The 50,640-nt window shown below is 66.0% G+C and carries 52 protein-coding genes and 1 pseudogene (1 of these 53 cut by a window edge); 17 read left to right on the top strand and 36 right to left on the bottom strand.

Annotated elements, in window-relative coordinates; all coding sequences use genetic code 11:
- Nucleotides 1-89, bottom strand: a pseudogene (locus ACYVH8_RS11030) (IS5-like element ISCARN85 family transposase); the annotation flags it as partial.
- Between the two features lie 86 nt (nt 90-175).
- Here ACYVH8_RS11030 and ACYVH8_RS11025 point away from each other — a divergent pair.
- Together ACYVH8_RS11025 and ACYVH8_RS11020 are read left to right on the top strand one after the other, a co-directional pair.
- Nucleotides 176-1,003, top strand: a complete 828-nt coding sequence (locus ACYVH8_RS11025; RefSeq protein ID WP_460488909.1) for a carbohydrate ABC transporter permease — start codon at nt 176-178, stop codon at nt 1,001-1,003.
- A gap of 4 nt (nt 1,004-1,007) precedes the next feature.
- A complete protein-coding gene (locus ACYVH8_RS11020) occupies nt 1,008-2,075 on the top strand; it encodes an ABC transporter ATP-binding protein (protein WP_460488902.1) in 1,068 nt (355 codons plus the stop codon).
- Here the strand turns inward: ACYVH8_RS11020 and ACYVH8_RS11015 are convergent.
- The 6 genes from ACYVH8_RS11015 to ACYVH8_RS10990 form a co-directional block, all read right to left on the bottom strand.
- Nucleotides 2,058-3,437 (bottom strand): sensor histidine kinase, encoded by a 1,380-nt coding sequence (locus ACYVH8_RS11015; protein WP_460488901.1) that lies wholly within the window; start codon nt 3,435-3,437, stop codon nt 2,058-2,060. The two genes, ACYVH8_RS11020 and ACYVH8_RS11015, sit on opposite strands and share 18 nt — an antisense overlap.
- Nucleotides 3,434-4,129, bottom strand: coding sequence for a response regulator transcription factor (locus ACYVH8_RS11010; RefSeq protein ID WP_460488900.1), 696 nt, complete (start codon nt 4,127-4,129; stop codon nt 3,434-3,436). The genes ACYVH8_RS11015 and ACYVH8_RS11010 overlap by 4 nt, the downstream gene beginning before the upstream one ends.
- Nucleotides 4,130-4,166: 37 nt before the next feature.
- Nucleotides 4,167-5,171 (bottom strand): glucokinase, encoded by a 1,005-nt coding sequence (locus tag ACYVH8_RS11005; RefSeq protein WP_460488899.1) that lies wholly within the window; start codon nt 5,169-5,171, stop codon nt 4,167-4,169.
- A gap of 8 nt (nt 5,172-5,179) precedes the next feature.
- Entirely contained in the window at nt 5,180-5,935 is a 756-nt protein-coding gene (gene pgl, locus ACYVH8_RS11000) for a 6-phosphogluconolactonase (RefSeq protein WP_460488898.1), read from the bottom strand.
- Nucleotides 5,935-7,398, bottom strand: a complete 1,464-nt coding sequence (zwf, locus tag ACYVH8_RS10995) for a glucose-6-phosphate dehydrogenase (protein ID WP_460488897.1) — start codon at nt 7,396-7,398, stop codon at nt 5,935-5,937. The genes pgl and zwf overlap by 1 nt, the downstream gene beginning before the upstream one ends.
- A gap of 200 nt (nt 7,399-7,598) precedes the next feature.
- Nucleotides 7,599-8,687 (bottom strand): carbonic anhydrase, encoded by a 1,089-nt coding sequence (locus ACYVH8_RS10990; RefSeq protein ID WP_460488896.1) that lies wholly within the window; start codon nt 8,685-8,687, stop codon nt 7,599-7,601.
- 110 nt (nt 8,688-8,797) lie between these two features.
- Here ACYVH8_RS10990 and ruvB point away from each other — a divergent pair, with 110 nt between their 5' ends.
- Complete coding sequence (gene ruvB / locus ACYVH8_RS10985) at nt 8,798-9,856, top strand: Holliday junction branch migration DNA helicase RuvB (RefSeq protein ID WP_460488895.1); 1,059 nt, start codon at nt 8,798-8,800, stop codon at nt 9,854-9,856.
- Nucleotides 9,853-10,692, top strand: coding sequence for a MipA/OmpV family protein (locus ACYVH8_RS10980; RefSeq protein WP_460488894.1), 840 nt, complete (start codon nt 9,853-9,855; stop codon nt 10,690-10,692). Before ruvB ends, ACYVH8_RS10980 begins: the two co-directional genes overlap by 4 nt.
- Here ACYVH8_RS10980 and ACYVH8_RS10975 read toward each other — a convergent pair.
- From ACYVH8_RS10975 to ACYVH8_RS10935, 9 genes are all read right to left on the bottom strand, one after another.
- Nucleotides 10,679-12,388 carry a lysoplasmalogenase family protein gene (locus tag ACYVH8_RS10975; protein WP_460488893.1) on the bottom strand — a complete coding sequence of 570 codons (1,710 nt, stop codon included), beginning with the start codon at nt 12,386-12,388 and terminating at the stop codon, nt 10,679-10,681. The two genes, ACYVH8_RS10980 and ACYVH8_RS10975, sit on opposite strands and share 14 nt — an antisense overlap.
- A 503-nt stretch (nt 12,389-12,891) precedes the next feature.
- Nucleotides 12,892-14,052: a DSD1 family PLP-dependent enzyme gene (locus ACYVH8_RS10970; protein WP_460488892.1), complete on the bottom strand. Its 1,161-nt coding sequence runs from the start codon at nt 14,050-14,052 to the stop codon at nt 12,892-12,894.
- Nucleotides 14,036-14,680, bottom strand: coding sequence for a histidine phosphatase family protein (locus ACYVH8_RS10965; protein WP_460488891.1), 645 nt, complete (start codon nt 14,678-14,680; stop codon nt 14,036-14,038). Before ACYVH8_RS10965 ends, ACYVH8_RS10970 begins: the two co-directional genes overlap by 17 nt.
- A gap of 16 nt (nt 14,681-14,696) precedes the next feature.
- A complete protein-coding gene (locus tag ACYVH8_RS10960) occupies nt 14,697-15,287 on the bottom strand; it encodes a DUF4136 domain-containing protein (RefSeq protein ID WP_460488890.1) in 591 nt (196 codons plus the stop codon).
- Nucleotides 15,288-16,214, bottom strand: a complete 927-nt coding sequence (gene ttcA / locus ACYVH8_RS10955; protein WP_460488889.1) for a tRNA 2-thiocytidine(32) synthetase TtcA — start codon at nt 16,212-16,214, stop codon at nt 15,288-15,290.
- 128 nt (nt 16,215-16,342) lie between these two features.
- Nucleotides 16,343-16,714 carry a dihydroneopterin aldolase gene (locus tag ACYVH8_RS10950; protein ID WP_460488888.1) on the bottom strand — a complete coding sequence of 124 codons (372 nt, stop codon included), beginning with the start codon at nt 16,712-16,714 and terminating at the stop codon, nt 16,343-16,345.
- Entirely contained in the window at nt 16,711-17,109 is a 399-nt protein-coding gene (locus ACYVH8_RS10945) for a dihydroneopterin aldolase (RefSeq protein ID WP_460488887.1), read from the bottom strand. The genes ACYVH8_RS10950 and ACYVH8_RS10945 overlap by 4 nt, the downstream gene beginning before the upstream one ends.
- The gene (locus ACYVH8_RS10940; RefSeq protein ID WP_460488886.1) at nt 17,106-17,894 is read right to left on the bottom strand and encodes an SDR family oxidoreductase; all 789 of its coding nucleotides are present in this window, start codon (nt 17,892-17,894) and stop codon (nt 17,106-17,108) included. Before ACYVH8_RS10940 ends, ACYVH8_RS10945 begins: the two co-directional genes overlap by 4 nt.
- Entirely contained in the window at nt 17,887-18,645 is a 759-nt protein-coding gene (locus tag ACYVH8_RS10935) for a hypothetical protein (protein ID WP_460488885.1), read from the bottom strand. Before ACYVH8_RS10935 ends, ACYVH8_RS10940 begins: the two co-directional genes overlap by 8 nt.
- A gap of 4 nt (nt 18,646-18,649) precedes the next feature.
- On the opposite strand from ACYVH8_RS10935, the gene ACYVH8_RS10930 reads away from it, so the two are divergent.
- From ACYVH8_RS10930 to trxC, 3 genes are read left to right on the top strand one after another with little or no spacing between them, the layout of a single operon-like run.
- Nucleotides 18,650-19,753: a class I SAM-dependent methyltransferase gene (locus tag ACYVH8_RS10930; RefSeq protein ID WP_460488884.1), complete on the top strand. Its 1,104-nt coding sequence runs from the start codon at nt 18,650-18,652 to the stop codon at nt 19,751-19,753.
- 10 nt (nt 19,754-19,763) lie between these two features.
- Nucleotides 19,764-19,958, top strand: coding sequence for a DUF2905 domain-containing protein (locus ACYVH8_RS10925; protein WP_460488883.1), 195 nt, complete (start codon nt 19,764-19,766; stop codon nt 19,956-19,958).
- Nucleotides 19,959-20,015: 57 nt separating this feature from the next.
- Nucleotides 20,016-20,456 carry a thioredoxin TrxC gene (gene trxC / locus ACYVH8_RS10920; RefSeq protein ID WP_460488882.1) on the top strand — a complete coding sequence of 147 codons (441 nt, stop codon included), beginning with the start codon at nt 20,016-20,018 and terminating at the stop codon, nt 20,454-20,456.
- A gap of 12 nt (nt 20,457-20,468) precedes the next feature.
- Here trxC and ACYVH8_RS10915 read toward each other — a convergent pair whose 3' ends face one another.
- The 5 genes from ACYVH8_RS10915 to ACYVH8_RS10895 form a co-directional block, all read right to left on the bottom strand.
- Entirely contained in the window at nt 20,469-21,743 is a 1,275-nt protein-coding gene (locus tag ACYVH8_RS10915; protein ID WP_460488881.1) for a multifunctional CCA addition/repair protein, read from the bottom strand.
- A 135-nt stretch (nt 21,744-21,878) separates the two neighbouring features.
- Complete coding sequence (locus tag ACYVH8_RS10910) at nt 21,879-22,562, bottom strand: glutathione S-transferase family protein (RefSeq protein WP_460488880.1); 684 nt, start codon at nt 22,560-22,562, stop codon at nt 21,879-21,881.
- A 43-nt stretch (nt 22,563-22,605) separates the two neighbouring features.
- The gene (locus ACYVH8_RS10905; RefSeq protein ID WP_460488879.1) at nt 22,606-23,562 is read right to left on the bottom strand and encodes a complex I NDUFA9 subunit family protein; all 957 of its coding nucleotides are present in this window, start codon (nt 23,560-23,562) and stop codon (nt 22,606-22,608) included.
- Nucleotides 23,559-23,684, bottom strand: coding sequence for a hypothetical protein (locus ACYVH8_RS10900; protein ID WP_460488878.1), 126 nt, complete (start codon nt 23,682-23,684; stop codon nt 23,559-23,561). Before ACYVH8_RS10900 ends, ACYVH8_RS10905 begins: the two co-directional genes overlap by 4 nt.
- Nucleotides 23,681-25,681, bottom strand: a complete 2,001-nt coding sequence (locus tag ACYVH8_RS10895; RefSeq protein ID WP_460488877.1) for a lytic transglycosylase domain-containing protein — start codon at nt 25,679-25,681, stop codon at nt 23,681-23,683. Before ACYVH8_RS10895 ends, ACYVH8_RS10900 begins: the two co-directional genes overlap by 4 nt.
- Before the next feature lie 9 nt (nt 25,682-25,690).
- Here ACYVH8_RS10895 and ACYVH8_RS10890 point away from each other — a divergent pair, with 9 nt between their 5' ends.
- Complete coding sequence (locus tag ACYVH8_RS10890) at nt 25,691-26,302, top strand: 5-formyltetrahydrofolate cyclo-ligase (protein WP_460488876.1); 612 nt, start codon at nt 25,691-25,693, stop codon at nt 26,300-26,302.
- A gap of 26 nt (nt 26,303-26,328) precedes the next feature.
- Nucleotides 26,329-27,318: an MBL fold metallo-hydrolase gene (locus ACYVH8_RS10885; RefSeq protein WP_460488875.1), complete on the top strand. Its 990-nt coding sequence runs from the start codon at nt 26,329-26,331 to the stop codon at nt 27,316-27,318.
- 8 nt (nt 27,319-27,326) lie between these two features.
- Here ACYVH8_RS10885 and ACYVH8_RS10880 read toward each other — a convergent pair whose 3' ends face one another.
- The gene (locus ACYVH8_RS10880; protein WP_460488874.1) at nt 27,327-27,923 is read right to left on the bottom strand and encodes a DUF3617 family protein; all 597 of its coding nucleotides are present in this window, start codon (nt 27,921-27,923) and stop codon (nt 27,327-27,329) included.
- A gap of 65 nt (nt 27,924-27,988) precedes the next feature.
- Nucleotides 27,989-28,846, bottom strand: a complete 858-nt coding sequence (locus ACYVH8_RS10875) for a DUF6279 family lipoprotein (protein WP_460488873.1) — start codon at nt 28,844-28,846, stop codon at nt 27,989-27,991.
- 13 nt (nt 28,847-28,859) lie between these two features.
- Here ACYVH8_RS10875 and glmU point away from each other — a divergent pair, with 13 nt between their 5' ends.
- Nucleotides 28,860-30,269, top strand: coding sequence for a bifunctional UDP-N-acetylglucosamine diphosphorylase/glucosamine-1-phosphate N-acetyltransferase GlmU (gene glmU / locus ACYVH8_RS10870; RefSeq protein WP_460488872.1), 1,410 nt, complete (start codon nt 28,860-28,862; stop codon nt 30,267-30,269).
- The gene (locus ACYVH8_RS10865; protein WP_460488871.1) at nt 30,266-31,012 is read left to right on the top strand and encodes a sensor histidine kinase; all 747 of its coding nucleotides are present in this window, start codon (nt 30,266-30,268) and stop codon (nt 31,010-31,012) included. The genes glmU and ACYVH8_RS10865 overlap by 4 nt, the downstream gene beginning before the upstream one ends.
- Here the strand turns inward: ACYVH8_RS10865 and ACYVH8_RS10860 are convergent.
- Nucleotides 30,990-31,487 (bottom strand): Lrp/AsnC family transcriptional regulator, encoded by a 498-nt coding sequence (locus ACYVH8_RS10860; RefSeq protein WP_460488870.1) that lies wholly within the window; start codon nt 31,485-31,487, stop codon nt 30,990-30,992. The two genes, ACYVH8_RS10865 and ACYVH8_RS10860, sit on opposite strands and share 23 nt — an antisense overlap.
- Nucleotides 31,488-31,622: 135 nt before the next feature.
- Here ACYVH8_RS10860 and glmS point away from each other — a divergent pair, with 135 nt between their 5' ends.
- Both glmS and ACYVH8_RS10850 read left to right on the top strand, forming a co-directional pair.
- Nucleotides 31,623-33,473, top strand: coding sequence for a glutamine--fructose-6-phosphate transaminase (isomerizing) (gene glmS / locus ACYVH8_RS10855; RefSeq protein WP_460488869.1), 1,851 nt, complete (start codon nt 31,623-31,625; stop codon nt 33,471-33,473).
- Between the two features lie 19 nt (nt 33,474-33,492).
- Nucleotides 33,493-33,930 (top strand): hemerythrin domain-containing protein, encoded by a 438-nt coding sequence (locus tag ACYVH8_RS10850; RefSeq protein WP_460488868.1) that lies wholly within the window; start codon nt 33,493-33,495, stop codon nt 33,928-33,930.
- A gap of 80 nt (nt 33,931-34,010) precedes the next feature.
- On the opposite strand, the gene ACYVH8_RS10845 is transcribed toward ACYVH8_RS10850, so the two are convergent.
- On the bottom strand, nt 34,011-34,211 hold the full coding sequence (locus ACYVH8_RS10845; protein ID WP_460488867.1) for a DUF2798 domain-containing protein: 201 nt from the start codon (nt 34,209-34,211) through the stop codon (nt 34,011-34,013).
- A 111-nt stretch (nt 34,212-34,322) separates the two neighbouring features.
- Between ACYVH8_RS10845 and ACYVH8_RS10840 the strand changes: the two genes are divergently transcribed.
- Nucleotides 34,323-35,642, top strand: coding sequence for a Rieske 2Fe-2S domain-containing protein (locus ACYVH8_RS10840; RefSeq protein ID WP_460488866.1), 1,320 nt, complete (start codon nt 34,323-34,325; stop codon nt 35,640-35,642).
- Between the two features lie 10 nt (nt 35,643-35,652).
- Complete coding sequence (locus ACYVH8_RS10835) at nt 35,653-36,642, top strand: substrate-binding domain-containing protein (protein WP_460488865.1); 990 nt, start codon at nt 35,653-35,655, stop codon at nt 36,640-36,642.
- Between the two features lie 40 nt (nt 36,643-36,682).
- Here ACYVH8_RS10835 and ACYVH8_RS10830 read toward each other — a convergent pair whose 3' ends face one another.
- Genes ACYVH8_RS10830 through ACYVH8_RS10820 form a run of 3 tightly spaced genes read right to left on the bottom strand, consistent with a single transcriptional unit; the run spans nt 36,683 to nt 39,379 of the window.
- The gene (locus ACYVH8_RS10830) at nt 36,683-37,204 is read right to left on the bottom strand and encodes a MarR family winged helix-turn-helix transcriptional regulator (protein ID WP_460488864.1); all 522 of its coding nucleotides are present in this window, start codon (nt 37,202-37,204) and stop codon (nt 36,683-36,685) included.
- The gene (locus ACYVH8_RS10825) at nt 37,194-38,420 is read right to left on the bottom strand and encodes a Gfo/Idh/MocA family protein (RefSeq protein ID WP_460488908.1); all 1,227 of its coding nucleotides are present in this window, start codon (nt 38,418-38,420) and stop codon (nt 37,194-37,196) included. The genes ACYVH8_RS10830 and ACYVH8_RS10825 overlap by 11 nt, the downstream gene beginning before the upstream one ends.
- Nucleotides 38,417-39,379 (bottom strand): PDR/VanB family oxidoreductase, encoded by a 963-nt coding sequence (locus tag ACYVH8_RS10820; protein WP_460488863.1) that lies wholly within the window; start codon nt 39,377-39,379, stop codon nt 38,417-38,419. The genes ACYVH8_RS10825 and ACYVH8_RS10820 overlap by 4 nt, the downstream gene beginning before the upstream one ends.
- A 180-nt stretch (nt 39,380-39,559) precedes the next feature.
- Between ACYVH8_RS10820 and ACYVH8_RS10815 the strand changes: the two genes are divergently transcribed.
- Together ACYVH8_RS10815 and nadC are read left to right on the top strand one after the other, a co-directional pair.
- Complete coding sequence (locus ACYVH8_RS10815; RefSeq protein WP_460488862.1) at nt 39,560-40,522, top strand: Bug family tripartite tricarboxylate transporter substrate binding protein; 963 nt, start codon at nt 39,560-39,562, stop codon at nt 40,520-40,522.
- A 203-nt stretch (nt 40,523-40,725) separates the two neighbouring features.
- Nucleotides 40,726-41,586, top strand: coding sequence for a carboxylating nicotinate-nucleotide diphosphorylase (gene nadC, locus ACYVH8_RS10810; protein ID WP_460488861.1), 861 nt, complete (start codon nt 40,726-40,728; stop codon nt 41,584-41,586).
- Nucleotides 41,587-41,811: 225 nt separating this feature from the next.
- Here the strand turns inward: nadC and ACYVH8_RS10805 are convergent, their stop codons facing one another.
- The 8 genes from ACYVH8_RS10805 to ACYVH8_RS10770 all read right to left on the bottom strand — a co-directional run.
- The gene (locus ACYVH8_RS10805; protein WP_460488860.1) at nt 41,812-42,249 is read right to left on the bottom strand and encodes a MaoC family dehydratase; all 438 of its coding nucleotides are present in this window, start codon (nt 42,247-42,249) and stop codon (nt 41,812-41,814) included.
- Nucleotides 42,246-43,064: an enoyl-CoA hydratase/isomerase family protein gene (locus ACYVH8_RS10800; protein ID WP_460488859.1), complete on the bottom strand. Its 819-nt coding sequence runs from the start codon at nt 43,062-43,064 to the stop codon at nt 42,246-42,248. The genes ACYVH8_RS10805 and ACYVH8_RS10800 overlap by 4 nt, the downstream gene beginning before the upstream one ends.
- Nucleotides 43,061-44,590, bottom strand: a complete 1,530-nt coding sequence (locus tag ACYVH8_RS10795) for a 3-hydroxyacyl-CoA dehydrogenase (protein WP_460488858.1) — start codon at nt 44,588-44,590, stop codon at nt 43,061-43,063. Before ACYVH8_RS10795 ends, ACYVH8_RS10800 begins: the two co-directional genes overlap by 4 nt.
- Nucleotides 44,587-45,393 carry an enoyl-CoA hydratase-related protein gene (locus ACYVH8_RS10790; RefSeq protein ID WP_460488907.1) on the bottom strand — a complete coding sequence of 269 codons (807 nt, stop codon included), beginning with the start codon at nt 45,391-45,393 and terminating at the stop codon, nt 44,587-44,589. Before ACYVH8_RS10790 ends, ACYVH8_RS10795 begins: the two co-directional genes overlap by 4 nt.
- Before the next feature lie 32 nt (nt 45,394-45,425).
- The gene (gene boxA / locus ACYVH8_RS10785; protein WP_460488857.1) at nt 45,426-46,700 is read right to left on the bottom strand and encodes a benzoyl-CoA 2,3-epoxidase subunit BoxA; all 1,275 of its coding nucleotides are present in this window, start codon (nt 46,698-46,700) and stop codon (nt 45,426-45,428) included.
- Between the two features lie 83 nt (nt 46,701-46,783).
- Complete coding sequence (boxB, locus tag ACYVH8_RS10780) at nt 46,784-48,211, bottom strand: benzoyl-CoA 2,3-epoxidase subunit BoxB (protein ID WP_460488856.1); 1,428 nt, start codon at nt 48,209-48,211, stop codon at nt 46,784-46,786.
- Between the two features lie 13 nt (nt 48,212-48,224).
- Nucleotides 48,225-49,883 (bottom strand): 2,3-epoxybenzoyl-CoA dihydrolase, encoded by a 1,659-nt coding sequence (boxC, locus tag ACYVH8_RS10775; RefSeq protein ID WP_460488855.1) that lies wholly within the window; start codon nt 49,881-49,883, stop codon nt 48,225-48,227.
- 94 nt (nt 49,884-49,977) lie between these two features.
- On the bottom strand, nt 49,978-50,640 hold the 3' portion of the coding sequence (locus tag ACYVH8_RS10770; protein WP_460488854.1) for a helix-turn-helix transcriptional regulator. Its footprint extends 300 nt past the window's final position; 663 of the gene's 963 nt are visible here — the last part of the coding sequence; its start codon lies off the right edge, out of view; the stop codon is at nt 49,978-49,980.

The following is a 50,640-nucleotide window of genomic DNA, read 5'->3' as shown; positions in this document are numbered from 1 at the left end:
ACCACTTGCAGGTTGCTCAGGCTGACGTTGCCGCGCTGCACGGGGAAGCAGTGTTCGATGCGTTAGAATTGCTCGGGTGTGATCTCCATGCCTGCAGTTTCGCATTCGATGACTCTCGACACAATTAGTGTTAACACGCCCTAGACCGCAAGCTTGGCGTTGGCTCAGCCGTGGCCTGATCTACGGCAGCCTGGGCCTGGGGGCACTGCTTTTCCTCGCGCCGCTGTATGTGATGGTGATCACCTCGCTCAAGGACGCGGAGCAGATCCGCGAAGGCAATCTGCTGGCCCTGCCGACGGCCTTGAACTGGGAGTCGTGGACGCTGGCCTGGTCCACGGCCTGCACGGGCGCGCAGTGCTCGGGCCTGCAGCCCTATTTCTGGAACTCGGTGCTCATGGCTGTGCCGGCCGTGCTGCTGTCCACGGCCTGGGGGGCCATCAACGGGTATGTGCTGAGCCTGTGGAAGTTCCGGGGCAGCGACACCCTGTTCGCCCTGCTGCTCTTCGGCGTGTTCATGCCCTTCCAGGTGGTGCTGCTGCCCATGAGCCAGGTGCTGGGCTGGCTGGGCTTGTCCAGCTCGGTCGGTGGCCTGATCCTGGTGCACCTGCTCGCGGGCCTGCCGAGCACCACGCTGTTCTTCCGCAATTACTACGCGGCCATTCCGGGTGAGCTGCTGCGCGCGGCGCGCATCGACGGGGCGGGCTTCTGGACCATCTTCCTGCGCATCATCCTGCCCATGTCCACGCCCATCGTGATGGTGACGCTGATCTGGCAGTTCACCCAGATCTGGAACGACTTCCTGTTCGGCGTTGCCTTCACCGGGGCGGACTCCAAGCCCGTCACCGTGGGTTTGAACAATCTGGCCAACACCTCGAGCAGCGTGAAGGCCTACAACGTGGACATGGCAGCCGCGCTGATCGCCGGCCTGCCCACCATGCTGGTCTATGTGCTGGCAGGGCGTTATTTCGTGCGCGGGCTGACCGCCGGCGCCGTGAAGGGTTGAGGATATGGCTTCTGCACTGGACATCCGTGGCATCCGCAAATGTTTTGGCAAGGGCGACAAGCTGGTGGAGGTGCTCAAGCGCATCGACATCAGCGTCAGCCCGGGCGAGTTCCTGATCCTGGTGGGCCCCTCGGGTTGCGGCAAGTCCACCCTGCTCAACCTGATCGCGGGCCTGGACGACCCGACCGAGGGCGAGATCCGCATCGGCGGGCGCGACGTGGTGGGCGTGCCGCCGGCCCAGCGCGACATCGCCATGGTGTTCCAGAGCTATGCCCTGTACCCGACCATGAGCGTGGCCGAGAACATCGGCTTTGCCATGGAAATCCGCAAGGTGCCCAAGGCCCAGCGCGAGCAGCGCATCGCCGAGGTGGCCGCCATGCTGCAGATCGGCCATCTGCTGGACCGCCGGCCCTCGCAGCTCTCGGGCGGACAGCGTCAGCGTGTGGCCATGGGGCGGGCCCTGGCGCGCAAGCCCGAGCTCTTCCTCTTCGACGAGCCGCTGTCCAACCTCGACGCCAAGCTGCGCGTCGAGATGCGGGCCGAGATCAAGCGCCTGCACCAGATCAGCGGCATCACCAGCGTCTACGTGACGCACGACCAGATCGAGGCCATGACCCTGGGCAGTCGCATCGCGGTCATGAAGGACGGCCTGGTGCAGCAGCTGGGCACACCCGACGAGATCTACAACCGGCCGGCCAACACCTATGTGGCCACCTTCATCGGCTCGCCGACCATGAACCTGATCGCGGGCACGACCGCGCTGGATGGCAATGGTTTTGTGCTGCCCGGGGCCCTGCTGTCCCTGGCCTGCCCGGCGCCGGCATCACAGGCCCTGACCCTGGGCGTGCGGCCCGAGCACCTGCTGTTCAGCGACAGCGCGGCCTGGCGTGGCGAGGTCAATGTGGTGGAGCCCACGGGCGCCGACACCTATGTGATGGTGCAGACGGCCGCTGGCATGGTCACCGTGCGCACTTCGCCGCAGATTCCCGTGCGCCCCGGCGACCGCGTGGGGCTGGAGATCAGCCCGGGCCAGGCGCACTGGTTCGATACAGTTTCAGGGATGCGCCTCTAGACGCGGTAACAGAAGTCGCACCCGCAGGCCCTGCGCCGGCGCGGCTTCGATCTGCGCCTCGCCGCCGTGGCGCCGCGTTATCTCCTGCACGATGGACAGGCCCAGGCCGCAGCCGCCCGGCAACTCGCTGCCGCGCCAGAAGCGCTCGAACGCCTGTTCACGCAGGGCGGCGTCGAGGCCTGGACCGTTGTCCTCGACGCGCAGCTCGATTTGCGGCCCCTGGTCCAGCACGGAGATCGTGACGCTGTTCTCGCCCTCACCGCGGCCATAGCGCAGGGCGTTGTCGATCAGATTGCCCAGGGCTTCGCGCAGCAGCAGTTCGGAACCGGGCACCCAGGCCTGGTCCAGCCCTTCATAACCCAGGTCCACCTGCAGGCTGACGGCCCGGGGGCTGAACTCGCGCGCGACGGCCTGGGCCAGCTGCGCCAGGTCGAGGGCTTGCAGGGGCACATCGGCGCCGCTGCGCGCCAGCATCAGCAGCTGGTTGAGCAGGTGGGCGCTGCGCAGGGCGCCGGCGTGCACCTTGTGCAGGCGAGCCTTGATGAGCTCTGGCTCCTCCTCCTGGAGTGCCAGGTCTGTCTGGCTGATCAGGCCGGCCAGCGGCGTGCGCAGCTGGTGGGCCGCGTCGTTGATGAAGCGTTTCTCCTGCACCATATTGCGCGCCACCGAAGCCAGCAGCCGGTTGATGGCCGTGAGCAGGGCATGGACTTCACGCGGCGCCGTGGTCAATTCCAGCGGGGTGAGTTCGTGGGGCGAGCGATGCTGCAACTGCGCTTCGAGCCGGGTCAGGGGCTGCATGCCGCGCTTGATGCCGGCATAGACCAGACCGCTGAGCATGACGCCAAGCGCCAGCAGGGGCGCCAGCAGGTCGGCGATGAGCTCGCGCGCGATGCGGTCGCGTGCCACATAACTCTTGGCCAGCTGCACCCGCAGCAGCTGCGCGGCGTCGCTGTCGCCATAGGGCAGGTCCAGCGCCACGGCCCGCATGACGCGCCCGTTCTGCTCGGTGCGGTAGACGGCGGGCACGCCGGCGCGCAGCGGCAGGGGCGGCTCGGCGAAGGACTGGTTGCCGATCAGGAAGCGGCCGGGCGGCGAGGACACCATGTAGTTCACACGGTCCTCGGGTTCTTCCTCGATGATGGCCTGGGCCGCCTTGGGAAAGTCCACCAGCAGGCCCGAGCCGATGGGCTTGACCTGCCGCGCCAGCGAGCGCACCGATTGCAGCAGCGACTGGTCCAGGGCCTTCTCGGCGGAGATCAGCGCGATACGGTAGGCCAGCGCCCCGCCCACCAGCCACAGCACCAGCTGCGGCAGCAGCAGCCAGACCAGCAGCTGGCGGCGCAGCGAGGGGATGGACTTCATGCCATCTCGAGCATGTAACCCAGACCGCGGATGTTGCGGATGCTCACGCCGGTGCCCTGCAGCTTGCGGCGCAGGCGGTGCACATAGACCTCCAGCGCGTTGGAGGCGATGGGCTCGGAGCCGTCGGTCTGCCAGACCAGCAGCACGTTGTCGCGGCTGACGACCTGGTTGAGCTGCGCGTGCAGCACCTGCAGCAGCTCCCATTCGCGTTGGGTCAGCACGATGGACTGGCCCTGGACCCAGACGCGGGGTTGCTCCGTGTCGAACTCCAGGGCTTGCGTGGACGTCGCCGCCACGCTGCCGGCGCTCTGGGCTTCGAAGGCAGGCAGGCGCGCGCGCCGCAGCAGGGCCTGCAGCCGCGCGCAGAGCTCGGCGTTGCCGAAGGGCTTGGTCAGGTAGTCGTCGGCCCCGGCCATCAGGCCTTCGACCCGGTGGTCGATGCTGTCGCGCGCGGTCAGGATCATGACGGGCAGGCTCTCGAAGCGCTCGCGGATCCAGCGCAGGAGCGTCATGCCGTCGATCCTGGGCAGGCCCAGGTCCAGCAGCACGGCGTCGACGGCCTGGGTCTCGAGCTGCTGTTGGGCGCTGGCGCCGTCGGCGCAGGGCAGGGTGCGGTGGCCGGCGTGTTTCAGCAGGTCCGACACGCTGTCACGCAGCAGTTCGTCGTCTTCGACGATGAGGATGAGCGCCATGTGAAGAATTGTGCCTCAGTGATCTGACGCAGCGAGCTCACCACTGCGTGAGGTTCAGGGCCTGCGAAGCCCCCTGCAGCGCGGGCGAGACCGGGCTCTGGATGACCCAGGTCGGGACGGCGGCGAGGTAGTTCTTGAAGCGCCCCTTGTTTTCGAAACGCTGGCGGAAGGGTGAGCGGTCGAAGCGCTGACCCAGGCGCGGCACGATGCCGCCGCCGATGTAGATGCCGCCGCGTGCGCCCAGGGTCAGGGCCAGATCACCGGCCACGCAGCCGAGCAGACCGCAGAACATGTCCAGGGCCTGCGCGGCAGTGGATTGTGGATGGGCCTCGGCGCGCTCCATCACCTCGGCCGGGGTGGTGATCTCGCGGCCCTGGCCGTCCTTGAGTTCACACAGGGCGTGATAAAGGTCCACCAGGCCCGGGCCGGAGATGATGCGTTCGGCCGAGACATGGCCATAACGCAGTCTTAGATGTTCGATGACGGCGTACTCCTGGGCGTTGCTGGCACTCAGCGTGACATGCCCGCCCTCGCCCGCGATGGGCAGCCATTTGTCCTGATGCCCGAGCGGCAACAGGCCTGAGACCCCCAGGCCCGTGCCCGGCCCGATGAGTCCGATCGCCGCCTGCGCAGCTGCCTGGCCGGGGCCCACCTGGCGCAGGTGCTCAGGCGGCAGCTGGGGCAGGGCCAGGGCCAGGGCCGTGAAGTCGTTGAGCAGCAGCAGGCGTTGCAGGCCCAGGGCCTCGCGCGTGGCGCTGATGGAAAATTTCCAGTGGTGGTTGGTCATCGCCACCTGATCGCCCGTGACCGGGTTGGCGATGCCGAAGGCGGCGCAGGCCGGCGTGGGCAGGCCCTGGGCCTGCAGATAAGCCTGCCCGGCGGCGACCAGGGAGGCGTGCTCGGCGCAGGGCAGCACCTGCACATGGCTGATGGGTGCGGCCGCGCCTGCCTGCCAGCCGAAACGCGCATTGGTGCCGCCGATGTCACCGAGCCAGCGCGGGTAGGCGGCAGGGGAGACGGTGGGGGCCAGGGATTCAAACATGGTGGAGCTTATGCCGTGAGCCAGAGTGCCAGGGGTGTGTGCTGCTGGTGCAGCAGGTGCGAGACGGGCAGACGGTCCGTGGGCTCGCGCAGGGCCTGCTGCAGGGTGGCGAGTTTGTCATCGCCTGTGACGGGCAGTATCAGATGGCGCGAGCGCAGGATCTGGGCCAGGGTCTGCGTCAGGCGCGCATGGGGCGCGGCGGCGGGGGGCGGATCGAGTGCCATGCCCACACAGGCCTGGGGCGAGCGGGGATCCAGCGCGGCAGCCAGCCAGGGTGCCGCGGGGAAGAGCGAGGCGGTGTGCCCGTCGGCCCCCATGCCCAGCACCATGACATCGGCGGGGCCGAGGGCGCGCAGTTCTGTGTCGGCGTCCTGCACCAGGCTGGCCAGCGGTGGCAGCGGCGGGCTGGTCTGGGGCACCATGGCGTGCAGCCGGGCCCGGGCCGCGGGACCTTGCAGCAGATGGGTGCGCACCAGCAGGGTGTTGCTGGCTTCGTGTGTGGCGGGGACGTAGCGTTCGTCGGCCAGGGTGATGTGCAGCTTGGACCAGTCGAGGGGCTGTTGCCGCAGGGCTTCGAACAGCGCGATCGGTGACTTGCCGCCCGAGACGCTGAGCACGGCGACGCCACGCGCGTGGATGGCTTGCTGCAAACGCCCGGCAATGTCGCGGGCCAGTTCGGTGGCCAGCTGCGCGGCGGCGACCCGGTGGACTTGCAGATGGCGGTGTCGCGCCAGCAGGTTTTGCAGCGGCTCGACCGCGCCCATCAGGACTCCTCGAACCAGGTGAGGTTCTCGCGGGCCATCAGGGCCGACGAGGCGGCGGGCCCCCAGCTTCCGGCCGCATAGTGGCGCGGCTTTTCGTCCAGGGTCTGCCAGCCGGCCAGGATGGGATCGATCCAGCGCCAGGCGGCTTCGAGTTCGTCGCGGCGCATGAAGTGGGTCAGGCGCCCCTTGATCACGTCCATCAGCAGGCGCTCGTAGGCGTCCGCGCGGCGCTTGCTCGAGGTCTCCTGCAGGTCCAGGCTCAGGCGCACCGGGTGCAGGTTCATGCCCGAACCGGGTTCCTTGACCATCATGGCCAGCTGGATGGATTCCTCGGGCTGCAGGCTGATGATGAGGCGGTTCGGCTGCAGGCTGGGACTCTTGCCGAAGATGGAGAAGGGCTGCTCGGTGAACTCGATGATGATTTCCGACTGGCGCTTCTGCAGGCGTTTCCCGGTGCGCAGGAAAAAAGGCACATTGGCCCAGCGCGCGTTGTCGATGTGCGCGCGCAGCGCCACGAAGGTCTCGGTCAGGCTGTGGGCGGGCACGTCGGCTTCCTGCAGATAACCCGGCACGGCGGCGCCTTCGCTCACGCCGGCGCTGTACTGCCCGCGCACGGTGTCGCGCTTGATGTCGGCCAGGTCCATCGTGCGCAGGGAGCGCAGGACCTTGAGTTTCTCGTCGCGCACATCGTCGGGGTTGAGCGAGATGGGGGGCTCCATGGCCACGATGCACAGCAGCTGCAGCAGGTGGTTCTGCACCATATCGCGCAGCGCGCCGGCCCCGTCGTAAAAGCCCGCGCGCGAGCCCACACCCACAGCTTCGGCCACGGTGATCTGGACACCGCGGATGGAGGGCGCGCGCCACAGCGGCTCGAAGATGGCATTGCCGAAGCGCAGCACCATGAGGTTCTGCACCGTCTCCTTGCCCAGGTAGTGGTCGATGCGGTAGATCTGGTCTTCGCGGAAGTAGCGGGCGATCTCGGCATTGATGGCCCGGGCCGAGGCCAGGTCGGTCCCCAGGGGTTTTTCCACCACCACACGGGCGTGATCGTCCACCAGCCCGATGACGTGCAGCTGGGCGCAGATCTGCGCGAACAGGTTCGGGGCGGTGGCCAAATAGAACACGCGCAGGGCGTCCGGGCTCAAGGCCTGCTGCAGCTTGCCATAGGCCGCGGCCTGCGTGACGTCCAGGTCCACATAGTCCAGCCGTGCCATGAAGCGCTGCCAGTCCGCTTGTGACCAGGCTTCGGACTCGATGAACTCGACCGATTTCTCCTCGATGAACCGCAGGTAGGCGTCGCGGCCCCAGGCCTGGCGGCCGATACCGACAATGCGGGTGCTCGCGGGCAGCCGGTCGTGCAGATGCGCCATGTACAGCGCGGGCAGGAGCTTGCGGAACGCCAGGTCCCCCGTGCCGCCGAAGATGACGATGTCCAGTGCTTGGGGTGTCGCGTCTGCGTTCATGCGTGTTTCAGGATGATGCGGCGCGCAGCCGGGCACAGGTCGGGCGGGTGTGTTGCGCGGATCACGAGCGCTCGGCGTCCCCGTCCCTTCCAAACCTCGGCAGCAGGCCTGGGCGGGAATCTTTTAAGAATACTGTAATGTAACTTGGTTACTGTTCCGGCTCAACCCTTCCCGCGCAGACTGTGCGGGCCAGCGCCGGATCAGGGCCGCCCGCCGGGGGTGAGCAGCACCGCGTCACGCACCGGCCGGCCGTGGGTGGGCTGCACCGGGCGCGCGTTGTTGGCATAGAGCTGGCCGAAGAGGCGCAGCTGTTCGCGGCTGATGCTCACCGGCTGCTTGAGGATCAGCCAGAGCACGCCCTCGGTGCAGGGCGGTGTGGTCAGCGAGCCGATGTACTGGTAATAACGCTGGTCTTTCGGCAGGATTTCACCCACCTGGATCAGATCCGGCGGCATGCGTACGCTGTCGTTCACGTCCAGCGGCATGTGCGTCCAGACCTTCTGGATCAGGGCGTTGGGCTCGCCGGGCTCCAGCAGCACGGCCAGCACGGCCAATTGGCCCAGCTCGTTGCGGTGCACGAAGTGTCCCACCATGGGGTAACTCTGGCCGTTGATGCGCTCTTCCGAGGGGTGGTGGAAGTGGAATTGCACCAGCTGGTAGGTGTTGCCGCGCACGGTCAGGCTGTTCTCGCCGTAGACCTTGACTTCGATGGTGTGGCCGTTGTTCAGCACCGTGCCCTTGCTGGGCGCGTAGCTGAACTGGATGGCCTCGGCCGGGCCCTTGAGGGTGTCGTTGTCCTCGATGTGGATGGGTGACTGGCGCTGGCCGCTGGCGCAGGTAGCGTAGTCGGCTTTGAGCTTGCCCCAGTTCGCCGGGGCAGCCTCGCCCTCGTAGCCCCAGTGGATCTCCTTGTGCGGTGCCGCCGGCGTGGCCGCTGCTGACGGACGCTGCTGGCGGATCACCAGGCCGGGTTCGCGCGGGCGCGGGCCCGCCACAGCCGGGGCGGCAGGCGCCTGGTGGTCCACGGCATTGATGGGGCGCGGCGCGCCGGGGGCCAGGCCGGCGTTGCCGCTCTTGCCGTCGATGAGGAGGTTCAGGCGCTTTTTGGTCGGGTCGCCGCTTTTCATGGCGTCGCGCAGCTGGGACTCGATGTCGATACGGTTGCCTTCCATGCGCGCCGGGGCCGCCGGAGCGGGGTCGGCTGCGCGCACGGCGGCCATGCCGCCGGCCAGCAACAGGGCCAGCAAGGTGATGCGGACCGGGGGCAGGGAGCGGGCGATGGGTTTCATGGGCAGTCTCATGGGTTTCGTCTCTCCATCCTATCGGCAGTTCGGGCCCATCACTTGAGGTCGGCTATAGTCGGAACAGCCCTCTGATCCCCCCTCTTTCCCGACCGGCCGTGAGCATCCAGACCGACGATTTTGAAATGCCCTCCGGCCCGCGCGTGGTCTCGGCCGCGCCCGTTTCGCCCGGCGAAGAGGCCATCGAGCGCGCGCTACGGCCCAAGCTGCTGGACGAGTACGTGGGCCAGGCCAAGGTGCGCGAGCAGCTGGAGATCTTCATCGGCGCGGCGCGCAAGCGCGAGGAGGCGCTGGACCACGTGCTGCTGTTCGGCCCGCCCGGCCTGGGCAAGACCACGCTCTCCCACATCATCGCGCACGAACTCGGCGTCAACCTGCGCCAGACCAGCGGCCCCGTGTTGGAGAAGCCCAAGGACCTGGCCGCGCTGCTGACCAACCTCGAGAAGAACGACGTGCTCTTCATCGACGAGATCCACCGCCTCTCGCCCGTGGTCGAGGAAATCCTCTACCCCGCGCTGGAGGACTACCAGATCGACATCATGATCGGCGAGGGCCCGGCCGCGCGCAGCATCAAGCTGGACCTGCAGCCCTTCACCCTGGTGGGGGCCACCACGCGCGCCGGCATGCTGACCAACCCGCTGCGCGACCGCTTCGGCATCGTGGCGCGGCTGGAGTTCTACTCCGCCGAGGAATTGGGCCGCATCGTCACGCGCAGCGCCGGTCTGCTCAATGCTCCGATGGACGCCGAGGGCGGCTTCGAGATCGCCCGGCGTTCGCGCGGCACGCCGCGCATCGCCAACCGCCTGCTGCGCCGCGTGCGCGATTACGCGGATGTCAAGGGCACGGGCCGCATCACCCAGGACATCGCGGAGAAGGCCCTGGCCATGCTGGACGTGGACCCGCAGGGTTTCGACCTCATGGACAGGAAATTGCTGGAAGCCGTGATCCACCGCTTCGACGGCGGCCCCGTGGGCCTGGACAACATCGCCGCCAGCATCGGCGAGGAAGCCGGCACCATCGAGGACGTGATCGAGCCCTACCTGATCCAGCAGGGTTTTCTGCAGCGCACGCCGCGCGGGCGCATCGCCACGTTGGCGGCCTACCGGCACCTGGGTGTGGCGCCGCCCAAGACCGACGGCAGTCTGTTCACCGAATGAAAACAAGACACCGGATCCGGGGCGCTGTGCTCGCCCTGCTGCTGGGCTGCGGTCTCGCGCAGGCTGAACTCAAGCCCGAGTGGGAACTGGGTGCCGGCTTGGCCGGCGTCGACTTGCCGTTGTACCGCGGCGCGACCGAGCGGCGCACCTACCTGCTGCCCACGCCCTATGTGCAGTACCGTGGCGAGGTGCTGCAGGTGGACCGCGACCGCATGCGCGGCCTGCTCTACCGGGGTGAGCGTGTCGAGCTGGACATCAGTGTCAACGGCTCCACCCCCGTGAGCAGCAAGGACAGCGAGGCGCGGCGCGACATGCCCGACCTGGACCCGACGGTGGAGGTGGGGCCCGCGCTCAAGTGGCATATGTATTACGACGGGAAACGCCACACCAACCTGGATCTGGAACTGCCTGTGCGCTCGGTCTTCGCCGTGAACTTCGGCCGCTTCGAGCAGGTGGGCTGGTTGTTCCATCCCAAGCTCAGCCTGGACCTCAAGAACGTGGCGCAAAGCGGCTGGAGCCTGGGCCTGTCGGCGGGCTGGCTTTATGGCGACCGGGCCTACCACGCCTATTTCTACGACGTGGCGCCGCAATACGCCACCTCCACACGTCCGGCCTACAGCGCCTCGGGCGGCGCGGCAGGCAAGCAGTTCATCGTCTCGCTGGGCCGGCGCCTGGGGGACATGCGGCTGGGGGCCTTCGTGAAATGGGACGATCTGAGCGGCGCGGTGTTCGCCGACAGCTCGCTGGTGACCCGGCAGCAGGCTTTCTCGGCCGGTTTCATCGTGGCCTGGGTCCTCTCGAAATCGGAGAAGCTGGTCGAGGTCAGCGACGACTGAGCATGCCGCGCACGATCAGCACCTGGGCCACGTAGTAGGTGGACAGCACCCAGAGTTGCGAGAGCGGCAGCGGCGACACGAACTTGTTGAGCGCCAGCAGCGTGTCGCTGAGCATGAAAACCCCCGCGCCGATGGCCACCCACAGGGCGCCCTGCTTCTTCAGCACCGTCGCGCGGCCGATGGCCTGCGCCGCCATCAGCGCGATCACCAGCACATAAGCCGCCACCGGGCCGCGCAGGCCCGCCGGCAGGCCGCCGTTCCACAGCACGGCGTACATGAGCGCACCGAAGCCCAGGGGGATGAGCAGGGCCGGCCGGCTCGGGAACCAGGACTGCCCGCGTTTGAAGAGGGCGATATAGGCCAGATGGGCGCAGAGGAAACTCACCAGGCCGGGGATGAAATAGCCCGGGAACATCAGAAAGACATCACCCGCCAGCGAGCCGGCTAGGGCCGGCAGCAAGAGGCCGGCGCCGCGCAGGCCCGTAGATGAACGGCGCATCGCGTTTGCTACCAAAACAATAGCAATCAACATCGTCAAGGGTTTGAACAGGCGGTGCAGCTCCAGCAGGCCGTTGGCCGCGCAGGCCGTGGACAGGGCCGCCGCTTCGATGAACAGCACCTCGCCCATGGTGAGGCGCCCTTGCAGCACGGCGCCCGTGCACCAGAGCACGGTGCTCAAGGCGGCCAGCCAGACCACTGAGTGTGTCAGCGCCAGGCGGTCGGCATGCCAGAGGAAAAGCACCACACCGCCCAGCAGGGCCAGGAAGTGCAGGCCGCCGAACCACAGCACGGCGCGGGAGGCCGGCGGGTCGTAACGCTGCAGGCCTTCGATCTGGAAGACCGGTTTGGGAAAACGTTCGGCCACATCGGCCGGACGCCAGCCCGGCGGCTTGAACCAGACACGCAGCTTGTCGCTCCAGCGGCGCGCGTGCCAGCTGTCCTTGAGCAGGCCCCAGTAGACCTCGGCATTGGCCCAGAGCGGGTCCCAGCTGTCCAGCGGGCTGCGTGTGCCGTAGACGCAGCGCTCGTCTTCTTCCTTGAAGCTGCCGAAGAGCCGGTCCCAGACGATGAGGATGCCACCGTAGTTGCGGTCCACATACCGGTCGTTCACGGCGTGGTGCACGCGGTGGTTGGAAGGGCTGCAGAACCAGCGGTCGAACCAGCCCAGTTTGCCCACGTGTTCGGTGTGCACCCAGAACTGGTAGAGCAGGTCGATCAGCGCCACCACGCCGAAGACCAGGGGCGGCACGCCGGCCAGGGCCATGGGCAGGTAAAAGAGCCAGCCGAGGAAGGCGCCGCTGGAGGTTTGGCGCAGCGCGGTGGAGAGGTTGTAGTCCTGGCTCTGGTGGTGCACCACGTGCGCGGCCCAGAACAGGGCCACCTCGTGGCCGGCGCGGTGCAGCCAGTAATAGCAGAAGTCGTAGAACACCAGGGCGATGACCCAGCCATGCCAGCTCATCCAGAAGGGCTCGTTGTGCCAAAGCGCGACCCAGCTGTAGACCGCGGTGTAGATGCCCACACGCAGCAGGCGCGTGAGCACGGCGCTGATCTGGCTCAGCATGCCCAGGCCGATGCTGTTGACGGCGTCGTTGAGGCGGTAGGTGTTGCGGCCTTTCGCGACGCCCCAGGCGTATTCAACGGCGATCAGCAGCAGGAAAACGGGGGTGGCGAGGACGATGATCTGGCTGGGGCTCATGGTGCCGATGCTACGGTCAAGTTGCTCCCAGGTAATTGCGTGTCTACCCTGATATGCGGCCTATTGCCAAGACGGGTGCGGGTGGGTCAAATGCGGGTGCAGTGAATGGGATGGATCCAGCATTCGGTGTAGTCAAGTCAATGTTCTAAACATGTATACGACACTTGTAGTAGTTGCCGTCTTTGGCGTCGGGGTTCTGGTAGCAGTTGTTTCCGCACTGAACTGGCATACACGAAGAATCTGGCATCTATTGCCGCCAGCGTACGGAGCCGCTGCAGATTTACTTTTCCGATTTGTTGTCGGGGTCGAGATTTCCCTTTACTCAGCTGCGGTTTTTGCTGCCATGTCATATGGAATCGCATGGCTCATGTACTTGCAAGAGTTTAATGTCGCCAAAAGAAAACAGGGAATCAATAACAAGAAGAGGGAGGTTTAGGGGAGCATCATGGCGAGGAAATTGGGGCCAGGCCTTACATCTGACATTCATTGATCCTTCGTCGAGATCACTCCAGACAGCCGCGCGCGTCCACCCGGATGAGCTCGGTCACGCTGCCGGCCAACAGGCCGCCGCGTACACCGATGAGCCAGTCGTGCAGATTGACCGTGGGGTCGCAGTGGCCGGGGATGAGCCAGAGTGTGCTGCCCAGCGCGGGCAGCGGGGCGGAACCCGTGGCGCGCAGGGTGGTGTGTTCGTCGCTGCAGCCCGTGGCTTCCAGCGCCTCGCCGTGCACGCGCGGCAGGCCCGATTCGATGGCGTGGCTCTTGTGGCCGGCGTCCACCACCACATGGCTCTTGCTCACGCTCATGACCTGGGTCCTGACGAAGAGCGCGTGTTCGAAGGCGGGCTGGGCCGGGTCGGCCTCGTTGCGCGCGTAGTCGGCGTCCATGAAAAGGTAGGAGCCGGCCTGCAGCTCGCCGAAGACGCCGCTGCTGGCTTCCAGGCCGAAGGTGCCGCTGCCCGCGCCGGTGACCAGGGGGAGTTTGAGACCCGCGGCCCCGACGATGTGGCGCGTCTCGCGCACGCGGGCGATGACCTCGTCCAGCGCGGCGCGGCGTTCGGCTACCGTGCGCAGGTGCTGGGCACGGCCGTTGTAGGCCTGCAGGCCGGCCAGGCGCAGAGAGGCCTGGCGGCTTATGGCCTGCGCCAGCGGCAGCACGTCGGCCGGCTCGGCCACGCCGCAGCGTTTCTGGCCCACGTCGAGTTCGACAAAAACGTCGATCAGGTTCTCGCCGCCGCCCAGGGCCTGGGCCAGCGCTGCCACGCCTTGCAGATGGTCCACCGCGATGGCCAGGCGCCCGCCGCGTGATTTCAGCCTGCGCGCCAGTGCGGCCACACGCTGCAGCTTCGGCAGCGCGATGACTTCGTTGCTGATGTAGATGTCGTTCACGCCGCCGGCCGCCAGGGCCTCGGCTTCCGAGGTCTTTTGCACGCACAGGCCCACGGCGCCGGCCTGCATCTGGCGCAGGCCCAGGGCTGCGCTTTTGTGCATCTTGGCGTGGGGGCGGAGTCGGACACCATGCGCCTTGGCGTAATCCGCCATGCGCTGCAGATTGCGGTCCATGGCGTCGAGGTCCACCACCAGGGCGGGGCTGTCGATGAGGGCCGCGCTCTGGCCCAGCAAAGCGGCCAGATGGGGCGGGGCGGTGTCAGGTGCTGAGCTCATCGAGTGAATTGTTTTCCAGATGCGAGGTGTCGGCCCAGCCCACCAGGGACAGGCCCTCGGGGGTCCACAGCAGGCGGTTGACGGCGGTGTTGCCGAGTTGCCAGGTGCGCGGGGCCTGCAGGTCCTGGCCGGTGGCGAGGCGGTAGAGCTGGTCCAGCACGCCGCCGTGGGCCACCAGCACGATCTGCTGGCCCGGGTGGCGCGCGGCCAGTTCGTGCAGGGTGTGGGTGATGCGTTCACGCACCTGCAACAGCGATTCGCCGCCGGCCGGCGCCCAGTGCGGGGTGCGTTTGCGCCAGTGGGTGGATTCCTCGGGCCAGGTCTGTTCGATCTCGACGTAGGTCTTGCCTTCGAAGATGCCGAAGCCGCGCTCGCGCAGGCCGGTGTGCGTGGCCAGCGACGCGCCGGTGGCCGTGGCGATGGCGCTCGCCGTGTCGTGGGCGCGTTGCAGGTCGCTGCTGTAGATGGCGTGGATGTCGTCGCGTGCGGCCAGGGCCCGTGCCAGGCGCTGCGCCTGCCAGCGGCCGGTGTCGTTGAGCGGGATGTCCAGATGGCCCTGGATGCGCATGTCCACATTCCAGGCGGTTTCGCCATGGCGGATCGCGAGGATGCGGGTCGTCTGGTCCATGGGTGTCGGCAGGCCCTTAGCGCGGAATCTCGACCTTGACGCGGCGCGAGCCGGCCGGCGCCTTGGGAAAATCCTTGAGCGCGGCGGCCAGCGTCGCGCGCAGGATGTTGTAGCGGTCGTTCCAGGGGCCTTCGTGCGTGGCGCGGGTTTCGTAGACCACCTGGTTGTTGCTCAGGTCGCGCAGCAGCAGCGTGACTTCGTGACGGTACTGGCTGGGCGGCGGAAAGCGCATGCCTATCACGCTGCCCACGCCTATGCCCATGGTGCCGCCGCCGATGTAGATGGAACCGCCGCCGCGGTAGGGGCGGCCCCAGTCATCGACCTGGTAGCTTTCCATGCGCGTCGTGATCTGCGCGCTGTAGCGTGCGCCGGCTTCGTCATGCACCATGCCGACTTCGTTGAGTTCGCTCTCGGCGATGGCCTCGACCGAGTCGGTCTCCACCGGGTTGGTCTGCGAGGGCAGGCGCTCGAAACGGTAACGCGCGCCGGGCTCGATGGTGGCGGCCCCGGCCGGCGCGGCGGTGCTCACCTGGGATTCGACCAGGCGCAAACCCGAGCAGCCGGCCAGCAGCAGCGTGAGGGACAGCAGGGTCAGCAGGCGTTTCATTTAGAGCGTCACCACCTGCACGCCACCGGGCAGGGCAGGCGCGGCGGGGAGTTCCTCTTCGTCAAAGGCCAGGTCGCCGTTCTCGTCGGGCACGCCGGTGGCTTTCAGGTTCTTGAAGTCGTGCAGCCTGGGGTCCATCAGGTGCGAGGGCACCACGTTCTGCAGGGACGTGAACATGGTCTCCAGCCGGCCGGGAAACTTCTTGTCCCATTCGCGCAGCAGGTTGCCGATCTGCTTGCGCTGCAGGTTCTCCTGGCTGCCGCACAGGGTGCAGGGGATGATGGGGAACTGTTTGTGCTCGGCCCAGCGCACCAGGTCCTTCTCCACCACATAGGCCATGGGGCGGATCACGACGAACTCGCCGCTGTCGCTGCTGAGCTTGGGCGGCATGCCCTTGAGCTTGCCGCCGAAAAACATGTTGAGGAAGAAGGTCTGCAGCATGTCGTCGCGGTGGTGACCCAGGGCAAGCTTGTTGCACCTGAGCTGGCGCGCCACGCTGTACAGGATGCCGCGGCGCAGCCGGCTGCACAGGCTGCACATGGTCTTGCCCTCGGGGATGTTGCGCTTGACGATGGAGTAGGTGTCCTGCGTCTCGATGTGGTACTCCACGCCGAGGTTTTTCAGGTACTCGGGCAGGATGTGGTCGGGGAAACCGGGCTGCTTCTGGTCCAGGTTGACGGCCACGAGCTCGAAGCGGATGGGCGCGCGCTGCTGCATCTTGAGCAGGATGTCGAGCATGCCGTAGCTGTCCTTGCCGCCCGACATGCAGACCATGACGCGGTCGCCCTCCTCGATCATGTTGTAGTCCATGATGGCCTGGCCGACGTTGCGGCACAGGCGTTTCTCGAGCTTGTGCGTCTCGCGCTCGATCTTCAGGGCCTTGTCATTGCTGACGGCCGGTTCGTTCTCTACCCAGACTGCACTCATTTTCTTGCTCCGTTCGCCCCGAGCCCTCCGATTCTGATCAGGACAGGCCTGTCGAAGGGCTCAATTTCATGTTCACGCCGCGCCAGGACTTCGACAAGCTCAGTCCAGACGGGCAAAGGTTGTTGACCTCACCACAGGCCGGTTTCGGCCCGGATGGCGACTTCGCAGTCGTCGAAAATTTCCAGCTTGACGATCTTCACGCGCACGCCGATCACGCCGGGCAGCTGCAGCAGGCGGTCGGCCAGTTTGCCGATCATGCTTTCGAGCAGGTTCATGTGCTCGGACTGGCATTCGTCGATGATGATCTGACGCACCTTGCGGTAGTCCAGCACGTGGTTGATGTCGTCGTCGTGCGGCCGCAGGGGTTGCGGACCGAGGTTGAGCTCGGCATCGACCAGGATGGGCTGCGGGGCGGTCTTCTCATGGTCGAGGATGCCCAGGTTGGCGTCGAAGCGCAGGCCGGTGAGCGTGAGGATTTGGGTGCTGATGCCTTGCTTCACGGGGCCTCCGACTTGATCCTGAAGACTTCGACGCCCACACCCGCGCAGTCCGGATAGACGTCAGGCTTGCAGCTGGAGAGGCGGACCGCCTGCACTTGCGGATGGGCCAGCAGCCGCGCGGCCAGGTCGTCGCACAGGGTTTCCTGCAGTTCTACATGGCCCTCACGCACCCGACTTGCGATCACTTCGCGAACAAAATCGTAGTCCACGACTTCGTGCAGGCGGTCGTTGACGGTCGTGGAGTGTTCATAAGACACATACAGATCCACATTGAAGACCACACGCTGCGCCTGCACTTTTTCGAACGAATGAACGCCGATCTGCGCGGGGAGCACGTAGTCGCGCAGAAAGATGCGGCGACATTGCAGGGCCAGCTGTTCCAGGGTTGGATTCATGGCTTGATGTCTTTCAGCATGTCTTCGACGACGAACATCACATCTCGCGGTAACGGGACCAGGTGTTGCCCATTGTCCACGGTGACGGTGACGCCGGTGATGCACGGATTATTCGCCAGGAAAACGCAGGTGGCAGCGACTTGCTCGGGGTCGGTGGCGCGGCGCATCAGGTTGACCCGGCTGGCCTCATCGAAATTGGACTGCGTCTGGGGACCGCTGAGGTACATCAGGCCGGGTGCAACGCCGCAGACGCGCAGTGTCGGCGCCAGTGCCTGGGCCTGCAAGGCAACGGTGCGCTCCAGCGCCAGCTTGCCCACGGTATAGGAGAAGTAGTCGGGATTGAGGTTGAAGACCTTCTGGTCCAGCACATGCAAAACGCTGCGCTGGCCGTCATATTCTTCAGCGGCCAGGCTCCGGGCCATCAGGCTGCTGAGCTCCAGCGGGGCAAGCAGGTTCACTTCCAGCAGATGGCGGACAGTCTCCAGCTTCAGATCCTGCGCATGATCCGGCTTGAAGCTGGAGGCGTTGTTGACCAGACAATGCAGAGGGCCGCTCTCGTCCAAGATGGTTCGCATCATGTGCTGACGCTGGCTTTCGTCCGCCAGGTCGGCTCGGATGGCGCGCGCCCAGCCGCCTTGCTCCCGCAGCGAGCGGCACAGCGACTCGGCCTGGTCCTCGGACGTCTGGTAGTGGCACCAGACGTTCCAGCCACTCTGGGTGAATTGCCGGGCTATCGTCGCACCCAGGCGCTGGGCGCCGCCAGTGATCAGCACGTGTCTAGGCATTACCATGCTCCACATCCAACAGGCCGCGGACAAAAAATGCGAGATCCTGCGCAAAATACAGGCGATCGGCTGGGTTCAGAAGAAAGTCCTCCCCGAGCAGCTTGATGAAGACGATGCCGACGTGATCCTTCTTTTCTCCCATCAGCGGTTCGTGATTCTGGGTGTAGCCCTCCTTCTCGGCGCCGAAAAAGCATGATTTGTAGCGAGTTCGAAGTTCGGGCAGTGCCTCCCGGCCGCTGTCGGCCTTGGGGAGCCAGACGACAAAATTCACCTTCTTGACATTCAGCTCGAGCTTGAATTCCAGCTGGCGTTCGATGTGTTGTCCCGGATGTCGATGCGAGTCTGACACGACAAGGATGTAGTCGGCGATGCAGCCTCTGATCTTCGGGGTGATGCGCGCGTGCGTGTAACGCCCCCCGCTGATCGTGGGGGCGAGATTTTCCTGTAGGGCGGCGGGGATTTCCTGGCGAAGAATGTGCTCGGTCAGTGTCTTGAGTTTGCGTGCTCCGCCGTCACCGAAGACCATTGCGACGACAATCAGGCCTACGGGTATGCCGACCGTCAGCATCGCGACGGCGGAGGACATGGCATCCTTGTCCCGGATCCAGATCCCCCAGCCCAAGAGGCCCATTGCGCTGAGCAGAACCGCTACCATAATCAAGGCAAGCGCAACCTTGGCCCAGGCGGGGAGCGCCAACATCTTCAACCAGCGGATCAGGTCGTTAGAAGTCTTGAGTGATTCATCGCTCATACATATGTCTCGTTTTTCCACCTCGAATGCCTCGGCTCAACTGAGCCAAATTATCGTTGATGCCATCGGGGAAGCCGGCGGCTGGATGGCTTTTGACGACTTCATGGCCCGGGCCCTGTACACACCCGGCCTGGGTTATTACGCCAACGACCTGCGCAAACTGGGGCTCATGCCCGGTTCGGGCAGCGATTTCGTGACCGCGCCCGAGTTGTCCCCCCTGTTCGGCCGTGCCCTGGCGGTGCAGGTCGGGCAGGCGCTGGAGCATACGCAGACCGAGGAGGTCTGGGAGTTCGGCGCCGGTTCCGGGGCGCTGGCCCTGCAGCTGCTGGAGGCCCTGGGCGAGCGCGTGCGACGCTACACCATCGTCGACCTTTCGGGCGCGCTGCGCGCGCGCCAGCAGCAGACGCTGGAGAGGTTCGGCGGGCGGGTGCGCTGGGTCAGCGAACTGCCGGCGGCCATGCAGGGCGTGGTGGTGGGCAACGAGGTGCTGGACGCCATGCCGGTGCAGCTGCTGGCGCGCATCGGCGGTGTCTGGCACGAGCGCGGCGTGGCCCTGGAGCCGGAATCGCAGCGCCTGCTCTGGCAGGACCGCCCCACCCAACTGCGCCCGCCCGTGGCGATCGAGGGCGGGCACGATTACCTGAGCGAGATCCATCTGCAGGCCGAGGCCTTTGTGCGCACCCTGGCCGAGCGCCTGCAGCGCGGCGCGGCTTTTTTCATCGACTACGGTTTCCCCGAGGCCGAGTACTACCACCCGCAGCGCCACATGGGCACGGTCATGTGCCACCGCGCCCACGAGGCCGACACCGACCCGCTGGGCGACGTGGGCCTCAAGGACATCACGGCCCACATCAACTTCACGGGCATCGCGCTGGCCGCGCAGGAGTCCGGCCTGGGCGTGCTGGGCTACGCCACGCAGGGTCGTTTCCTGCTCAATTGCGGCCTGCCGCAGCTCATGGAGCGGGCCGAGCTGCCGGTGCGCGCGCAGGCGCACAAGCTGGTGATGGAGCACGAGATGGGCGAGCTGTTCAAGGTCCTCGGCCTGTGCGTCGGTGAGCCCTGGTTCGCTTTAGGCTATTCGGCGGGTGACCGCACCCACACTTTGTAGGAATCAAGGCATGTTCCGCTGGCTGCTCGCCATCTTCATCATCCTGCTGCTGGTCAACGCCGTGACGCCCTGGTTCAAGAAGCTCGGTTTCGGCCGTCTGCCGGGTGACCTGAACTTCACACTTTTCGGTCGTGAGTTCAACCTGCCTTTCACCACCACCATCATCCTCAGCCTGGTGGCCGTGGGCCTGGCCAAACTCATCTGAGCCGGGCTTGAATCGGGTACCCCCGGCCCTATATGGACAGGAGGAAAGGGGCTCCCCATGAGCACAACGCGCCATATCGTCTGTCCGCATTGCCACACCACCAACCGCGTCAAGGTCGACGACCTGGGCAGCGCGCCCGATTGCGGGCAATGCCATCAAGCCCTGTTCACTGGCCAGCCGGTCGCGCTGGACGCGGCCGCCTTCGAGCGCCACATCGGTCGCAGTGAAGTGCCGGTGCTGGTGGACTTCTGGGCGTCCTGGTGCGGCCCCTGCCGCATGATGGCGCCGGCTTTCGAGCAGGCCGCAGCCCAGTTGGAGCCGCAGGTTCGCCTGGCCAAGGTCAACACCGAGGATGAGCAGCAGCTGGCTGCGCGCTTCAACATCCGCAGCATCCCCACGCTGGCGCTGTTCGTCGGTGGGCGCGAGGTTGCGCGCCAGGCCGGTGCCCTGCGCTCGGCCGCGGACATCCAGCGCTGGGTGCGGGCCCAGCTGGCCTAGGGCCTGCTCACACTAATCGCTGGCTTCGTCGTCGAGCTGCAGGTGGCGGGCCACGGCCCGGGCCCGTGCCGCGTGGATGATTTCCCCCACCTTCTTGCCGCTGTGACCCTGGGCCAGGGCATGTTCGGCAATCTCCTGCGTGGGCAGGGCCAGCACGGTCTCCAGCACACCCTGCAGGCGTGTCGCCTGCGGATAGGGTTCCTGCTCCAGGCCCTGGCGGCCGCGCGCATCGCATTCGCAGGCCAGCAGCACTTCGGCGAAGCGCTGCGGCTTGCGTATGGCATCGCAGCGCTCCAGCAGGCGCACCAGCGCCGTAGCGCCCAGGCTGCCGCTGCGGTGGATGTTGCCGTGCTCGCGCGCCACCACGTCGGCCAGCTCGCGGCAATCGACGGGCACGCGCAGGCGCTCACACAGGCCCAAGAGGTGCCGCGCGCTGCGCTCCTCGTGACCGATATGGCGCGGCAGCACATCGGCGGGCGTGGTGCCCTTGCCCAGGTCGTGGCCCAGGCAGGCGAAACGCACGGTCAGCGGCGCGTTCAACTGCGCCGCCATGTCCAGCACCATCATCAGGTGCACGCCGGTGTCGATCTCGGGGTGGTGCTGCTCGGGTTGCGGCACACCCCAGAGGCGGTCCACTTCGGGCAGCAGACGTTTCAGCGCGCCGCAGGCACGCAGCACCTCGAACAAACGCGAGGGTTTTTCTTCCATCAGGCCGCGGCCGAGTTCCTGCCAGACGCGTTCGGCCACCAGGTGGTCGACCTCGCCGTCCTCCACCATCTGCCGCATCAGCTCCATGGTTTCGGGGGCCACCGTGAAGTCGGTGAAGCGCGCCGAGAGCCGCGCCACGCGCAGGATGCGCACCGGGTCCTCGCGGAAGGCCGGCGTGACGTGGCGGAACACCTTGCGTTCGATGTCGCGCTGCCCGTGGTAAGGATCGGTCAGCTGCGCGGCATCGAAAGAGCCGTCGGGCCGGCACAGACTGCTGTGCACGGCGATCGCGTTGACGGTCAGGTCGCGCCGCGCCAGGTCTTCTTCCAGCGTGACCTCGGGCGAGGCGTGCACGGCAAAACCCTTGTAGCCGCGCGCGGTCTTGCGCTCGGTGCGCGCCAGCGCGTATTCCTCTTTGCTCTGGGGATGCAGGAAGACCGGGAAGTCCTTGCCCACGGGCACGAAACCCTGGGCGGCCATCTCCTCGGGCGTGGTTCCCACCACCACCCAGTCGTGGTCCTTCACGGCCAAGCCGAGCAGGGCGTCGCGCACCGCGCCACCCACCATGTAGATCTGCATGGCGGGCAGTTTAGCGTTTCGTTCCCACACCATCATGCCGTTCGGGCTGAGCTTGTCGAAGCCGGCGCTGTGTCGGGGTCAGAAGCCCTTCGACAGGCTCAGGGCGAACGGATTTCAACTCAGGGCGAACGGAACTCAGCGTTTCAGACGGTAGGGCTCTTCGAAGGCGAGGAAATCCTGCTCCTGGCGGGCCTGCTCGATCCAGGCCGCCACACCGGGCAGGGCAGCCACACGCTCCATGTAGGCGGCAATCCCCGGCGGCACGGGCAGGCCGTAGGTCTTCAGGCGCATGCAGACCGGCGCAAAGTAGGCGTCGGCTATGGTGAAGCCGCCGAAGAGCAGGGGCCCGCCGTGCTGTGCCAGCAGCTCACCCCACATGGCCACCAGGCGCTCCACGTCGGCGCGCACGGCCGGCTGGTCGCGCCAGATCAGCGCGCCCACCTCGGGCAGCGAGGCTTCGATGTTCTGCGGGCAGTGGCTGCGCAGGGCGCTGAAACCGGCGTGCATCTCGGCGCAGACGCTGCGCGCGCGGGCGCGTGCCGCCTTGTCCTGGGGCCACAGCCGCTTCTCGGGGAATTGCTCGGCCAGGTACTCGGCAATCGCCAGCGTGTCCCAGATCACCAGCGCACCGTCGGCCAGCACCGGCACCTTGCCCGCGGGATTGAGGCCGGCCAGGGTCTGCTTGAATTGCGAGCCGGGATCGAAGGCATCGAAGCGCACCAGCACCTCGTCGAACGGGATGCCGGTCTGGCGCAGCAGCACCCAGGGCCGCATGGACCAGGACGAATAGTTCTTGTTGCCGATGTAGAGCTTGCGCATGGGAGCCTCCAGAGGGGGCTCCCATGGTAGCGCCGCAGACCGGTCAGCGGCGGCGGAAGCGGCTGCGCAGACGCAGCAGCGGGTCGCCGTCGCCGAGGTAGCCCGGCGCCACGGTGGCCGGACCGGCGGGCGTGATGCCCAGCGCGGTGAAACCGGGCACACGGCCCGTGGCCACGTTGTCGATCTTCATCGAATCGAGGTTGTCGCGGCTCATCAGGGGCTGGCCCGGGGCCAGCTCCATCATCAGGGCCTGCAGGCGCCCGATGGCCATGGGCAGGGGGATCACGGGGCGTGGCACACCGGCGGCGCGGCCGGCCAGTTGCACCAGTTCCTTGAGCGTGTGGACGACCGGGCCGCAGAGCTCAAAAGTCTGCCCGATGGTGCGCGTGTCCTGCAGGCTCTGCGCCACGGCCTGGGCTACGTCTTCCACCCAGACCGGCTGGAAGCGGGCATGGGCGCCGGCCAGCGGCATCACCGGGAACAGGCGTTGCAGCGCGGCGAAGAGATTCAGGAAACGATCGTCGGCGCCGAAGATCACGCTGGGGCGCAGCACCGTGAGCTGCAGGCCCTGGGCGGCCGCGGCCTGCAGGGCCGCTTCGCCGCGTGACTTGCTGCGCAGGTAAAGCGAGGGGGCGCTAGCTGCGGTGGCCGGCTCGGCGCCCAGGGCGCCGATGTGCACCAGGCGTTTCACGCCGGTGCCCAGGCAGGCGCGGGCCAGCTTCTCGGGCAGTTCGACGTGGGTGCGCTGGAAGGCGGCTTCATCACCGTGCAGGATGGCCACCAGGTTGATGACGGCGTCATGCCCGGCGAGCAGGCGGCGCAGCGTGGCTTCGTCATGGACGTCGGCCTCCAGCACCGTGAGCCCGGGCAGATGCTGCACATGGCTGGCGTTGGACGCGCGGCGCGTGGGCACCGTCATGGCCCAGCCCAGGCGGGCCAGCCGTTCGCAGATGTGGCGGCCGACGAAACCCGTACCGCCCAGCAGCAGCACACGCTTCACTGGGGAGCCCTCCGCGCCGTGCGCTGCGGAATGAACGCTTCGGAGCGGCCGTGCGCGTTCATGTGGATCCTCCGCGCCGTGCGCTGCGGAATGAACGCTTCGGAGCGGCCGTGCGCGTTCATGGCAGTTCTTCGCCGGGTTCGGGTTTGTCCATGCCCAGCGGGCCGACAAAACCCAGGCGGGCCTTGAGCGACTGGGGCTCACCGCTTAATACGGCGGCGTAGTTGACGGTGTTCGACAGCACTTTCTTGACGTAGTCGCGCGTCTCGCCGAAGGGGATGTTCTCGGTCCAGATGGCGGCTTCGAGCACCGGGTCGCCGGTCTGGCCGCGCCAGGCCTTGGAGCGGCTGGGGCCGGCGTTGTAGGCGGCTGCGGCCAGGGGCATGGAGCCGTCGAAGGCATCGAGCACCAGCTTGAGGTAACCCGTGCCGATGGCGATGTTGGTGTGACGCTCGGTGATCTGCTTGGGCTTGAAATTGTTCATGCCGATGCGCCGCGCCGTCCAGCGTGCGGTGGCCGGCATGACCTGCATGAGGCCGGCCGCGCCCACGCCGGACTTGGCTTCCGGGATGAAACGGCTTTCCTGGCGGATCAGGCCATAGACGAAGGCCGGCTCCAGGCCGGTGAGTTCGGCGCGCTGCTGCACTTCCTGTTTGAAGGGCGTGGGGAAACGCTGCGCGTAGTCCATGGTCGTGCGGGTGCGTTCGCTGGCGTTGATGCAGCGGTCCCACACCTGCTGTTCGCAGGCGATGGCCGCTGCGGCCAGCAGTTCGCGGTCGTTCATGCCGCCGCGCTGGTGCAGGTTGGTGCTGTAGTTCCACTCGCGCACACCCTCCGTGCGCAGGCCGATCTCGATGGCATAGAGCGCGCGCTTGAGGCTGGCGTTGTCGCGCGCGGCCTGCAGTTCGTCCTCGGTGAGCGGCGCCGGTGCGGGCGGTACGCTGATGCGCTGGCCCAGCTCCTCCATGGCCAATTGCTCGTAGAAACCGCGCGGCGAAGCGATGGACTGCAGCAGGGTGCGCGCGCGCAGCTCGGCATTGGGGGCCTGCAGGGCCAGCAGGGCGCGGGCGCGCCAGTAGATCCAGGTCGGGTCGCGCAGCTGCGCTTCACTCAATGCGGCAATGCCGTCGTGGACCTGCTGCCAGTCGTTGGCGCGCAGGGCGGCGCGCACCTTCCACACCAGGTGGTCGCTGTGCATGTGGCGCTCGTCGCCCTGGGCGTAATAAGCGAGGGCCTTGTCGGACAGGGTGCGCGCGGCGCGCTTGCCGATCACGCCCCAGACCCAGCTGCGCTCTTCCTGCGTGAGCTGGGCGCGCCAGCGCAGCTTGTTGAGCTCCTCGGCAGCGGCCTCGGGGTCGCTCGACGCCAGGCGGATCATGGCCAGCGTCACCCATTCACGCGTCTTGGGGCGGAAGGCGGTGAGCTTTTCGTCCAGGTAGCGCTTGGGGTTGGCGTAGAGGGTGTTGAGGCCGTTGGCCCAGTCGGCGCTGAGCAGGCCCACGGCCTGCTGGGCGATGCGCGGCTTGTCGAACTCGAAGCCCAGGCGGGCGCGGCGCCAGGCCACCATGGCGTCCAGCTTGTCGTCCTTGAGCAGGCGCTCGGCGGCGGCGGCGCAGCCGTCGTCCGGGTCACGCTGCGACAACCAGAGCTCCTGCACCTGGGCCGCCACGTCTTCGCCGCTGGTGGCGTAGGCCGCGTGCAGGGCGTGGCAGCGCACCTCGATGTCGTCGTGCATGCGGAACTTGGCGTACTCGACCTGGAAACGCGGCCAGTCCTTGCGCTTGCCCAGTTGCAGCAGCCAGTCGTTGCGCAGGCGGTCCTCCTGGTAGGTGCCGGCGTAGCGGCTCAGAAAATTGTCGACCTCGGCCGGTTTGGCGTCGTCCAGGCGGGCGCTGAGCTCCCAGTAGGCGGCCCAGGGCTCCAGCACATGGCCCTGGACCTGGGGCAGCAGGGAGGACAGGCGCTTGCTGTCGGGTTTCTTGTAGGCTTCGGCCATGTCCGTGATCAGGGCGTCCTGATCGGGCTTGGCTCGGGGCTTGACTTTGCTCGACGCAGCCGCCGCGGGCAGGGCCAGGCCCAGCGCCAAGGCGATAGCTGTCAGAATGACTTGAAACTGCATGTGGAAATTATGGACACATCCGAGGAAAAAAGGGCGCAAGAGAAGAAAAACCTGCGCCAGCGTCTCATTACTGAACGTTTGAACCTGCCCGATCGCCTACAGCGTGCGGCGCTTTTGCAACAGGTCATGCGCATCTGGCTCGTGGGGCGCAGCGACCTTGTGATCGGCGCCTACTGGCCCATCAAGGGTGAATTCGATCCCCTGCCGGCTCTGCACCGCTGGAAAGAGGACGGCGAACTGCTGGACAATCCGCAGCCGCGGCGCATCGGCCTGCCCGTGATCGACAAGGTGCACAAGACCCTGACCTTCCACGCCTGGTACCCCGGCTGCCCCATGGAAGAGGACGCCTACGGCATCCCGAAACCGAAGGACACCGAGCTCATCGTGCCCACCCTGCTCTTCGTGCCCTGCGTGGGCTACGGGGCCGGCGGTTACCGCCTGGGCTACGGCGGCGGTTTCTATGACCGCACCCTGGCCACGCTGCAACCCAAACCCTACACCGTGGGCCTGGGCTACACCCAGGGTTACGTGGACGACTTCGAGCCCGAGCCGCACGATGTTCCGCTGGAGGCCATCCTCAACGACAACGGCGTGGTGTGGCCAGTGTCCGGAATGGGCTGAGTGCCCGCCTCACCAAGGAGCCCCTCATGAGAAAAGCCTTCGCCTCGCAGGCCGACCTGGCCGACAAGAAGATCACCTTCGAGCAGCTCAGTGAGCACTGCTGGGCCTACACCACCGAGGGTGACCCGAACTCGGGTGTCATCATCGGCGAGCGGTTCATCCTGGTCAGCGACGCCACCGCCACGCCGGCCATGGCCAGGGACCTGATTGCCAAGATCCGCACCGTCAGCGATCTGCCCATCAAGTACGTGCTGCTCACGCACTACCACGCGGTGCGCGTGCTCGGCGCCTACGCCTATGCCGCCGAAGGCGCCACCGAGATCATCGCCAGCCAGGGCACGCTGGAGCTGATCCGCGAGCGCGGCGCGCAGGACATGCAAAGCGAGATGGAGCGCTTCCCGCGCCTGTTCCGCAACGCCGAGACCGTGCCCGGCCTGACCTGGCCGACCATGGTCATCGGCGGCGGCAACCCCGCGCGCGGCGAGGTGCCGGGCAAGCTGTCCCTCAACCTGGGCGGCGTGGTGGTGCAGATATGGAGCCCCGGCCCCGGCCACACGCGCGGCGACACCATCGCCTGGGTGGAGGAGGAGAAGGTGCTGTATTCGGGCGACCTGGTCGAGTACGAGGCCGGTGTCTACACCGGCGATGCCCAACTGGCCGAATGGCCCGCCACGCTGGAAGCCCTGCGCGCCCTTAAAGCGGAGTGCATCGTGCCCGGCCGTGGCGAGGCCATGAAGGGCCAGGCCAACGTCAACAAGGCGCTGGATTACACGAAACGCTGGGTTCAGACGCTGTTCCAGGCCGGCAAGGAAGCCGTGGCGCAGGGTATGGACCTGAAAGCCGCCATGGCCCACACGCGCAAGCGCATGGACCCGGTCTTCGGCCATGTCTTCATCTACGAGCACTGCCTGCCCTTCGACGTGAGCCGGGCCTATGACGAGGCCAGCGGCATCAGGAACCCGCGCATCTGGACCGCCGAGCGCGACCAGCAGATGTGGGCCGCGCTGCAGGGTTGAGTTTGCTTTCACTGGCAGGCGGCGGCCAGGCCCTTGATCTGCTGCTCGCATTGCGCACGTGCCCCTTCCGGCAGGCTGGCGCAGCGGCCCAGCATCCGGGCAGGGTCCATCTTGCACATGGGGCTGTTCTTGTCGAGCTGCATCATCGCGTCGCCCTTGCAGGCGCCGGCGTGGGTGTAGCGGACCTTGAAGCTGCGCTGCTTGCCGTCCTTGCTGACGGTGGTGTCCATCAGGTAGCTCTTCTCGCTTTCGCGTGTCATGAGCATGCGGGAGCTTCCGCCGTCCTTGCAGCTGACTTCGATCTCGGCCTCGCTGTCGGTGTTGCGCAGGACCTTGGGCGTGCACCTGGGGTCTTCCACCTGACTGCTCTTGTTGATCTGCTTGCTCACGTCCATGCACAGGCCGGCCTGGCCCATGGCCGCCGCGCCCATGCGCATCTGCGGATCGTCGCTGGAGATCAGCTCCATGCGCCACAGGCCCTGGCCCATGGGGGTGGCTTTGAAGAGCTTGAGCTCGGACAGCGGCGCGGCCGCGCGGCCCGAGCCGGCCAGCAGCAGGCCGGTCAGCAGGACAGCGCGCAGAAGGGCAGGGATGTGGCGGCGCATGGCGAATCTCCAGTCTCGATGGGCTCAGGCCATTCTCGCAGAGCTGCCCTGAAGCGGCCAGCGTTTCAGCGGGAGGCGATCAGGGCCCGCAGATCGGTCTCGTAGCCCTGCAGCCGCTCGGCCAGCCGGCGCCGCTGCGCCGCGCTGGCGCTGTTGTGCAGGGCGGCGATGGTCTGGCAGCCCTCCAGCAGCATGCTTTCGAACTGCGCGCGCGCAGCAGGCTCGGGCGGCTCCAGGCTGCGCTGCACCAGGGCCAGCATTTCGGCCTTGACGTGGGCGGGGCGGTCGCCGTTGCGATGTTCCTGCAGCGCACCCAGGATGTCCTGCTGGCGGCGCAGGCGTTCGGCCCAGGCCAGGCGTGCGTCGAAGCTGGAGGCGGCGATGCGCTGGCGCAGCAGCGTCTTCTGCGTCTCGCTCAGGCGGCCGTAGAAATCCTCATAGCGGTCCACCGCGCGCTCCAGGCGGCGCTCCCGCAGCTCGACGGGCGTGCCGTCCAGCCATTCACTGCGCCATTTCTGGTTGTGTTTCTCGAACTGCCGGGCCAGGTGGCGCAGCTGCCCGGCCTGCAGGGTGGGGGCCAGGCGGGCCAGGCCTTCGGCGCCTTGCTCGCCCAGGCCTTGCAAATGCACGCGGGCCTGGGCCAGGTGGGCGCAGACCTGCTCGGGCGTGACAGCCTCGGGGGCCTGTTGCTGCAGGCGCTGGAGCAGCGCGGCATAGGCGGGCAGTTCCTGGCGGCGATGCCAGGTCTGCAGGGCCTCCAGGCTGTCGCGCACCGGCCGGTCCTGGGCGTCCTCGAAATCGATGTAAGCGTCCAGCCACCAGTAGAGCAGGGTGGGGGCGTTGTTGTAGCCGGTTTGCACGGCGCTGCAGCCGGCCAGCAGAACCAGCAGCAGCGCACCGATAATGCGGGACAAGGTTTTCATCACAGGCAGACGCATGAAGCAGAACGGACAGGCAGTGGATGTGGTCATCATGGCCGCAGGTAAAGGCACGCGCATGAAAAGCCGCTTGCCCAAAGTATTGCACCGTCTGGCCGGGCGCGCCCTGCTGCAGCACGTGATAGCCACCGCTTCGGGGCTGAACGCCCGGCGCGTGGTGGTCATCACGGGTCACGGCGCGGCCGAGGTCGAGGCCGGTGTGGTGCACCCGGGCGGTGGTTTGCTGCAGTTCGTGCGCCAGGAGCCGCAGCTGGGCACCGGCCACGCCGTGCAGCAGGCCGTGCCCGCGCTGCCGGACGACGGCGTGGTCGTGGTGCTCTCGGGCGACGTGCCGCTGACGCAAGCCGATACCCTGCACCATTTGATCGAGGCCTGCGGCGGCGACAAGCTGGCCCTGCTGACCATCGCCTTCGAGGACCCCGCGGGCTACGGCCGCATCGTGCGCGATGCCGGTGGCACGGTGCAGGCCATCGTGGAGCACAAGGACGCTTCCGAGGCGCAGCGCCAGATCCGGGAAATCTACAGCGGCATCATGGCCGTGCCGGCCCGCCTGCTCAAACCCTGGCTGGGCCGACTGGACAACAAGAACACCCAGGGCGAGTACTACCTGACCGACGTGGTGAAGTTCGCCGTGGCGCAGGGGGTGCCCGTGGTGGCGCACAAGATCAGCGACGCCCTGCAGGTGGCTGGCATCAACAGCCCCGTGCAGCTGGCGGAGCTGGAGCGGGCCTACCAGCAGCGTGCCGCGCGCAGCCTCATGGAGCAGGGCGTGCGCCTGGCCGACCCGGCACGTTTCGATGTGCGCGGTGAACTGCTCTGCGGCCAGGACGTGGAGATCGACATCGGCTGCATCTTCGCGGGTCGTGTGGAGCTGGGCGAGGGTGTGCGCATCGGCGCGCACTGCACGATCAGCAACGCGCGCATTGCCGCGGGCGCGGTGATCCATCCCTACACCCACATCGAAGGCGGCTTCAGCGAGAAGGACCGCATCGAGGTGGGCGCCGGCGCCCTGATCGGCCCCTACGCCCGCCTGCGCCCCGGCGCCAAGCTGGGCGAGGAGGTGCACATCGGCAACTTCGTGGAGATCAAGGCCGCCACCCTGGCCAAGGGGGCCAAGGCCAACCATCTGGCCTATATCGGCGACTCGAAGGTGGGCGAGCGCGTGAACTATGGCGCGGGCAGCATCACGGCCAATTACGACGGCGCCAACAAGCACACCACGGTGATCGAGGCCGACGTGCACATCGGCAGCAACTGCGTGCTGATCGCGCCTGTCACCATCGGCGCGGGCGGCACGGTGGGCGGCGGCTCCACCATCACCAAGGACACGGCGCCCGGTGCGCTGACCGTGGCGCGGGCCAGGCAGCTCAGCCTGAGCAACTGGAAGCGCCCCGAGAAGAAAAAATGAGTGACAGCGAGCCCGTGCCCGAGCAGGACATCGCGCGGCTGCAAGCCGAACTGCAGGATGCGCGCGCCGCACTCGGCGACTTTGCCTACGCGGTGTCGCACGACCTGCGCGCCAGCCTGCGCCACATCATGTCCTATGCCTCCCTGCTGCGCGAGGAGGCCGGCCCCGTGCTGCCGGGCGAGGCGCTCGCTTACCTGGAGACCATCCACGGCGCGTCCCGCACCCTGGGGCAGCAGATCGATGGCCTGATGGCCTGGAGCCTGCTGGACCGTACGGAGCTGCGGGTGCGGGAGCTGGATGCCGGTGCGCTGATCGCCGAGGCCCAGGCTCAGCTGGGTGAGTTGTGTGCGGGACGCCGGATCGATTGGCGCATTCAGGAGGGCCTGCCTGTGCTCTTCGGGGACCCGGCGCTGCTGCGCCAGCTGTTTGTGCACCTGCTCTCGAATGCGCTCAAGTTCACCCGCGGTCGTGCGGTGGCGGAAATCTCCGTCCAGGCCCAAGGGGTGCCTGAAGGGTGGGTCACCTACACCGTGGAGGACAACGGCGCGGGCTTCGACCCGGTGCGCCAGCACAAGCTCTTCCACGTCTTCCAGCGCCTGCATGGCAGCAGCCAGTTCGAGGGGCTGGGCCTGGGCCTGGCCCTTTCGCGCAAGATCGTCGAGCGCCATGGCGGCAGCATCCGGGCCGAGGGCGCCCCCGATGCCGGCTGCCGCGTGAGCTTCACCCTGCTGCGTGTCGCCTGAGTGGTACGCGCGTGCCGAACTTGCTGCGTTTCACGCTGAAGAAGGCCTTGACGTTGCGCACATTGGCGTCGCTGGTGAAGAGGCGCTGCGCCAGCGCCAGGTAGTCCGGCATGTCGAGCGCCTGCACGATCAACACAAAATCCGGCCCGGGCGAAACGCGGTAACACTGCTGCACGGCCTCGTCGCCCGCCACGCGCTGCTCGAAGGCCGCTTGCGCTTCCTCGCCCTGGCGCTCCAGCGTGATCTCCACGATGGCCTGCAGGCCGTGGCCCAGCAGGGGCGCCAGCTTGTCCGGGCTGAGCAGCGCCACCTGTTTCTCGATCAGGCCGGCTTCATGCAGCCGCTTGACGCGCCGCAGGCAGGTGGGGGGCGAGATATGCGCCAGCGCCGCCAGGGTCTGGTTGCTCAGGCCGGCGTCTTTCTGCAAGGTGTCGAGCAGAAACAGATCTGTGGCATCTGTGGTGATTGATTCCATTTAAATATTATTTTTGAAATATTTGTTCTTGTAATCTGTTTTGTGAAATTTAAGTTTATAAAGTATCAAAAATCAATCAGATATTTTTCTTTCAGCCTTCTACCATCGTGGCATCGAATTCAGGAGACACTTCTTATGTGTGGCATCGTCGGCGCCGTTTCCCAACACAACATCGTCCCCGTGCTGGTGCAGGGCCTGCAGCGGCTGGAGTACCGCGGGTATGACTCCTGCGGTGTGGCCGTGCATGCGGCCGGTGGCCTGCAGCGCGCACGCAGCACCTCGCGCGTGGCCGAACTGGGCGAGCAGGTGCTGCGTGACCGGGTGACGGGCTACACCGGCATCGCCCACACCCGCTGGGCCACGCACGGCGCGCCCGCCGTGCACAACGCCCACCCGCACTTCAGCCACGGCCCCAGCGCCGACGCGGCGCAACGCGCGGCACGCGTGGCCCTGGTGCACAACGGCATCATCGAGAACCACGACGAACTGCGCGCGGCCCTGCAAAAGAAGGGCTATGTTTTTGCCAGCCAGACCGACACCGAGGTCATCGCCCACCTGATCGACGCCCTCTACGAAGGCGATCTGTTCGAAGCCGTGAAGGCCGCGACCAAACAACTGCACGGCGCCTACGCCATTGCCGTCTTCCACAAGGACGAGCCACATCGCGTGGTGGGCGCGCGCGCCGGCTCGCCGCTGATCCTGGGCGTGGGCAGCGATGGTTCGCACTACCTGGCCAGCGACGCCATGGCCCTGGCCGGCGTGACCGACCAGATCGTCTACCTCGAAGAAGGCGACGTGGTGGACCTGCAACTGGGCAAGTTCTGGGTGGTGGGCCGCGACCACAAACCCGCGCAGCGCGCCGTGAAGACCGTGCAGGCCCACAGCGGCGCAGCCGAACTCGGCCCCTACCGCCACTACATGCAGAAGGAAATCTTCGAGCAGCCGCGTGCCATCGCCGACACGCTCGAAGGCGTGGAAGGCATCGTGCCCGAGCTCTTCGGCGACGGCGCCTACCGCGTCTTCAATGAGGTCGACAGCGTGCTCATCCTCGCCTGCGGCACCAGCTACTACAGCGGCTGCGCCGCCAAGTACTGGCTGGAGAGCATCGCCAGGATCCCCACGCAGGTGGAAGTGGCCAGCGAATACCGCTACCGCGATTCCGTGCCCAACCCCAAGACCCTGGTGGTCACCATCACCCAGTCCGGCGAAACCGCCGACACCCTGGCCGCCCTGCGCCACGCGCAAAGCCTGGGCATGCAGCAGACGCTGACCATCTGCAATGTGAGCACCAGCGCCATGGTGCGCGAGTGCAAGCTCGCCTACATCACACGCGCCGGTGTCGAGATCGGCGTGGCCTCCACCAAGGCCTTCACCACGCAGCTGGCCGGCCTCTTCCTGCTCACGCTGGCGCTGGCCCAGGTGCGCGGCCATCTGAGTGATGAAGCCGAGGCACAGCACCTCAAGGCCATGCGCCACCTGCCCGTGGCTCTGCAGGCCGTGCTGGCGCTGGAGCCGCAGGTCATGAGCTGGGCCGAGGACTTCGCCCGCATGGAAAACGCGCTCTTTCTGGGCCGTGGCCTGCACTACCCCATTGCGCTCGAAGGCGCGCTCAAGCTCAAGGAAATCAGCTACATCCACGCCGAGGCCTACCCCGCGGGTGAACTCAAGCACGGCCCCCTGGCCCTGGTGACCAGTGCCATGCCTGTGGTCACGGTGGCGCCTAACGACGCCCTGCTGGAAAAACTCAAGAGCAATCTGCACGAGGTGCGCGCGCGCGGCGGCGTGCTCTACGTGCTGGCGGACAGCGACACCCGCATCGAAAGCGGCGAAGGCCTGAACGTGATACGCATGCCCGAGCACTACGGTGCGCTGTCACCGCTGCTGCATGTGGTGCCGCTGCAGCTGCTGGCGTACCACACCGCCTGCGCCCGCGGGACGGATGTCGACAAACCCAGAAACCTGGCCAAGAGCGTCACCGTCGAATGACGGTGATGCTACTTCCGATATGGAAAGATCCGAACTCAAGCTGGGAGACGAAAGCCTCGATCGCGATCACGACCTGCTGCACGAACTCATCGGGCGGCTGCGGGACGCGCCGCCCGACGGACTGGTGCCCGCGCTGGACGCGCTGCGCGCTAGCGCGAGCCAGCATTTCGCGGCCGAAGACGAGAACCTGCGCGCCATGCAGGACGGCAACGCGCAATGCCACTTGGACGAACACGCCAACGTGCTGAAGTCGTTCGACGAGGTGCGCGAGGTGCTGGTGGGGGACGGACATCCGCCCGAAGTGAAGCAGCGGCTGGTGCAAAGCCTCACGGTGCAACTGCTGGAATGGCTGCCCCGCCACGTGCGGGAAATGGACGCTGGCGTGGCGACCTGGCGTTCCAGGCAGCGCTTCGGCGGCGCCCCCGTCCAGATCAGCCGCCATCCGAAGCGGGCCTGATCGCGCCCGGATGTCTCAGGGGCGGCGCTGCGGCGGTGGTGCCACGCTCAGCCCCACCAGTCAGACCACCACTGGCCGCATCAGCATGACGCTGAAGAACGCCCCGGCCAAGCCACCGCGTAGGCCTGCAGCGCGCGCAGCAAGAACGCGCCGACGCCGCCGGTGTTCCAGGCAGTGAGCGCCAGTGACATCATGAAGCCCACCAAGCTGGCCATGAAGAACGAGAACACCACCGGCGCAAAGCGCGTCGGGAGTCTGCTGGAGGGCTGCGAAGGTTTCACTCTGAAAAACGCTGGCGTCGGGCGTCGGGATGCAATATACTTAGAGGTCAAAGTATATTGCATCCCGCAGTCGTCGCGGTGGCGGGGTCAGTCACTCACAGGAGATTTCCGATGATCACTCGCGAAGAAAACGATTTGCTGTGCCGGGTCGAGCATGGTGCCCCCATGGGCCAACTGATGCGCCAACATTGGGTTCCCATCTGCCTGTCCGAGGAGGTCGAGGATCCTGACGGCGCGCCGGTCAAGGCCCGCATCCTGGGCGAGGATCTGGTGGTGTTCCGCGACAGCGACGGCAAGGTCGGCCTGCTGGAAGAGGCCTGCCCGCACCGCGGCGCCTCGCTGCTGTTCGGCCGCAACGAGGAAGGCGGCCTGCGCTGCCTGTACCATGGCTGGAAGCTGGACGTGCATGGCATCGTCCAGGAAATGCCGTCCGAGCCGGAAGCCAGCAAGTTGGCCGAGAAGGTGAAGCACAAGGCCTACCCGACCCAGGAATGGGGCGGCATGGTCTGGGCCTGGATGGGCGAGGCGGACAAGATGCCCGAGTTCCAGCCGCCGCGCTGGGCGCCGACCAGGGATACCCGTGTCGCGATCGCGAAGGCGGTGCTGCCGGCCAATTGGGCCCAGGTGCTGGAAGGTGCGATCGACTCGGCCCACAGCTCCAGCCTGCACAGTTCCGACATGGTGCCGGCCCGCGTGCAGGGCGCCGAAGCCAATGACAAGACCTGGCTGCGCCCTTCCACCGACAAGGCGCCGCGCCTGCAGGTCCAGCACGCCGGCTACGGCTTCCGCTACGCCGCGATCCGCCGCCCGATCTTCAACGCCCAGACCCACGACTACATCCGCACCACGGTGTTCGTGGCGCCCTGGACGGTGCTGATTCCGCCAAACAACCTGTACAACGTGGCCAACGTCAACGTGCCGGCTGACGACACCACCACCAACTTCTACTTCATCGCCTGGGGCCATCCGTCCCAGACGCCGGAGAACGAGACCTGGCGCAAGTTCCTGGGCCAGGTGAAGGGAGTGGACCTGGACGGCGAGTACCGGCCGCTGCGCAACTACGGCAACCGCTTCTGGCAGGACCGCCAGGCCATGAAGGCGGGCAACTTCACCGGCATCAAGGGCTTCCCCAATCAGGACATCGCCATGTGGGTGACCATGGGCGCTATCGCTAACCGGCCCAAGGACCGCCTGGGCGCCAGCGATCTGGCCGTGGTGGAGTTCCGCAAGCAGCTGATCGAGGCGGCCCGCAAGTTCCAGCAGGGCGACCCGGCGATCGGCACCGGTGCGGATTTCGTGCCGGCCGACGTCTGCTCGTTCCAGAGCGTGATCCCGAAGACCACCGACTGGCGCCAGTACGAGGTCAAGTACGTCTGGCTCAGCCAGCCGGATCAGCCGCAACTCGACACCGCCTACACGGTGAAGGCCTGACAATCCGACCATGAGCAAGCTCCAGATTTCCGTCGCCATGGGCGACTACGACCGCAACCGCGCGCTGTACGACGGCCGCGTGCAGATCGACGGCTGCGATCCCGTCTATATGCTGCTGAACCCGGAGGAAATGTTCTTCCGTGCCATGCGCAGCCGCGACTTCGACGTGACCGAGTTGTCCTTCTCTAGCTACCTGGTGAAGCACTCGCGCGGCGAAAGCCCCTACATCGGGATCCCGGTGTTCCTGTCGCGCGCCTTCCGCCACACCTCGATCTATGTGCGCAAGGACCGGATCAGGAAGCCGGAAGACCTGAAGGGCAAGCGCATCGGCGTCCCCGAGTACCAGCTGACCGCGATCGTCTGGGCCCGCTCGATCCTGCAGGACGACTACGGTATCCGGCCGGAAGACGTCACCTGGGTGCGCGGCGGCATCGACACGCCCGGTCGGCCGGAGAAGGTCAAGCTCGACCTGCCCCCTGGCGTGAAGGTCGAGAGTGCGCCGGAAGGCAAGACGATTTCCCAGCTGATCGACGAGGGCGAGATCGACGGCTTCATCGCCCCGCGGCCGCCGGGGGGCGCCGCCGCCAGCAATCCCAACGTCGTCTGGCTCTTCGACGACACGGTCGCAGTGGCCAAGGACTACTACCGCCGCACCGGGATCTTCCCGATCATGCACGTGGTGGGCATCCGCAAGGAACTGGCCGAGAAGCACCGCTTCCTGCCGGCGGCGCTGTTCAAGGCCTTCAGCGAATCGAAGGCGAAGGCGCTGGAACTGCTGGCCGACACCTCGGCCACCAAGGTCACGCTGCCGTTCGTGGAAGAGCAGCTGAAGGCGGCGCGAGAGACGCTGGGCCACGACTTCTGGTCGTACGGGGTGGAGAAGAACCGCAAGACGCTGGAAGCCTTCCTGCACCACCACCACGCCCAGGGCCTGTCGCCGCGCAAGCTGAAGCTCGAGGAGCTGTTCGACCCCTCGACCTACGAGACGTACAGCATCTGATCGCGCACGGCGTGCCCCAGCGGCGCCGTTTCGCTTCGAGCTAGGATTCGGCCGCCTCTTCGGCGGCCGTTTCGTTTTCGGCGTGCTCTTCCTCGGCCGCCAGGTTCTCAATCATGGTCAGCAGCGCGCGGCGCAGCATCGCCATGGTCCTGTCCGACAGGCCCCGCACGCTGATGTGGTTGACTTCCTCGGCCAGCGGCACCAGCGTGGCTTCCAGCGCGCGGCCGGCCGGGGTCAGGAACACGTGCATGTTCTTGCGGTTGCCGGCCAGCTGGCGGCGCTCGATCAGGTCCATCTGCTCCATCGCCTTGACGGCGGTGAACGTGGTGGGCTCCATCACGCCGGCGCGCTCGCTCAACTCACGTTGCGTGAGGCCGTCGCGTGTCCACAGGATGCGCAGGAAGGTCCAGTGGCCGAAGGAAACGCCGTGCGCCGCCAGGCGCTGCTGCAGGGCGCGCTGCTGGGAGCGCGCCACGTCGCGGATCAGATGCGCGAGCCGGTCGTCGGGAACCGATTCACGCCAGTGGCGAAGCAGTTGCTGGGTGTCGTTGTTATGGGCCATCGGGAAGTGGCGCCGCGCCGGGCGGCAATTGGACCTGGTGCTCCAGCATGATAGCCCGGCGGTCGCGGGCCGATGCCAGAATCGCCAGGCAGACTTCCACGGTGGCGCGCGACCACCGACCGTCGTGCAGCACGGGGCGCCCCTGGCGCGACACCGCCCACAGTTCGTCGATCACTTCCCGGCGCGGCACTGCCGGCACCGGCACCGATTCGAGCCGGGTGCCCTGGACGTCGTGCACCTCCACGCCGGCCGGTGTCAGGCGCAGGTCGGCGCCGTCGCAGGACACCAGCACCGGGCCGAAATGCTGGAAGGCGGCCGGTGGCGCGCCGGTATCAGGCACATAGCTCGAACCGCCGTAGTTGCGTTCCGCCTTCTGGCGGGCCTCGGCGGCTTCGTCGGTCGCGGCACGCAGCTTCTGCCGGGTCTGCTGGTGGGTCCCGGGCAACTTGGCCTTGCCCATCTCGCCCACCCAGTCCATCTGGGCGTCGCTGTCGTAGTAGCCGTAGCCGTTGTAGGTGATGGCGGCGAAGGCACCCGACTCGAAATCGAGCAGCGCTGAATAGGCGCCCTCGGTCGGTCGGCTCGGGTCCCAGCGGCCGGTGCGGGCCTGTACCGCCTGTACCTCGCCGCCGCCCAGCAGGCGCACAATGTCGATCTGGTGCGCCGCTTGGCTGAACACCACGCCGCCGCCCCTGGACGTGTCGAGTTCCTCCGGCCGCCGCGGCCGGTACAGGAAGTCGGTGAAGTTCAGCGCGTTGATCATCCGCACCGCGCCGAAGCGGCCGCTGTCGATCAGGCGGCGGGCCAGCAGCACGGGGGTGTTGAAGCTGTGGCTGTGGCCGATCACCAGCCGGGTGCCGGCTTGCGCGCACGCTTCGATCATGTGCGTGCAGTCCGCCAGGTTCAGCGCCATCGGCTTCTCCACCAGCACATGCTTGCCATGGGCGGCCGCCAGCCGGACATGGTCCACATGCAGCTGGTGGGGCGTGGCGACGTACACCCACTCCACCGCCGGGTCGGCGCACAGCTCCTCCGGCGAGGCACGGCCGCGGCCGCCGAAGTCGCGCTGGAACGCATCGGTGGCGCTGCCGCGCGGATCGAAGGCGGCGACCACCTTCACGCGCGGATCGCGCGTGAAGGTGGGCAACATCAGGGTGAAGGCACGCCCGAGCCCCAGCACGCCCAGGCGCAGGGCGTCGTCACGGCCGGCCGTCACAGGTCCAGCACCAGCTGTTCGGACCTGGCGCGCGACACGCACACCATGATGTGGTCGCACTTCTCCTCGTCCAGCAGCACCAGGTCGCGGTGATCTGCATCGCCTTCCAGCATCCGCACCTTGCAGGAGCCGCAGGTGCCGCTCTCGCAGGAACTCGAGACGTGGATGCCGGCGGCACGCACGGCATCGAGGATGGTCTGCTTGGCGCCCACCTGCAGGGTCCTGCCGCTGCGCTGGAGCTGAACCTGGAACGGATGGTCGTCGGCGTGCGGCTTGGTGTCGCCACCGAAGCTCTCGAAGTGGATCTGGCTGCCGGGCCAGTGGCCGGTCATGTCCTTGACCCCGTCCATCAGGCCCCTGGGGCCGCAGCAGTAGACGTGCGTGCCGGACTGCACCTTCTCGAAGATCTGCCACAGGTCGTAGGAGCGGCCCGGATCGCCGTGGTCATGGTGCACCACCACCTTGCCGGCCAGTTCGCCGTCCTGCAGTTCGTCCAGGAATGCCGTGCCCTCCGGCTCGCGACTGAAGTAGTAGAGCTTGAACTTGCGCAAACCCTCGGCTTGCAGGGAACGCACCATCGCCATCATGGGGGTGATGCCGATCCCGCCAGCCACCAGGATGAAGCTCCTGGCCTTGTCGCTCAACTCGAACAGATTCTCCGGCAGGCTCACCTGCACCTCGTCGCCTTCCGCCACGCCATCGACCAGACTGACGGAGCCGCCGCGGCCTTCGGCCTCGCGCTTGACGGCGATCTGGTAGCGGCCGGTTTCCTGCGGATCGTTGCACAGCGAGTACTGCCGCTTGTGGCCGTTAGGCACCTGGATCGCCAGGTGGGCGCCGGCGGTGAAGGGCGGCAGCGGCGCGCCGTGGGGGCCGCGCAGCTCGAACAGGTGGATGTCGCGGGCGATCTCTTGCTTGCGGGCGACGCGCAGGGGGCGCAGGTTTTCGGATTCGGACATGGTGCGGCTCGTCTAGCAGGTCGGTGGAACGCCGACTTGACGGAGATCAAGCAGGCTCGAATAATTGGTATATTATCTTAGATGGCTAAACAAATTGCCATCCCCCGGCAAGCTGCGGGGATTCCTTGAACCTTGGATGTGGCGGGTGCTTCCCGCTGCGTGCATCAATCCGGAGACACCATGAAACGACGCTCCTTCGCCGCGCTGGCCCTGGCCGCCATTCCCTTCGCGACCTTCGCCCAGGGCGGATTCCCGACCAAGCCGGTCAGGTTCATCGTCCCCTACGCTGCTGGCGGCCTGCCCGACACGGTGGCGCGCATCGTGGCCCAGAAGCTTACCGAACGGCTGGGCCAGCCGGTGGTGGTGGACAACAAGCCGGGAGGCAATGGCGTGGTCGCGTACAACACGCTGATGGCCTCCCCGAACGACAGCCACAACTTCATTGTCTCCGACGGTTCCATGCTGTCGATCACCCCCCAGATCAACAAGTCGGCCCGCTACGCCGTGGACCAGGACCTGATGGCCGTGTCCCTGATGGCCCGCTCGCCGCTGTTTCTGGTGGCGCACCCGAAGACCGGCGTCAGGACGCTGAAGGAATTCCTGGCTAAGGTCAAGGAGCAGCCGGGCGCCTACACGTACGGGTCCTCCGGCATCGGCAGCACCCATCACCTGACGATGGAAGCGCTGAAGGCGGACCTGGACCTGGATATCCGCCATGTGCCGTTCCGCGGTTCTGGCCAGTCGGTGCCCGCGCTGGTCGGCGGCCAGGTCGATTTCCTGTTCGCGGCACTCCCCTCGATGCTGGGCTTCGTCAAGAACGACCAGGTGCGCCTGATCGCCAGCAACAGCCCGAAGCGCTCGCCGCAGGCGCCCGACGTCGCCGCCATCGCCGAGGTACTGCCCGGCTTCGACTTTTCGGTCAGCGTCGGCGTGATCGGCCGCGCCGGCACCTCGGCCGAAGCGATCCGGAAGCTGAGCGACGAGATCGCCCTGGCGGTGAAGCAGCCGGACGTGATCGACAGGTTCAAGAACGGCGGCATCGAACCGATCGGCGCCGGCCCGGACGCCTACCGCAAGGAAATCGAACGCGAAAACCAGGCCATGGCGAAGGCCGGCAAGTACGCCGACCTGAAGGCCGAATAAGTGACGAGCCCCGACGCCAGCAACCTGGCCGTGCTGCTGGCGGCCGGGGCTGACCCTGGTTCCGATGTTCCTGGGACTGTGGCTGGGCCAGGCCATGCGACATCGCCTCAGCGAGGAACTGTTCCGTCGTATCCTCTTTGCGTTCCTATGCGGGCTGGCGCTGCTGCTGGTCAAATAGAGGGCGAACTCCTGTCCGTACGAACATGCAAGACAAGCTCATTCCCGCCGCCCAGGTGCAAGACGACGTCCGCCGCGCCCTCGCCGAGGACGTCGGCAGCGGCGATGTGACGGCTTCCCTGGTTCCCACCGGCCAGCGCGTCACCGCCACGATCATCTGCCGCGAGCAGGCCGTGCTCTGCGGCCGGCCCTGGGTCGACGAGGTGCTGCGCCAGGTCGCACCTGCGGCCAAGGCCAACTGGCTGCTCCACGATGGTGACCGCACCACCCCCGGCAGCAAGGTGGTGGAAATCGAAGGCCTCGCGCGCGAGCTGCTCACCGTCGAACGCACCTGCCTCAATTTCCTGCAGACGCTCAGCGCGGTGGCGACCAAGACGGCGCAATACGTCGAAACCGTGCGCGGCGCCAACGCCTCCATCATCGACACGCGCAAGACCATTCCGGGCCTGCGCGTGGCACAGAAGTACGCGGTGCGCTGCGGCGGCGGAAAAAACCATCGCATGGGCCTCTACGACGCTGTCCTGATCAAAGAAAACCATATCGCCGCCGCCGGCAGCCTTACCGCCGCCTTCCGGGCGGCCCAGGCACTGAAGCAGCCGGTGGACTTCATCCAGGTCGAGGTTGAGACCCTTCCGCAGCTGCGCGAGGCACTCGATGCCGGTGTCACCATGGTGCTGCTGGACAACATGAAGCTGGAGACCATCCGCGAAGCGGTGCACCTAGCCGCCGGCCGCTGCAGCCTGGAGATCTCCGGCGGCGTCAAGCTGGAGACCCTGCGCGAGCTGGCCGAGACCGGCGTCGACCGCATCTCAGTGGGCGGCCTGATCAAGGACATCAAGGCGGTCGATTTCTCGATGCGGTTCGCCGAGAAGCCGGTCGAGCGCTGAGGCCGACGGTGCCGCGTCCTGCCTCAGCTCGGGTTGGCCGGCATCCACCGTCAGCGCAGATGGCCAGGATCGAATAGGCAGCGACGTCCAAGCCCCGGGCCGGAAGTTCCTCAGCCTGAGGCAGGCCACTGTCATTCCGTGAATCCCATGATGTCATCGCCACTGTGGAGTGACGCTCTTGATGGCGCACAGGCCATGCTTCCCCTGCATTCACCCGGCTGGTATCTACGTCTTCAGATCGAACAGGCTGGTCGCCTCCAGATCGAGCACCTCGGTACCCTCGGCATTGAAGAGCTGCCAGCGCCAGCGCAGGATGCCCAAAGATGACTGTTGGCGCGAACGGCGGGTTTCCAGCACCGTGGCCACGAGTCGCAGATCGTCGCCCGGGCGTACGGGGTGTGACCATTTGACGTAGGACAGTCCCGGCGAGGCAAAGGACTCAGAGCCCTGCAGCGCTGCGTCTGTCACGAGGCGCATCGCCATGCTGCAGGTGTGCCAGCCGCTCGCAATCAGGCCGGTGAAACGGCTGTGGCGGGCAAGCGCGGGGTCCGTATGGAACCACTGGGGGTCGTAGGCTTGGGCAAATTGCAGAATTTCGGCTTCGGAAACTTTGTAGGGGCCGGCTTCAATCTGTTGGCCTGGTTCGAAATCGGCGAACTTCATTGGGTGGTGGATGGGAAAACGGGGACGCGCTTCTCTTGGAGCGCAGCCAGCCCCTCGCGTGCGTCAGCCGAGGCGAAGCCCATCATTTCAAAAGCCAGAGAATGTTCGAAGGCGGGCCAGGCGGCTCGCAGCCAGTGGTTGAGGCTGCGCTTGGTGTAAGCCTGGGCCGTGCGGCTGCCGCGAGCGAGACGGCGTGCGATTGCACGGGACTTTGCGTCGAGTTCTCCGGGCGTCACGGCCAGGCTGACCAGGCCGATGCGTTCAGCCTCGATGCCATCCAGCACATCGCAGGTGAGCAGGTAATACTTCGCCTTGGCCATGCCGCAAAGCAGCGGCCAGATCACGGCAGCATGGTCGCCGGCAGCCACACCGAGCTTGGTATGACCGTCGATGATTTTGGCCTGGGTCGAAGCGACCGAGATGTCGGCCAGCAAGGCAACCGCGGCGCCAGCCCCGACGGCCGCGCCGTTGATCGCTGAGACGATGGGCACGTCGCAGTCGATCATGCCCTGGACCAGGTTGCGGGCCTCTTGCATCACCCGTTGGCGGGCGGTTTCGCTGTTGAGCAGATCCTCGACCAGATCCATCGTTCCGCCGGCACAGAAGCCCTTGCCCTCGCTGCGCACCAGGATGGCCCGCACATCGGAATCGGCGGCGAGCTGGGTCCAGATCGTGCCCAGGGCAGCGTGTGCACCTGCATCGGTGGCCGGCATGCCGCCAGCAGGGCCAAACACCAGTTCGGCGATGCCGGCATCCTCGCCCTCACGGTGAATGAGAACCTGCAAGTCCGGTCCGAGGTCGATGGTACGTGTCATGTATTGGGTTCCGATTGGCGACGCAGCCAGGGGCTGCTGCGGTAGCGTTCGCCGCAGTATTCGGCATCCAGGGCGCGCAGCACGGCCAGAACCCGTGTCTTGCCCAGGGACTGCAGCCATTCAAAGGGGCCCGCCGGATAGTTGACGCCCAGCTTCATGGCCGCATTGGCGTCGTCAGGCGTACACACGCCCTGTTGCACGGCGTCAGCCGCCTCATTGATCAGCATGGCCACGGTGCGGGCCACAGCCAGGCCCGGGGTGTCACCGAGCTGCACCGGAGTCCAACCCAGAGCTGCCAGCCAGGCCGGCGCAAGGCGCGCCCACTCTGTGCTGGCTTGTGGTGTCAGCGCGTAGGCCAGATGCGGCTGTTCCATGGCTGGGCCGGCACCGAGCGCGGCCAGCGGCCAGTCCAGCACTGCAACATCGGATGGCGCAAAAGTCGCAGCCAGCGCCTGTGCGGTCCGGCCGTCACTGAATGCGAGGTAAGCCGAGTCGAGCTGCACGCCCGTCCAGACACTCTGCGGAACACGCTGCAATCTGGCGGCCGGTGCGGCACGTCCCAGCCGCTCGACCAGCAGTTCGGCCAACTTGCCTTGCCCGTGCACGGTGACAAGCGCAGGAAGTGTCAGGGGCGTGAGCATTGGGGACGGTAGAGGCGCGGCTCCATCAGGATAGGTATAGAAGCCACGGCCACTCTTGCGGCCCAGCAAACCGCCGGCTACGAGTTCAGCCTGCAACAGGCTGGGGACGTAGCGCTTGTCCTGAAAGTTGGCATCGTAAACCGAGCGGGTGACCGCGAAGTTGGTGTCATGGCCGATCAAATCCATGAGTTCGAAGGGGCCCATGCGAAATCCGGCGGCGCGCAGGCAGGCATCCATTTGTGCCGGGCTGCCTGCCAGTTCCTGCAACAGGGTCAGGCTCTCGGCATAGAAGGGGCGAGCGATGCGGTTGACGATGAAACCGGGTGTGCTCTTGGTGTGCACTGGCACTTTTCCCCAGGCGCGAGCCAGCGCTTCGATCTGCTCCGCTACCGCTGGATCGGTGCGCAGGCCATGCACGACTTCGACCAGCCTCATGAGCGGCACAGGGTTGAAGAAATGCATGCCGACCAGGCGCTCAGGGCGCTCCAGATCTTTGCCTATCGCCGTGACGCTGAGGGAACTGGTGTTGGTGCAAAGAATGGCGGATGCAGGCAGAAGTGATTCAAGTGCCTGGAAAAGCGCACGCTTGGCGTCCAGGTTTTCCACGATGGCCTCGACAACCAGTTCGGCCAGCCCGGCTTCGGTCAGCGTCTCGACGGCGATGATGCGGTCCAGGGCTGCCGCCGATTCGGCTGCCGAGAGTTTTCCCTTGGCAAGCAGAGTCTCAAAAGTGCCGGCAAGTTTTGTGCGGGCCTGGGCGGCAGCACCCGCACGCTGGTCGTACAGATAGACACGGTGACCCGCCTGGGCAGCGATCTGGGCGATGCCGGCACCCATGATGCCGGTTCCGACCACAAGGACAGGCGGGACGTACGGCGCGCTCATGCCTGCGGAATCCAGCAGGCCGGACGCTTGGCGAGGAAGGCGTCAAAGCCTTCGCGGGCCTCGTCGCTTCCGCGGACACGGGCGATGGTCTGCGCTGTGAGTTCACGCACTTCATCGCTGATGGGACCGACGTGGAGTTGGGCGAAGAGTGCCTTGATCTCCTGCTGCGCGCCCGGTCCGCCCGCCAGCAGCTCGGCGACGACTTTATCCACGGCCTCGTCCAGCGCAGCGAGCGGCACGACCTGGTGCACCAGACCCATGGTCAACGCTTCATGCGCACCGACGCGAGCGGTCGTGAGGGCCAGGCGGCGCGCCTGGCGTTTGCCCACGGCATTGACCACATAGGGGCCGATCACGGCAGGCAGGATGCCGAACTTGGCTTCGCTCACGCTGAAGCTGGCCTGCTCTGCAGCAATGGCCACGTCGCAGGCACAAGCCAGGCCGACGCCGCCACCGAGTGCGGCACCTTGGATGCGCGCTAAGGTGGGTTTGGGGCAGCGTTCGATCTGGGCCAGCATCCCGGCGAATCGGCGTGCGTCTTCGAGATTCCATGCATGAGTGGCCTGACTGGCACGTTTCATCCATTGCAGGTCGGCGCCGGCGCTGAAATGCTTGCCTTCGCCGGCGAGCACGATCATGCGCACAGTCTCGTCAGCCTCCAGCTGGGCGAAAACCGTGTCGAGCTCTTGAATCATCTGCTCGTCGAAGGCATTAAAAACGGCCTCTCGGGCCATGGTGACTTGGGCCACGCCAGGTGCCCTGGTATGAACACGCAGGGTTGGCGAGGTCAGGGGAGTACTCATGTTCATCGTGATGACGTTTGTGGGAGGAGTCGTCAATAGGTTTCCAGGTGCAGACGACCGTCGCGTTTCAGGGCCACGGCGATGTTCTCCCAGCTCTGACCAGCGGCCTGGGCGATATCGCGCAGGGCTAACACGACACCCTCTTCCATGCTCTTGAGGCCACAGACATAGAAGTAGGCATTCGGATCCGCAAGCAAGGGTGCAAGGTCGCTTGAGCGCTGGCGCATCAGGTCCTGCACGTACGTCTTGGGTTGACCTGGCTTGCGACTGAACGCCAGGCTGATGTCGATGAAATCCTTGGGCAGGCTTTGCAGCGGGCCAAAGTAGGGAAGCTCTTCCGGGGTCCGTGCGCCAAAGAAAAGCATCAGCTTGCCACCTTCGAATTTCCCGGATTGCCGCAGGCGACGGCGCCACTCCGTCATCGCTCGCATCGGGGCGCTGCCGGTGCCGGTGCAGATCATGACGATATGGCTCTTGGGGTGGTTTGGCATCAGGAAACTGTTGCCAAACGGTCCGATGACCTGGACCTTGTCGCCAACCTTCAGGTCGCACATATAGTTCGACGCCACGCCGCGCACAGGCTTACCCTGGTAATCCTCAAGTACGCGCTTGATGGTGAGCGAGACGTTGTTGTAACCCGGGCGCTCGCCATTTCGTGGACTGGCGATGGAGTACTGGCGTGCGTGGTGGACCCGACCTTCGGCATCTGTTCCCGGGGGGATGATGCCAATCGATTGACCCTCGAGAACAGGAAACGGCAGCGAGCCAAAGTCCAGAACGATGTGATGGGTGTCGTAGTCCTTGCCCACCTCGGTCACGCGAACATTGCCTGCCACTGTTGCGCTTACAAACTTCTCGCTGGCTTTGAGACCATAGATGTTGGTATAGGGGTGAGCGGCCGACCAGGGAGGGAGTGTCGCGCCCACATTGACTTGAACAGGCGCAGTGCTTGCAGGTTGCGAGGAGGTGGCGAGGGCACTCTGGCTGACGGTCGCTGCGGGTGCAGTGGCCCCTGCTTCCGCGAGTTGTTCGGTGGTCAGTTCGTCGGGCAGCTCATCCCAGCCCAATTGCTCTTCAACGGTATACGGCTTGATGACCGGCATGACACGCCAGTTGTCGATCGAGCCCGTGGGGCATGGGGGGACACAGGCCATGCACAAATTGCACTTCGATGCATCCACGACATAGTTTCGGCTGTCGTGGGTGATGGCGTCCACCGGACAGGTGGCTTCACAGGTATTGCAGCGGATGCAGATCTCGGGATCAATCAGATGCTGCTTGATGACGTTGCTTTCGGACATATTCATGGCTTCAGACCCCATAAAACGAACAGCGGGTTAAGCGGCGGTTATCGCCTGCCTAACCCGCCTTGCGAATGGTCCCGGACCCCTCAGTTAAAGCGGACGTACTCGAAGTTCGCGGGCTGGCGATTGATGCCCATGACGGGAGGGGCTATCCAGTTGGCGAACTTGCCAGGCTCAACGACACGGCCCATCAGGGATGCAACGTAGGCGCGATCCTCGTCCGTCGGCAGCCATTCCTTGACCTTGGTATTCCACTCGCTTTCGGACATCACGCGTCCGTCCGGCGAGACCTTGACGCCAGCCAGTGTGCCGATGTTGCGATGGAAGGCCTTGTGGGGGACGGTGAGCCGGAACTGGATGCCGGCCTTTTCGATCACGCGGTTCCAGCGGTCGACACCCGCCTTGGAATCGGTGATGTAGTCGTCGCGCAGAACCTCGTTCAACGCGTTGAGCATCGGAACTTCCTTCTCGAGCAGCCGATCACCCTGCACTTCGAGAATCTTGTACGTTTGACCCTTGAGAACGTGGTCATCTGTACGTTTGCCCTCTTCGTACCGACCTTTGAGGCCGGAGCTGTAGAAGATGGCGGCGTTCGAGGACTGGTCGGCGCCAAACAGGTCGATGGTGACGCTGTAGTGGAAGTTGATGTAGCGCTGAATCGTCGGCAGATCGATCACGCCAGCTGCCCGCAGCTTGCCCACGTCGTCTGTCTTGAGCTGGTTCATCATGTCCACCGTGCGCTGGATCACGCGGCTCACGCCAGATTCACCCACAAACATGTGGTGCGCCTCTTCCGTCAGCATGAACTTGGTGGTGCGAGCCAGGGGGTCGAAGCTGCTCTCGGCCAGGGCGCAGAGCTGGAACTTCCCGTCGCGGTCCGTGAAGTAGGTGAACATGAAGAAGCTCAGCCAGTCCGGCGTCTTCTCATTGAAGGCTTCCAGGATGCGCGGGTTGTCATCGTTGCCGCTGCGGCGATCCAGCAGAGCTTCGGCTTCCTCGCGGCCATCACGGCCGAAGTACTTGTGCAGCAGATAGACCATGGCCCAGAGATGCCTGCCTTCTTCAACGTTGACCTGGAACAGGTTGCGCAGGTCATACATGCTGGGGCAGGTCAGGCCGAGATGGCGTTGCTGCTCGACCGATGCCGGTTCCGTGTCACCCTGGGTGACGATGATGCGGCGCAGGTTCGCACGGTGCTCGCCGGGGACGTCCTGCCAGGCGGCTTCACCCATGTTGTCGCCGAAATGGATCTTGCGATCTTGCTCGGCCGGGTTCAGGAAGATGCCCCAGCGGTAGTCGGGCATCTTGACGTGGCCGAACTGGGCCCAGCCCTGCGGATCCACGCTGACGGCGGTGCGCAGGTAGACATCGAAGTCGTGGGAACCTTCCGGTCCCATGTCCTGCCACCAGGCCAGGTAGTTGGGCTGCCAATGCTCCAACGCGCGCTGCAGCGTACGGTCTTCGCTGAGATTGACGTTGTTCGGGATCTTCTCGCTGTAGTTGATGCTGCTCATGTTCGTTGTCTCCTTAAACTCGATTCCAATCAAACGCGGCTTTTTCGCCCTTGCCATACACCTTCAGCGCGCCCTTTTCCCCGACGGCGTTGGGACGCTGGAAAATCCAGTTCTGCCACGCAGTGAGGCGGCCGAAGATGCGGGTGTGCATGTTTTCCTGGCTGTTGAAGCGCAGATTGGCTTCCAGGCCAGTCAGTGCGTCGGGCGACATCGCCACACGCTCTTCGATGGCGATGCGAACCTCGTCTGCCCAGTCGATGTCGTCGGGGTTTGAGGTGACCAGGCCCAGTTCGAAGGCAGCGTCTGCATCCAGCGACTGGCCGGCCTTGGCGCGCACGGCATCCAGCGGACCTTGCTCTTCATAAAAGCGCCGCGCCAGACGGCTCTGGCCTGTGGCCATGGGATAGAGGCCGAAGTTGGTTTCGCCAACGACCATCTTGGGGGCCTTGGCCTCGTCATCGGGCAACGCAAGGTGGTAGCTACGGTCGCAGGCAAGCGCCAGTTCAAGCAGGGTGCCCGAAAAGCAGGAACCAGGCTCGATGAGTGCGAACAGGCTGCGCGAGGACACGTCCAGACGGCTGAACACGCGGCGCAGCAGGCCGATGGTCTCGCGCACCAGCCAATGGTTCTGGTGCTTGATCAGCACGGCGTCAAGCGCCTGCACCGTCGACGCATCGCCTTCGGTCTTGAGCAGCCAGATGCCGATGTCGAGCTCATTGGTCCGCATCGACAGGATGGCGTCGTCGAGTTCACGGGCCATCTGCAGCGCATACCAGCCGGCGCCAGCCGCTTCGATGGCGGTGGTGTCCGCTGGCTGCGCGCCCTGGGGCGCCTTGACGGTGAACGTGGCGGTCCGTGCTGCGCGGTCGATTTGAACGGTGACGTGTTGATAGCGCAGGGCATCGGTCTCGATCACCCGCTGCAGCGGCGGCAGCGTGATGCCCTGAGCGTTGCTGGGGCGGTCGCTTTGGGCGGCCAGGGCCAGGGCCCGCTCTCGCACCTTCTGCGAAAAAACTGCGGGCTTGGCAATATCGTCAACCAGGCGCCAGTCCTTGGCTTTCTGGCCACGCACGCCTTCGGAGGTGGTGCAGAAGATATCCGCCAGATCGTGGCGCACATGACGCTTGTCCGTCACTCGCGTCAGGCCGCCCGTGCCGGGCAGAACACCCAGCAAGGGCACTTCAGGCAGGCTCACCGCGCTTGAACGATCATCGATCAGCAGGATCTCGTCGCAGGCCAGCGCCAGCTCGTAGCCGCCACCTGCACAAGCGCCATTGATCGCGGCAATGAATTTCAGGCCACTGTGCTTGGAGGAGTCCTCGATGCCATTGCGCGTTTCATTGGTGAACTTGCAGAAGTTCACTTTCCACGCGTGGCTGGACAGGCCCAGCATGAAGATGTTGGCCCCAGAGCAGAACACTCGGTCCTTGCCGCTGGTGACCACGACGGTGCGTACTTCGGGATGCTCGAACCGGATGCGGTTCAGCGCATCGTTGAGTTCAATGTCGACGCCGAGGTCGTAGCTGTTGAGCTTGAGTTTGTAGCCAGGTCGAAGGCCAGCGTTCTCATCGATGCTGACGCTGAGCGTCGCAATCGGGCCATCGAAACTCAGCTTGAGGTGCTTGTAGTGCGACGGGCTGGTTTGGTATTCCACACGGGGATCGGTGCTCACAGTGCCTCCAATAAGCAAGATAATGCCTAGATCGAATTGATGTAAGCATCATAATGCATATCATTGGCTTGTCAAGCATTATCTTGCATAATCTTTATTCGCTCAGTTGAAGTGCCTTGCGGACAAGCTCCCGCAGGAGCTGAAACGTGGGTTCCAGAGGTTGTGCGCTGGTGTTCAGGGTGAGTTCGGCCTTGGAATAGAAGGGGCCCCTGCCGGTCAGAATGCTTTTGAGGTCCTCCATGGCCTCTTTGCTGGCGGCCATGGGGCGAAGATCGCCTTGCGCCATGACCCGTTTCATATGGTCTTCGGGATTGGCCTGCAGCCAGACCGTCGTGCAATGCGCCAGGAGCAGATTGAAGGCGGCGGGATCGGAGACGAGTCCCCCGGGTGTTGCGATCACCGCTTCCGAATGGATCTGGATTGCCTCCTCGAGGGCGCGGAGCTCATACCGGCGATAGGCATTGATGCCATAGAGGGCGGTGATCTCGGCGATGCTGCACCCGGCGAACTTCTCGATCTCTCGGCTCAGCTCCACGAAGGGGAACCCCAGATCAGCCGCCAGTCGCTTGCCCAGGGTTGATTTTCCTGCGCCGCGCAGGCCTATGAGCGCGACTCTGGGGCTCCGCCCAGCGTTTCCACCGCCGGTGCCCAGCATTTCGCCTATGGCCACACGTACTCGGCGTAGGGTGGCCTCGTCTCGTTGTTCCAGCATCTCCCGGATCAGCAGCCATTCGGGGGAGGAGGTCGTGATATCGCC

The organism is Curvibacter fontanus (assembly GCF_054780335.1).
Note: the sequence above shows the minus strand (reverse complement) of the source record. Positions and strands in the feature narration are given on the sequence as shown.

Coding starts and splice junctions, on each gene's coding strand:
- ACYVH8_RS10975 (WP_460488893.1), bottom strand. CDS start 12,388: ATGAGCCCCAGCCAGATCATCGTCCTCGCCACCCCCGTTTTCCTGCTG.
- ACYVH8_RS10790 (WP_460488907.1), bottom strand. CDS start 45,393: ATGAGTACTCCCCTGACCTCGCCAACCCTGCGTGTTCATACCAGGGCA.
- ACYVH8_RS10865 (WP_460488871.1), top strand. CDS start 30,266: ATGAGTGACAGCGAGCCCGTGCCCGAGCAGGACATCGCGCGGCTGCAA.
- ACYVH8_RS11005 (WP_460488899.1), bottom strand. CDS start 5,171: ATGTTTGAATCCCTGGCCCCCACCGTCTCCCCTGCCGCCTACCCGCGC.
- boxB (WP_460488856.1), bottom strand. CDS start 48,211: ATGAGCAGCATCAACTACAGCGAGAAGATCCCGAACAACGTCAATCTC.
- pgl (WP_460488898.1), bottom strand. CDS start 5,935: ATGGGCGCGGTCGAGCCGCTGCAAAACCTGCTGGCGCGACACCGCCAT.
- ACYVH8_RS10930 (WP_460488884.1), top strand. CDS start 18,650: ATGTCTCGTTTTTCCACCTCGAATGCCTCGGCTCAACTGAGCCAAATT.
- ACYVH8_RS10895 (WP_460488877.1), bottom strand. CDS start 25,681: ATGCAGTTTCAAGTCATTCTGACAGCTATCGCCTTGGCGCTGGGCCTG.
- trxC (WP_460488882.1), top strand. CDS start 20,016: ATGAGCACAACGCGCCATATCGTCTGTCCGCATTGCCACACCACCAAC.
- glmS (WP_460488869.1), top strand. CDS start 31,623: ATGTGTGGCATCGTCGGCGCCGTTTCCCAACACAACATCGTCCCCGTG.
- ACYVH8_RS10875 (WP_460488873.1), bottom strand. CDS start 28,846: ATGAAAACCTTGTCCCGCATTATCGGTGCGCTGCTGCTGGTTCTGCTG.
- ACYVH8_RS10960 (WP_460488890.1), bottom strand. CDS start 15,287: ATGAAACGCCTGCTGACCCTGCTGTCCCTCACGCTGCTGCTGGCCGGC.
- ACYVH8_RS10970 (WP_460488892.1), bottom strand. CDS start 14,052: ATGAGCTCAGCACCTGACACCGCCCCGCCCCATCTGGCCGCTTTGCTG.
- ACYVH8_RS11010 (WP_460488900.1), bottom strand. CDS start 4,129: ATGGCGCTCATCCTCATCGTCGAAGACGACGAACTGCTGCGTGACAGC.
- ACYVH8_RS10900 (WP_460488878.1), bottom strand. CDS start 23,684: ATGAACGCGCACGGCCGCTCCGAAGCGTTCATTCCGCAGCGCACGGCG.
- ACYVH8_RS10940 (WP_460488886.1), bottom strand. CDS start 17,894: ATGCCTAGACACGTGCTGATCACTGGCGGCGCCCAGCGCCTGGGTGCG.
- ACYVH8_RS10805 (WP_460488860.1), bottom strand. CDS start 42,249: ATGAAGTTCGCCGATTTCGAACCAGGCCAACAGATTGAAGCCGGCCCC.
- ACYVH8_RS10990 (WP_460488896.1), bottom strand. CDS start 8,687: ATGAAACCCATCGCCCGCTCCCTGCCCCCGGTCCGCATCACCTTGCTG.
- nadC (WP_460488861.1), top strand. CDS start 40,726: ATGCAAGACAAGCTCATTCCCGCCGCCCAGGTGCAAGACGACGTCCGC.
- ACYVH8_RS10915 (WP_460488881.1), bottom strand. CDS start 21,743: ATGCAGATCTACATGGTGGGTGGCGCGGTGCGCGACGCCCTGCTCGGC.
- ACYVH8_RS10830 (WP_460488864.1), bottom strand. CDS start 37,204: ATGGCCCATAACAACGACACCCAGCAACTGCTTCGCCACTGGCGTGAA.
- glmU (WP_460488872.1), top strand. CDS start 28,860: ATGAAGCAGAACGGACAGGCAGTGGATGTGGTCATCATGGCCGCAGGT.
- ACYVH8_RS10800 (WP_460488859.1), bottom strand. CDS start 43,064: ATGACACGTACCATCGACCTCGGACCGGACTTGCAGGTTCTCATTCAC.
- ACYVH8_RS10835 (WP_460488865.1), top strand. CDS start 35,653: ATGAGCAAGCTCCAGATTTCCGTCGCCATGGGCGACTACGACCGCAAC.
- ACYVH8_RS10850 (WP_460488868.1), top strand. CDS start 33,493: ATGGAAAGATCCGAACTCAAGCTGGGAGACGAAAGCCTCGATCGCGAT.
- ACYVH8_RS10840 (WP_460488866.1), top strand. CDS start 34,323: ATGATCACTCGCGAAGAAAACGATTTGCTGTGCCGGGTCGAGCATGGT.
- ACYVH8_RS10925 (WP_460488883.1), top strand. CDS start 19,764: ATGTTCCGCTGGCTGCTCGCCATCTTCATCATCCTGCTGCTGGTCAAC.
- ACYVH8_RS10860 (WP_460488870.1), bottom strand. CDS start 31,487: ATGGAATCAATCACCACAGATGCCACAGATCTGTTTCTGCTCGACACC.
- ACYVH8_RS10945 (WP_460488887.1), bottom strand. CDS start 17,109: ATGAATCCAACCCTGGAACAGCTGGCCCTGCAATGTCGCCGCATCTTT.
- ttcA (WP_460488889.1), bottom strand. CDS start 16,214: ATGAGTGCAGTCTGGGTAGAGAACGAACCGGCCGTCAGCAATGACAAG.
- ACYVH8_RS10965 (WP_460488891.1), bottom strand. CDS start 14,680: ATGGACCAGACGACCCGCATCCTCGCGATCCGCCATGGCGAAACCGCC.
- ACYVH8_RS10815 (WP_460488862.1), top strand. CDS start 39,560: ATGAAACGACGCTCCTTCGCCGCGCTGGCCCTGGCCGCCATTCCCTTC.
- ACYVH8_RS10795 (WP_460488858.1), bottom strand. CDS start 44,590: ATGAGCGCGCCGTACGTCCCGCCTGTCCTTGTGGTCGGAACCGGCATC.
- ACYVH8_RS11015 (WP_460488901.1), bottom strand. CDS start 3,437: ATGAAGTCCATCCCCTCGCTGCGCCGCCAGCTGCTGGTCTGGCTGCTG.
- ACYVH8_RS10820 (WP_460488863.1), bottom strand. CDS start 39,379: ATGTCCGAATCCGAAAACCTGCGCCCCCTGCGCGTCGCCCGCAAGCAA.
- ACYVH8_RS10980 (WP_460488894.1), top strand. CDS start 9,853: ATGAAAACAAGACACCGGATCCGGGGCGCTGTGCTCGCCCTGCTGCTG.
- ACYVH8_RS10910 (WP_460488880.1), bottom strand. CDS start 22,562: ATGCGCAAGCTCTACATCGGCAACAAGAACTATTCGTCCTGGTCCATG.
- ACYVH8_RS10935 (WP_460488885.1), bottom strand. CDS start 18,645: ATGAGCGATGAATCACTCAAGACTTCTAACGACCTGATCCGCTGGTTG.
- ACYVH8_RS10885 (WP_460488875.1), top strand. CDS start 26,329: ATGAGAAAAGCCTTCGCCTCGCAGGCCGACCTGGCCGACAAGAAGATC.
- ACYVH8_RS11020 (WP_460488902.1), top strand. CDS start 1,008: ATGGCTTCTGCACTGGACATCCGTGGCATCCGCAAATGTTTTGGCAAG.
- boxA (WP_460488857.1), bottom strand. CDS start 46,700: ATGAATATGTCCGAAAGCAACGTCATCAAGCAGCATCTGATTGATCCC.
- ACYVH8_RS10880 (WP_460488874.1), bottom strand. CDS start 27,923: ATGCGCCGCCACATCCCTGCCCTTCTGCGCGCTGTCCTGCTGACCGGC.
- ACYVH8_RS10890 (WP_460488876.1), top strand. CDS start 25,691: ATGGACACATCCGAGGAAAAAAGGGCGCAAGAGAAGAAAAACCTGCGC.
- zwf (WP_460488897.1), bottom strand. CDS start 7,398: ATGAACGCAGACGCGACACCCCAAGCACTGGACATCGTCATCTTCGGC.